Here is a 56,155-nt window from a genome sequence, read left to right as displayed (position 1 = left end):
CGGGCGCTCCGGCGGCACGGAGAAACTGGTCCGTGCCTCGGGGCCGTGTCCCGAGCCCGTCCGGGTCCTCGCGGCGCCCTTCGACGAGCAGTGGCTCATCCCCGACCACCGGCTGATCGACGCGGCCCGCCCCGAGCTGTGGCGGGTGGCGGACGAACGGCAGGTGTTCGCGGTGGAGACTCCGGACTCACCGCGGTCCCCGCTGCTGGCGACCCCTCTGATCCCCTTCCTCCGCCCCGGCCGGATCCGCCCGCTGTACCGGCGTCCGGGCGGCGCGGAACCCAACCTGGCCCCCGGCCTCCTCGAACACCTGGGCCACTCCCCCGATCCGGTGGACTTCCTCGCCTGGACGCTGACCGCGGTACGCCCCGACCTCACCGTGCCGCTCACCAGGGACCCCGGACTCTGGGCCCAGGGCGTGGAGTTGGGCCGCCGCGCGCTGTGGCTCCTGCGCCGCGACGGCGACCGCCCCAAGCTGCCCGGCGGGCGCCGCCCCTACGTCCGCGCGCCGCTCCCGGCCCGCCCGCTCACCCTCCACTACGACCGCGACGAGGAGGCCCTCCACCTCGACGAGGGCCGCATCTCCCCGGTCCCGCCCGAGGCCTGGGACGTCGAGACGGCACCAGGAGTCCGGACCCTGGAGGCATGGTTCGCGATCCGTACGGCCGAGGACGCCGCCCCCGGCATCCTGGCCGCGATCCGCCCCGCCTCCTGGCAGCAGACCTGGACCTCCGAACTCCTGGAACTGATCACGGTGTTGACCCTGCTGACGGAAGTACGGGAACAGCAGGCTGAGTTGACGGTGACGGATTCGGTGACCACAACAGACCTGCACTACGCAGGCATCCTCCCGCCCCCCTCATGGGCTCGCCACCCGGCCACGGTCCTGGACCACCACGAGGAAGGCCCTGAAGGCCAGTTCGCATTGATCTAACGGTTGGGCCAGCCCCCTCAGGGGCGCGGGGAACTGCGCACCCAGCCACTACGAACCCGCACCCGACAAACAACCTCACGGCGCAAACGCATCCAGCACCCTCTCCAGCGCCAGATCGAAAACCGCTTCCAAATCAATAGGCCCCGGATCCTCCGTGAACGCCGCCGCCATCCGCGGATAGGCACCGGTAGCCACCTGCCCCCCCAGATACGCGAAGCGCACCGCGTTCTCCTGCTCCTCCGACCACGGCAGGGACCGCGTCCGCTCGGCCGTGGCCAGTTCGTTGGAGACGTACATCGTCACCACGCCGTTGACCATCGCGACGAGCTGGATCTTCATGCCGTACGTCAGGTCGTCCCGCGTGTCCAGGCACGCCAGACAGTGCTCCAGGTACCGCAGCGCGTTGGGGCTGAACCCGTACACCGGTGACATCAGCCGCGGCAGCCAGGGGTGCCGGTGCATGAGGGCGCGCGTCTGCCGCCCCACCCGCACCATCTCCGCCCGCCAGTCGAGCCCCGGCTCCCACAGCTCGTGCTCGCCGCTGACCGCGTCCACCATCAGCTCGTACAGGTCCTCCTTGCGGGGGACGTAGTTGTAGAGCGACATGGTCCCGCAGCCCAGTTCGGCCGCGACATGCCGCATGGACACCGCGTCCAGTCCGCCCGCGTCGGCGAGCCGGACGGCCGCCGCCGCGATGTCGGCTCGGGTGTACGCGGGCCTCGGGCCCCGGCCGGTCCGCTCGGGACGGGCCCAGATCACTTCGGGTACGGCCGCTCGGCCCGCCATCGATCATCACCTCGACCACCATCCTAGTTACGTACACCGTACGTAGTGCGCTATGGTCGACGCATGACTTCTACGTACGATGTACTTAGTGAAGGTCTGGAGAAGCGGTTCGGCGAGGTGCGTGCCCTGCGGGGGCTCGATCTGGCCGTGGCACGGGGCACCGTCTGCGGGATCCTCGGACCGAACGGGGCCGGCAAGACCACGGCGGTACGGCTGCTGACCACGCTGCTCCGTCCGGACGCGGGGTCGGCCAGGGTCGCGGGCCACGACCTGGTCCGGGAGGCGGCGGCCGTACGGCAAGCGATAGGCGTCACCGGGCAGTACGCCACGGTCGACGGGGACCTCACCGGCCGACAGAACCTCCGGCTCTTCGCCCGTCTGCACCGGGTGCGCGGCCCGGCCGAGCGCGCCGGGGAACTCCTCACCCGCTTCGGCCTGACCGAGGCCGCCGACCGTCCCGCGTCCACCTACTCGGGCGGTATGCGGCGCCGCCTGGACCTCGCCGCGAGCCTGATCCGCCGTCCGGCGGTGCTCTTCCTGGACGAGCCGACCACCGGTCTCGACCCGGCGTCCCGGAGCGACATCTGGGCCGCGGTGCGCGAACTGAAGCAGGACGGCACGACGGTCCTGCTGACCACCCAGTACCTGGAGGAGGCCGACCAACTCGCCGACGACATCGCCCTGGTGGACCAGGGCCGCGTCGCGCACACCGGCTCACCCCGGCAGCTCAAGGCGCTCGTCGGCTCCCATGCCGAGGTCGTCGTAGCGGACCCGGACGCGCTGCCGAGGGCGGCGGCCGTGCTCGACCAACTCACCGGTACTGCACCGACGTTCGACCGTCCGCGGAACACGGTCGGCGCGGTCACCCGGGACAGCACGCTCACGCTCCCCCGGCTGGTGCGCGAACTCGACGCGGCGGGCGTACCGTTGCTCGACGCGAGCCTCAAACCGCCCACCCTCGACGATGTGTTCCTCCGGCTGACCGGCGACAAGCAGACCATGACGGACAAGCAGACCATGGCAGACAAGGAGACCGCGGCATGAGCACCCTCGCGTACGACGGCACGGCCATGCTGGGCCGGCAGCTGCTCCGCGTCCGCAACAACCCGGCGCTGGCCATCCTCACCCAGACCATGCCGATCACGATGCTGCTGTTCTTCGGCTATGTCTTCGGCAGCGCGCTGGCGATGCCCGGCGCGGAGTACCGCTCGTTCCTGGTGCCGGGGCTGCTGGTGGCGACCGCCGCCAACGGGATCATGACCGGCATGTTCCAGGCGGCGCAGGACGTCCACCGGGGTGTGACGGACCGGCTGCGCACCCTGCCGGTGAGCCGGGCGGCGGTGCCGCTCGGACAGGCGGTGGCCGACCTGGTGGTCACGGCGGCGGGGACGGTGCCCTTCCTGCTGGTGGGCCTCGCGGTCGGCTGGCGGGTCGAGGGGTCGGTGGCGGCGGCCCTGGGCGCGGTGGGGCTGTTGCTGCTGTTCCGGTTCGCCTGCACCTGGATCGGGATCCACCTCGGACTGCTCTCCCGCAGCGAGGAGGCGGCCGGTCAGCTCGGCAGCGCGACCTTCATGCTGCCGCTGCTGTCCAACGCGTACATCCCCACCGACAATCTGCCGGGCTGGCTGCGGACGCTCGCGGAGTGGAACCCGCTCAGCGCGGTGACGACGGCCCTGCGGGACCTGTTCGGCAACGCGCCGGTCCCCCAGGGCGCGGCCTGGCCGGTGGCGCACCCGGTCGCCGGGTCCCTGGCGTGGTGCGCGCTGCTGCTCGCGGTGTTCGTACCGCTGGCCGTACGGCGGTACGCGAGGCCCTGACACGGCCGACGGGGCGACGGGTAGGGGAGTCGCCGGTCGGAACCGTCGGGCGGAACTGCCTCCGAGTCACACTGCCGGGTGGTTCGGAGGCACGGACGTGCTTTCTGCCCGCGCTCGGGGAGCACACCGAAGCGCTGCTGCGTTCCGCGGGGATGACGGACGTCGAGAGCGCAGCGCTGAGCCGGGACGGTGTGTCCGCCTGAGCGCGGGGTTCAGTGCTTGTGTCCGCCGAACAGCGAGCGGCGCAGCCGGCGCAGCGGCGCGAACAGCGAGACCCGGCGCACTCGCGCGCCTCGGGGGCTGCGCTCCTGAGCGGGCTCACGTGCGGTCAGCTCCCGCATGAGCGAGGTCGCCTCCACCGTTTCCCGCTGCGGTATGGCGGGACCTCCCAGCACCGAGAGATGGCGGTCGAGGCGCGAACTGCTCGCGCTGCTCCCGCAGGTGATAGCAGGAACCCTCGCCCTGCTCCGCATCGTTATCTGATCCATGTCACTCCCCACCCGTACGAGTCCACCCGGCCCGGGCAGAGTAACCCTATCGCCCCATCCGGGCACGCGTGTATCGAGCCCTCAGGAATCACCTTTCCCACAAGGGGGTTGACGTACCCCTTTCGATCACTCTCCGAATCCGACCGATTTCAGGGTGAGTTGGACAACCGGCTGCGTGGTGGGCTGAGCCGAGCCGCCATCGGGCTCCACGGTCACAGCGAGTGATGTCGCGGTCTTGTCGAGGCCCGTCGCCACCAAGGGCGTGTCGCCGCTGAAGAGGCCGAGGGAGCGTGGTTGCGTGTCGGGGCGCATGAGCCAGAGCTGGTGCACCTGTCCGCCGGGCGGGTTTCCGTATCCGGTGAGCGTGACGATCGCCTCCCCCTCGGAAGCGGAGGCGATCACTCCGATACCGCGGCCCTCGGTGTCGGTGCCGTTGGTCGCCCGGGCGTCGGGAGCTGCGAGAACGTGGGCGATGTCACGTGACTGGGCGCGCTCGGCGTTCAGCTGGTCCTGGGTCCGGTTGGCCTGGACACCGAACAGCGCGGCGACCACGAGGGCCGCGGCCGCGGTGATCGTGGCGAACGGCGCGAAGACCGGTCGGCGCGCACGGGGCGCATGGGAGCGTCCGGGCGGCGGCTGCGTGCCCCAGACGTGTGGGGGCAGTTGGGGCGCGTGCTCCCTCACCGGCGCACGCCCCGGCTCCTGCGGGGTGGCGCGTACGGCGGCCAGCACCCGGTCACGCATCGCGGCCGGCGGCGGGGCGGCCTGGGACCAGGCGAGCCGTACGGCGTCCTCGGCCAGCGCGCGCACCTCGGCGGCGCAGCGGTCGCACTTGCGCAGATGCTTCTCGAAGCGGCGGCGCTCGTCGGGTTCCAGGGCGTCGAGGGCATAGGGGGCGGCCAGCGAGTGCAGGTCCCCGCGGCCGAACAGTTTTCCGAACACGCTCACGCGGCACCTCCCAGGCAGTCCCTCAGCCGCGTGAGTCCGTCGCGCATCCGGGTCTTCACGGTGCCCAGCGGCAGCTTCAGCCGCTCGGCCACCTCACGGTACGTATAGCCGTCGTAGTAGGCGAGGGTGACGGACTGCCGCTGGAGGTTCGTCAGCCGGTCGAGGCAGCGGCGCACCAACTGGCGTTCCAGGCCCGCCTCGACCTCCTCTGCCACCTGGTCGAAGGCGGGGTCGTGGTAGCGCCGGGCCTCGCGCTGCTCGCGGTCGGTGGCGGCGCGGGCGCTGCGCACCCGGTCGACGGCGCGGCGGTGCGCGAGGGTGAGGATCCAGGACAGGGCGCTGCCCCGCCCGGGGTCGAACCGGGCGGCCGAGCGCCAGGCTTCCAGAAGCACTTCCTGAGTCACCTCCTCCGACTGCGCGGGGTCGCGCACCACACGGCGTACGAGTCCGAACACCGGTCCGGACACGATTGCGTACAACTGCTCGAATGCCCGCTGGTCTCCGCCCGCGACGAGCACGAGCAGCTCGTCCGCCTCCATCCGGTCCCCCTCTCCGCGACCGCACCACGGCCGCCCCGTCACACCAGGCATTCGCAACGGACACACCTCCGGATGGGGTACGGATCAGAGTGCCCGAAACGCGGGTCGAGCAGCGAAAAAAAGTTTTTTGATTTCGACCAATCCGATCGGCCCTCAGCTCCGTATCACTGTCCGTCAGGCAAGTTGGCACAGAGGACGGACGGCAGGACGGCATGACAGCAGCTATCTCCAAGAGCGGCCCGGGACGCAAGGGCGTCGCGACTCTCATCAGTGGGGCACTTGCCGCCGGGGCGCTCACGGCCGCCGGCGTCGTGGTGCTGGCTCCGGGGGTTGCTCAGGCCTCCAGCCACCGCGAGGCCCCGCTCATCTCGGGTACCCCGCAGTACGACAACACCGACCTCTACGCGTTCGTCAGCCCGGACCACCCGGACACGACGACCATCATCGCGAACGTCATCCCGTTCGAGGAGCCCGGTGGCGGCCCGAACTTCTACCAGTTCGCCGAGGACGCCCAGTACGACGTCCGCATCGACAACGACGGTGACGCCAAGGAAGACCTGATCTTCCGCTACACCTTCAAGACGAACGTCAAGAACCGGAAGTCGTTCCTCTACAACACCGGTGTGGTCGACAGCCTGTACGACCCCGACCTCAACGTCACGCAGACCTACGACCTGGAGCTGATCAAGCTCAAGAAGGGCAAGGTCGAGCACGAGACCAAGCTCGCGGACGACGTGCCGGTGGCGCCGTCCAACGTGGGCAAGGCGTCGATGCCGAAGTACTCGAAGCTGCGCGACCAGGCGATCTACAAGCTGTCCAACGGCTCGAAGACGTTCGCCGGCCAGGCCGACGACCCGTTCTTCGCCGACCTGCGCGTCTTCGACCTGCTGTACGGCGGTGACCTCTCCGAGGTCGGCAACGACACCCTCAAGGGCTACAACGTCAACACGATCGCCCTCCAGGTGCCGAACGACCTGATCGCCGAGTCGAAGAAGCAGCCGATCGTCGGCATCTGGACGACCACCTCGCGCGAGAACGCCCAGGGCTACTACTCCCAGGTCTCGCGCCTCGGCAGCCCGCTGGTCAACGAGGTCGTCAACCCGATCAAGGACAAGGACAAGTTCAACGCGTCCCAGCCCAAGGACGACGGGCAGTTCCTGAAGAACGTCACCAACCCCGAGCTGCCGAAGCTCATCGAGGCGATCTTCAAGATCAAGGCCCCGGCCGAGCCGCGCAACGACCTGGTCGACGTGTTCCTGAAGGGCGTCAAGGGGCTCAACCAGCCGCCGTACGTGACGCCTTCGGAGGAACTGCGCCTCAACACCTCCATCAAGCCGGCCTCCCACCCCAAGCGGCTCGGTGTCCTCGACGGCGACAACGCGGGCTTCCCGAACGGCCGTCGCCTCACAGACGACGTGATCGACGCCTCGCTGCAGGTCGTCGAGGGTGAACTGGTCGGTGCCAAGAACGACCTGGGCGACGCGGTCGACAAGAACGACAAGAACTTCGAGAAGTACTTCCCGTACATCGCCCTGCCGACCGAGGGTTCGCGCGGCAAGATCGCCAAGAGCGGCGCCGACACCAAGAGCGCCCTCGGTGACGCCCTGAACACCTCGTCCGAGAACACCCCGCTGATCGCCGCCTCCGCCGGCGCCGGCGCGGCGGGCATCCTCCTCATCGGCGGCGGCCTGATCTGGATGCGCCGGATGCGCCGGCCGTCCTACCGGCGTCACTGAGTCCGTCCGGACTCCCCGCCAGGACCTCTCTCACGGAGAGGCACCAGGGCGGGCCGGAGAGAATCCTGCACTCTCCGGCCCGCCCGCCCCACCGACTGGCGCGGCCCGCGCATCCATCCCCCACGGCGCGGGCCGCGCCACCCCCCACGCACCTCGCAGGCTGAACCACCCCAGGCGACCTAGGAGAGGGCATGTCCCCGCGTACGAACGACGGCGAACCGGAGCACGAGCCCTCGGCACGGGATACGCAGCCGACCCCCGAGCACCCCTCCACCGGACGAGCCGGGGACTCCGCGGACACGGACACGCTCCCCTACGACACCGCTGACGGAACCCAGAAGACTTCGGCGCAGGACACTCCCGCGCACACGGCCGGTACCGACGCGGAAGCGGATGCAGACGCGGAAGCGGAAGCGGAAGCGGACGGCGACGCGGCCTCGACCGGCGGAGTCGCCGACGCCGACGGCCCCGCCGCCGGTACCCGCCACTCCCACGGCGACCACCACCACGACGATGACCACGGTCATGGTCATGGTCACGACCACGACCACCCCGGCTCCGACGTCCGTATCGACGCCGTGCGGCGGGTCGCCGCTGCCGGGCGGCGGTGGCGGGCCGTGCAGCTCGGGGCCTGTGCGGCCATGCTGGCGGTGGGGCTCACCGCCGGGGCGATCGCGATCGGCGCCGCGCGGGACGGGCAGCAGGCACCCGTGGTCACCGCGGCCGCCGTCTCGCCGGGGCTGCTCGCGAGCGGCGACCTGGACGCGAGCATCAAGGCGATGCAGGCCCATCTGCGCGCCCAGCCCCGGGACTTCGGCAGCTGGGCCACCCTCGGACTCGCCTACGTCGAGCAGGCCCGCACCAAGGGCGACCCCTCCCGCTACCCCCAGGCCGCGCAGGCCCTGAAGAAGTCCCTGGCCGTGCGCCCGGACAACGACGAGGCGCTGGCCGGCCAGGCCGCCCTCGCCGCCGCCCGGCACCAGTTCGCGGAGGCGCTGAAGTACGCCGACCGCGCCCTGGAGCAGAACCCCTACAGCGAACGCGCCCTGTGCTCCCGTATCGACGCGCTCGTCGAACTCGGCCGCTACGAGGACGCCGAGAAGGCGGCGAACCTCGCCGACCAACGGCGGCCCGGCGTCCCGGTGTTCACCCGTTTCGCGTACGTCCACGAACTGCGCGGCGACGTCACGACCGCCCGCCGGGTGCTCAACCAGGCGCTCAGCTCCTCCACTTCACCCGGCGACATCTCATACGTCGCCTCCCAGCTCGGCCTGCTCGCCTGGAACCAGGGCGAGTACGACGAGGCCCTCACCTACTACGCCCGCGCCCTCGCCGCCGACGACACCTATCTCCCGGCGCTGGAGGGCAGGGCCCGCGCCCAGGCGGCGAGCGGCCGACAGGCCGAGGCCATCAAGGGGTTGGAGAGCGTCGTCGCCCGCTACCCGCTGCCCGGCCCGCTGGTCGAGCTCGGCGAGCTGTACCAGACGCGGAACGCGAAGGGCGACCAGGCCAAGGCCGAGGACCAGTACACCCTGGTCGACGCCTGGACCGCCATCGCCCGCGCCAACGGCGTCAACGCCGACCTCGACACCGCGCTCGCCGCCGCCGACCACGGCGACAAGGCGACGGCCCTGCGCGCGGCCCGCGACGACTGGTCCCGCCGGCACACCGTGCACACGGCGGACGCCCTCGCCTGGGCCCTGCACGTCAACGGCAAGGACGCCGAGGCCCTCCCCTACGCCCGGCAGGCCACCGCCACCGGCTACCGCAACGCGAGTTTCCTCTACCACCGCGGTGTGATCGAGAAGGCAACCGGTCACCCCGCCGACGCCCGTACCCACCTCTCGGCGGCCCTGAAGCTGAACGCCGGCTTCTCCCCCCTGGGCGCCGCCAAGGCCCGTACGGAGCTCAAGACGCTGGAGGCGGACCAGTGAACACCCGTCGTCTGTTCGCCTCCTGCGCGGCCGTGTTCACGGCCGGCGTCGCGCTCGCGCTGGCTCCTTCCACCAGCGCGAGCGCGCATCCCCTCGGCAACTTCACCGTCAACCGCTACGACGGTCTCGTCGCCACCCCCGGACAGCTCCGCATAGACCATGTCGAGGACCTCGCCGAGATCCCGGCGACCCAGGCGAAGCCCGACATCGACCGGCTCGGCATGACCGAGTGGGCGAAGCAGCGCTGTGCCACCGCCGCCTCCGGCGGCAGACTGACCGTCGACGGCCGTGCCGTCCCGCTCACCGCGGGCAGCAGCAAGGCGACCGTACGGCCCGGTCAGGCCGGTCTGAACACCCTGCGCGTGGAGTGCGGGCTGACGGCCGAGCTGCCCAAGAAGGAGACGGTCACCCTCCGCTTCCACAGCGCGGGCGCCTCCACCGGCCCCGGCTGGCGCGAGATCACCGCGCGCGGCGACCGGATGACCCTCGCCGACTCCGACGTACCGACGAAGTCGATCTCGGACGAACTGACCACGTACCCCAAGGAGTTGCTCTCCTCGCCCGCCGACACCGCGACCGCGTCCCTGAAGGTGCGGACCGGCGGACCGGCACTCGTGGAGAACGACGAGCGGGACGCGCCCGCCGCCTCCGTGCTCCCGCGCGGCGCCGACCGCTGGACCCGGGCCCTGGACAACCTGGTCGCCCGGGAACACCTCACCCTCGGCTTCGCCGCGCTGGCCCTGGTCATCGCCGTCGTCCTCGGCGCAATGCACGCGGTCGCCCCCGGCCACGGCAAGACCATCATGGCCGCGACGGCGGCCGCCCGGGGCGGCAAGGCACGGATGAAGGACGTCCTGCCGCTGGCCGCCTCGGTCACCATCACCCACACACTGGGCGTGGTCGCCCTCGGCCTCCTGGTCACCGCCGGCTCGGCCGCCGCGCCCTCGGTGATCGCCTGGCTGGGCCTGGCCAGCGGCGCCCTGGTCCTCTTCGCCGGCGTGACGCTGGCACGCCGCGCCTGGCGCAACCGTGGCCCCGGCAACGGGCACACCCACAGTCACGGGGGCCACACGCACACCCACGGCGACGATCACGACCACGGGCACGATCACGGGCACTCCCACAGCCACTCCCCCGCCCCGGCTCCGGCGCCGGCGCCCGCTCGTCAACTCGCTCTCGTCGGTGCCCCCGCCGAACACACGCACCACACCCACAGCCACGGCCAGAGCGACGACCACGAGCGAGAGCACGACCACGACCACGCGCACAGCCACGGCGGTCACACCCACACCCACGGCGGTCACACCCACTCCCACCCCACCGCCCCCACCCTCCGCGGCACGATCCTGCTCGGCTTCGCCGGTGGCATGGTGCCCAGCCCCTCGGCCGTCGTCGTGCTGGTCGGCGCGGCGGCGCTCGGGCACGCCTGGTTCGGGCTGCTGCTCGTGGTCGCGTACGGCCTCGGCCTCGCGCTGACCCTCACGGCCGCCGGGTTCGCCGTGGTCAAGCTGGGGGCCGGGGCGACCCGTCTCCTGGACCGGCGGCCGGGGTGGATCGCCCACCCGATAACAGCCCTGATACGCCGAGCGGCCCCCCTGGGGTCCGCGATGGTTGTCGTGGCCCTCGGGGCCGGATTGGTACTCAGGGGGGCGTCATCCGTGCTCGGCTGAGCTACGTTTTTGGCATCCTCCCCCTCCCGGAGGAGGAGGATTCCAACCCAATGGGTTGAGGTTCACGGACACTCGATCGCTAACGCGATGTTGTCCCCCCGGCATACCCTGCCGTGACGGGCACAAGCTACCACGTGGGCTGATAAGTTGAGAAAACGAACGGATGCGAATGGGGGACGCTCGTGTCCGAAGAACCGGGCAGTGAACGTGTGATCGCGGGCCGTTACCGGCTGCTGACCCCGCTCGGCGAGGGCGGCATGGGCACGGTGTGGCGGGCGCGGGACGAGGTTCTGCACCGCGAGGTCGCCGTCAAGGAGGTACGTGCCCCGGCCGGCCTCGCGGCCTCCGACATCGAGCGGATGTACGCCCGTCTGGAGCGCGAGGCGTGGGCCGCGGCCCGCGTCGCGAACCGCAACGTCGTCACGGTCTACGACGTGGCGATGCAGGACGGGCGCCCCTGGATCGTCATGGAGCTGGTGCGCGGGGTCTCCCTCGCCGACCTGCTGGACGCCGAGGGGCCGCTGGAGCCGGCCCGGGCCGCGCACATCGGCGCCGAGGTGCTGTCCGCGCTGCGCGCCGCGCACGAGGCCGGGGTGCTGCACCGGGATGTGAAGCCGGCCAACGTGCTGCTGTCGAACGACGGCCGGGTGGTCCTCACCGACTTCGGGATCGCGACGGTCGAGGGCTCCTCGGCGCTGACCATGACCGGCGAGGTGATCGGCTCCCCCGAGTTCCTGGCGCCGGAGCGCGCGCTGGGGCGTACGCCGGGGCCCGAGTCGGACCTGTGGTCGCTGGGCGTGCTGCTGTACGCGGCGGTCGAGGGGAACTCCCCGTTCCGTTACGACACCCCGCTGAGTACCCTGCGCGCGATCGTCGACGAGGAGCTGCCGCCGCCGTACCGGGCCGGTCCGCTCGCGCCGGTGATCGAGGGGCTGCTGCGCAAGGACCCGGCCGAGCGGCTGCCGGCGGACCAGGCCGAGCAGGAGCTGCGGGTCGTCGCGGCGGGTGGCACGACCAGCGCGCCCACGGTCCGTGCGGCGCCGTACACGCCGTACCAGCCGACGGTGTCCACCCCCGCCGAACCCTTTCGCTCGCAGTCGCCGCCTCCCGCACCGCCGTGGACGAACAACGCGAACGCACCGGAGCCGGAGCCGGAGCGCAACCGGCGCACCGGTGTCGTCCTCGCCATCGGCGCGCTCGTCCTGGCGCTGGCGGTCGCCGGGCTGACGTACGGGCTGCTGAACCGGGGCGACAACGACAACAGCGGCTCCGGTGACCTCACCAGCAGCCAGTCGGAGGGCGTGAGCCCGACGCCGACGCAGCGGGAGTCGAGCGCCGCGCCGAGCAGCGAGGCCCCGAGTGCGAGCCCGAGCGACAGCCCCTCCCCCAGCGCTCAGCGGCAGACCGTCTCCGTCTCGGTCAGCGGCGCCAACACCGACTACAACGGCGCCTGTCCGCCGTCGGACTCGGACGCGCCCGCCTTCACGGCGACGATCACGGTGGGCCGGCTGCCCGCGACGGTGTCCTACCGCTGGGTGACGAAGGACGGCGAGCTCTCGGGACAGACCTGGAAGACGCTGGAGTTCGCGTCGGGCGGCGGGACGTCGAAGCAGGACAAGGTGATCGTGTCGACGTACGCGGAGAGCGGGACGTACCGGAACTCGATCGGTGTCGAGGTACAGGATCCGGTCGAGGCGACCTCCAACTTCGTGCCGTTCGCGGTCACCTGCGAGACGGAGGCCCCGTCGGACGGGACCTCCCCCTCGTCCTCGCCGAGTGAGTGATCAGACCGCGCCGTTCAGGACCGGCAGATAGCCGCCCGACTGGCCGCCCGCGGTCGGGTGGTACGACTCTCCGATGTTGAGCAGGCTGAGGCTGTGCAGCCAGGAGTTGCCGGAGCAGATCTCGTGGCCGCCGAACGTCGTACGGACGTCGCCGAAGACGAAGCCGTGCGCCGCGGCACGCTTGGCGACGGCGGTGTCGAGCTGGTCGGCCGCGTTGTTGATGGCGGAGCGCTTGGTCTCGGACAGGCCGAGGCAGAGCGTGCCGAGCCGGTAGAAGCGGGGGTAGCCGAGGACGACCACCTTGGCGTTCGGGGCCTTTGAACTGATGCTCGAGTAGACCGTGTCGAGCTTGCCGGGGAGGGTGGAGTCGACGTACGCCCTGGCGGTGTTGATGCGGCTGAGGCAGGTGCTGTCGGAGCTGGTGACGCAGGTCGTCATCACGTCGGCGAAGCCCGCGTCGTTGCCGCCGACGCTGATCGAGACGAGGCCGGTGGAGGAGTTCAGACCGCCGAGCTGATTCGCCAGAACGTCATCCGTTCGGGCGCCCGAGCAGGCCGCGAAGGTGAACGAGGCGGGTGCGTGCGCGGCGTTCCAGAGGTAGGGGTACGCCTTGGTGCTGCGCTTGCAGTTGCCGCTGGAGCTGATGTAGCCGCCCGCGCCGACGCCGGAGGAGTAGGAGTCGCCGAGGGCCACGTACCCGCCGGTTGCGGCGAGTGGGGAGCCGTGTGCGGCGGTTGCCCCGGTGAGGGCCGCGCCGGCGGCGAGGAGGAGTGAGCTGACGAATACGACAAGTCGGGAACGTCTCATGGAACCTCCCTTTAGCAGGATCTCTGCCACAACTTTCGTAGCAACCACACGTGTTGACGGGAAGTGTTCATGCCAAGACTTTTCGGCTGCTAAAGGGATCGAACAGGGCCGATCAACAGCGCTTTTCGCCTACCTTGTTGCGTGCCCATGTCAAGTTTGTTGACACCTTCTCAACTCCCTTGCCTTTGCCTCCGGATGACGGAAGTTTTGCTTCCGTCAGGAACGGAACGCAACGCTCGAGGAGGCTCCCCCACATGGCACGACTGCGTAGCAGCAAGGTGCGGCTGACCGCCGCCGCCACGATCGCGGCCACCGCCCTCGTCGGCGGACTCACCGCACTCCCCGCCCAGGCCGCCCCGGCCGAGGGCAGGGTCCTCGCGGCGAACTCCCCCACCGCCGTCAAGGACAGCTACATCGTCACCCTGAAGTCGCAGGCGGGCTTCAAGGCGGCCTCGACGACCGGCAAGGAACTCATCAAGGAGTACGGCGGCTCGGTCAGGAAGACGTTCGGCACCGCGCTGAACGGCTACTCCGCCACCCTCTCCGCCGCCGAGGCCCGCAGACTGGCAGCCGACCCCGCGGTGGCCGCCGTCGAGCAGAACCAGACCGTCCGGCTGGCCGACACCACGCAGTCGAGCGCCCCCTGGGGCCTGGACCGCATCGACCAGGCCGCGCTCCCGCTCTCCGGCACGTACACCTACCCGGACACCGCCGGCGGCGGCGTCACGGCGTACGTCATCGACACCGGTGTGCGCATCACCCACACCCAGATCAGCGGCCGCGCCTCCTACGGCTACGACGCCGTCGACGGCGACACCACCGCCTCCGACGGCAACGGCCACGGCACGCACGTGGCCACCACGATCGCGGGCTCCACCTACGGCGTGGCCAAGAAGGCCAACATCGTGGCGGTGCGGGTGCTGGACAACAGCGGCTCCGGCACCACGGCCGGCGTGATCGCGGGCATCGACTGGGTGACCGCGAACCACTCGGGACCCTCGGTCGCCAACCTGTCCCTCGGCGGCGGCGCCTCCACCACGCTGGACACCGCGGTCGCCAACTCGATAGCCAGCGGGGTGACCTACGCGGTCGCGGCCGGCAACAGCAGCGCCAACGCGTCCTCGTACTCCCCGGCCCGGGTCGCCGCCGCGATCACGGTCGGCGCCACGACCAGCACCGACGCCAAGGCCAGCTACTCCAACTACGGCTCGGTCCTGGACATCTTCGCCCCCGGCTCCTCGATCGTCGCGGGCTACAACACCAGTGACACCGCCACCGCCACCCTCTCCGGTACGTCGATGGCGACCCCCCACGTCGCCGGCGCGGCCGCGGTCTACCTGGCGAGCCACACCTCGGCCACCCCGGCCGCGGTCGCCACGGCGCTGACCGGCGGCGCAACCACCGGCGTGGTCACCAGCGCCGGCACCGGATCGCCCAACCGGCTGCTGAAGCTCGTACCGTGACACCGAGATCCTGAGCTGCACCCCCGTTCCCCGGAGGCTTCCGTCGCCTCCGGGGAACACTCGTGTTCGCTCCCTCCCGACGGGACACACCATTCTGTAACGGTCAAACCAACAAAATAGTGTGAGGAACGCCAAGGGCTTGCCATCCGGGCGTAATCATCAATACCGTCATACTTCTCACTCGCATCGGACCGTCGGCAACGGCTCCAGGGGAGGGCTCAGGGACCGCGGCGGCATCCGGAGCGGGAGCGCGGCAGGGGGGTGCCGTGCTCGGTCGCCGCCTGGTGGCCGAGTCGTGCCGCGCGGTCGGCCACCGTCTTTCACCGGTAGCCGGTCAGCTTTGCCAGCTCACCCGGTATCTGTGCGGAGAGCGTTCCGCCATGGGGTGAGAAACCCCCCTTTCGAACCGGACGTGGATCCGGGCCGCCCAGGGGCGGGCGGCCCACCGGACGAGAGGGACCAGACTCATGAGTTCCGTTCTGCAGCCGGCGACATCGGGCCGGCATACCAACGATCCGTCCATCGCCGGAAAATACCGGCCGATCACCTCGCACCTGGCCATCACACCACCGGTCAGCGTGGTCATCCCCGCGATGAACGAGGCCGAGAACCTTCCGTACGTCTTCAAGACCCTGCCCGACTGGATCCACGAAGTGGTCCTGGTCGACGGCAACTCCACCGACGACACCGTCGAGGTCGCGCGCGGACTGTGGCCCGGCGTCAAGGTCGTCGGACAACAGGGGCGTGGCAAGGGGGACGCCCTGACCACCGGCTTCGCGGCGTGCAGCGGCGACATCATCGTGATGGTCGACGCGGACGGCTCGGCCGACGGCAACGAGATCGTCTCGTACGTGTCCGCGCTGGTCTCCGGCGCGGACTTCGCCAAGGGCTCCCGCTTCGCCAACGGCGGCGGCACCGACGACATGACCTTCATCCGGTGGCTGGGCAACCGCGTGCTGTGCGGGATCGTCAACCGCAAGTTCGGCGCCCGCTACACCGACCTGTGCTACGGCTACAACGCGTTCTGGCGGCACTGCCTGGACAAGATCGAGCTGGACTGCACGGGCTTCGAGGTCGAGACCCTGATGAACATCCGGGTCGTCAAGGCCGGGCTGAAGGTCCAGGAGATCCCCAGCCACGAGTACCTGCGCATCCACGGCGTCAGCAACCTGCGCGCCGTCCGCGACGGGCTGCGGGTGCTGCGGGTGATCCTCAGGGAACGCTCCAACCGGCGCGCGCTGCGCCGCGTCGAGCGCCGCTCGCCACTGCTCGACTCCGCACGGGTCGACGCCGTACGGGTCGACTCCGCACGGGGAGAGGTGTCTTGAGCGGGCTCGGTATCTCGGTCGTCATCTGCGTGTACACCGAGGACCGCTGGGCGGACATCCTCGCGGCGGTCGCCTCGGTGCGCGCCCAGAGCCACCCGGCGCTGGAGACCCTGGTCGTGGTCGACCACAACCCGGAACTCCAGGACCGGCTGGAGCGGGAGTACAAGGAGACCGACGAGGTACGGGTGGTGCCCAACGCGGGCCCGCGCGGCCTGTCGGCCGGCCGCAACACCGGCATCGCCGCCTCGTACGGCGAGGTCATCGCGTTCCTCGACGACGACGCCACGGCCGAACGGGACTGGCTGCGGCGGTTCGCCGACCCGTACTCCGACCCGCGTGTCCTGGCCGTCGGCGGCCGGGCCGAACCGGTGTGGTCCTCGGGCCGGCGGCCCGCCTGGTTCCCCGAGGAGTTCGACTGGGTGGTGGGCTGCTCCTACCGGGGCCTGCCGCCCGGCCGGGTCCGGGTGCGCAACATCCTCGGCGGGAACGCGTCGTTCCGGCGCTCGGCGTTCGACATCGTGGGCGGCTTCGCCACCGGCATCGGGCGCGACGGCAGCAAACGGCCGATGGGCGGCGAGGAGACGGACCTGTGCATCCGGCTCACCCGCGCGAGACCCGACGCGATCCTGCTGACGGACGACCGCGCGGTCATCCACCACCGGGTGCCCGAGGCCCGCGAGCACTTCGCCTACTTCCGCACCCGCACCTACGCCGAGGGCCTGTCCAAGGCGCTGGTCGCCCGCAGCGTCGGCACCGACAAGGGCCTCGAGTCCGAACGCCATTACGCCGGCCGGGTGTTGCCGGCCGGGGTGGCACGCGGCCTGCGCGACCAGTTCCTCGCCCGCCCCGGCGGAGCGCGGCGCGCGGGCGCGATCGTCGCCGGGGTGCTGACGGCGGCCGGGGGGTACGTCGTCGGCAGCGTACGGGCGCGGCGCAACGGGACGACGTTCGCGGTGGTGCCGATCGAGGCGGACGGGGGTGGGGCCGAATGACAGGGGCGGGCGTCCCGATCCTGATGTACCACTCGGTCGCCGCGCACCCCAACGACGCCACCCGTGGCCTCTCGGTCGCGCCGGAGGCGTTCGCCGGGCAGATGGCGGCGATCGCGGACGGCGGCCTCACCCCGCTCACCACGGCCGCCCTCGCGGCCCGTTGGCGGACGGACCGGCCGCTGCCCGCCCGTCCGGTGCTGATCACCTTCGACGACGGCTACGAGGGCGTGCACCGGCACGCCCTCCCCGCCCTGGCGAAACACGGCTTCCCGGCCACCCTGTTCGTCTCCACCGGCTGGATCCGGGGTGCCCACGACACGGGTGGCGGCCTCGACACCATGCTGGACTGGCGGCAGGTGCGCGAACTCGCCGACGCGGACGTCGAGATCGGCGGCCACAGTCACACGCATCCGCAGCTCGACCAGCTCGACGACGCCGCGCTCCGCGCCGAACTGGTCCGCTGCCGGGACATCGTCGCCGGTGAACTGGGCGCGCTGCCGGTGTCGTTCGCCTACCCGTACGGCTACTCCAGCAGACGGGTCCGAACGGCGGTCCGCGCGCAGGGCTTCACGCAGGCGCTGGCCGTCGGCAACTCCCTGGCCCGGCGCGCGCAGGGACCGTACGCGCTACGCCGGGTGACGGTCCGACGCGACACGGGCGCCGAGGAGTTCGTACGACTCCTCGAAGGGCGCGGGATCGGACGTACGTTCGTCCGCGACCGGGCCCTGACGAAGGGGTACGCGGTGGTGCGCCGGACCCGGCGGCTCCAGCGGCTGGTGTGAGGGGCCGGCCCGGCCCCGGCGGGCGACCGTCGGGGCCACGCGCCACGCCTGCGGACGCACCGGACACATCCGACACACCGCGCGCACTGCGGAAACCGGGTGCAGACGGCGCCCCCGTGCCGGATCATGGCGGCATGTCTGTTCAGCCACAGGACGCACTGCCGATCCGGCTCAACGTCGACGACTCCGACTCCCCGTCCGACGTCGTCGACGCGCTGTTCCTCGGCCGCTTCGCGACGGGCGAGCAGCCGTACTCGCACGCGGCGAACATCGAACGCGTGCGCTCCGGCGCGACCCTGCTGCCACCCCAGGCCCGCGTGCTGCGCGTCGCCCGCGACGAGGACCGCAGCGCGACCCTCGCCGAGGGGGACGGCTGGACCCTGCTGGTCTCCCGCTGGAACCGCGGCGCCGACGTCACGGTCACCGCGACCACCGCCGAACTCGCCGCGAAGGTGCTGGACGAGGCGACGGACGGCGCGGCGGACGAGCCCGAACCCCAGCCGGAGAACGTGACGATGGGTTTCTGGTACGTCTCCCCCCGGCGCGGCCCGCACCGCACCACCCGGCAGATCTCCGCCGGTACGTGGGACGACGTCCGCGCCAACTACACGGAGCCCGTGGCCGAGGCGATGGACCACCTGATGGCGACCACCCCCGACGACATCGCCGGCCGCCTGCTCCTGCTGCACGGCCCGCCCGGCACCGGCAAGACCTCGGCGCTGCGCACCCTGGCCCGCTCCTGGCGGGACTGGTGCCAGGTGGACTGCGTCCTGGACCCGGAGCGGCTCTTCTCCGACGTCGGCTATCTGATGGACATCGCGATCGGCGAGGAGGACTCCACCGGCAAGGGCCGCTGGCGGCTGCTGCTCCTGGAGGACTGCGACGAACTGATCCGCGGCGAGGCCAAGCACACGGCGGGCCAGGCGCTGTCCCGGCTGCTCAACCTCACCGACGGTCTGCTCGGCCAGGGCCGCAACGTCCTGGTGGGCGTCACCACCAACGAGGACCTGGAGCGCCTCCACCCGGCCGTCGTCCGCCCGGGCCGCTGTCTCGCCCGGATCGAGGTGGGCCCGCTGACCCGCCGGGAGGCGGTGGACTGGCTGGGCGCCGAAGAGGGTGTCGGCCGCGAGGGGGCGACGCTGGCGGAGCTGTACGCGCTGCGCCGGGGCGTCTCCCCGACCTCGCTGCCGGAGCCGCGGGGCAGGTCGGAGGCGGGGCTCTACCTGTAGGTGTTCTGATGGAGGTATGACCCTGTACGTGGGCACGTCCGGCTGGCAGTACAAGGACTGGCGGGAGGTCCTGTACCCGGCTGACGTGCCCGTGCGGCGGTGGCTGGAGGAGTACGCCGGACAGTTCGCCACCGTCGAGATCAACAACGCGTTCTACCGGCTGCCGTCCCGGGAGAACTTCGCGTCCTGGGCCGAGCGCGTCCCGCCGGACTTCGTGGTCACGGTCAAGGCGAGCCGCTACCTCACCCACATCAAACGGCTGCACGACCCGGAGGAGCCGGTGCACCGTCTGATGGACCACGCGGCCGGTCTGGGTGCGCGCCTCGGCCCGGTCCTCCTCCAGCTCCCGCCGACCCTGCACGCCGACCCGGAACTCCTGGACACCTGCCTGTCCTGCTTCCCCGCCGGTACGAGGGTCGCGGTCGAGCCCCGGCACGAGTCGTGGTGGACGCCGGCCGTCCGCCGGGTCCTGGAGGCCCGGGGCGCGGCCCTGTGCTGGGCGGACGCCCGTTCCCGGCCGGTCACCCCGCTCTGGCGGACCACCGAGTGGGGTTACGTCCGCTTCCACGAGGGCCTCGCCCGTCCCTGGCCGCGCTACGGCCAGCACGCCCTGGCGACGTGGATCGACCGCATCGCGACGACCTGGCGCCCCGGGGACGACGTGTACGCCTACTTCAACAACGACGCGGGCGGCGCGGCGGTCGGCGACGCGGCCCTGTTCGGCCGGACGGCCGAACGAGCGGGCCTGCACCCGACCCGAACCCCACGCGCCCTGGCGGCCCGCCGCTGATCAGCTCCGGCCGCAGGCGGTCACCCGTCATAGGCCGCCCGCAGGGCGTCCCGGACCGCAGCCGACGCCTGCTCCTCGGTGAGGCCGAGCCGCCGCACCCGCTCGGCGTAGGCCTGCGCGGCGGCCGAGGCCTCCCGCTCCGCCGCCGACCCCGCCGCCGCGACGAACGTGCCGTTGCGGCCCCGGGTCTCGATCACCCCGTCCGTCTCCAGCGCCCGGTACGCCTTGGCGACCGTGTTCGCCGCCAGGCCGAGCGACTCGGCGAGCCCGCGCACGGTGGGCAGCCGGTACCCGACCGGCAGCACTCCCGACCGTGCCTGCTCGGCGATCTGCGCCCGTACCTGCTCGTACGGTGCGCCCCCGTCATCGATGTGGATCTTCAAGGTCACGGCCCGATTGTCCCCCACCCTGCGCTCGACGGCTCGAAAACCCGGCGGCTCGAAAATGAGAGGCAGACGGCGGCCACCGGCCCGTAGCGTGCGCTGACATGACCGTCATCGTGCGCGAGCTGCGCCCCGGCACGCCCTCCGACATCGAGGGCTTCATCGGGGTCCGGCACCGCGCCCTGCCCTATGTGTTCTTCAGCCCGGAGTCCGTACGCCACGCCCTCTCGCTGTCCCACCCGCACGCCCATCTCCGGATGCTGGTGGCCGAGGAGGACGGCGAGATCGTCGGCACGGTCCAGGCGGGCCTCGCGCACGAGAGCCCGGAGCCCGGCCAGGGCTACCTCAACGTGTACGTCGACCCCGCGCGCACCGGCCGGGGCGCGGGCGCGCTGCTGGTCCGGGCCGCCGAGGAGCACCTGGCGGAGCACGGCGCGACGGACCTGTACGCCTGGGTCCTGGACGAGCCCGCCAACCGCACGTTCGCGGAACGCCACGGCTACCGGGCCAGCCGCTCCGCGCACTTCCTGGTGCTGGACCTGGCGCACGCCACGCTCCCGCCGCTCCAGGACCCCCCGCCGGGCGTCGAACTGCGCACGGCCGCCGACTTCGCGGACGATCCGCGTCCGCTGTTCACCCTGGACGCGGAGGCAGGCTCGGACGAGCCGGGTGACATCGGCACCGAGTTCACCGACTACGAGGCATGGGTCGAGGAGTACTGGAGGCACCCGCACCTCGACCTGGAGCTCACCTCCGTCGCGGTGGCCGACGGCCGCCCCGTCGCGTTCAGCGTGGCGCACACCAACGCCCCCGGCCGCTACAGCACCGGTATGACCGGCACCGCCCGCGCCTTCCGCGGCCGGGGCCTGGCCAAGCTGGTCAAGAACGCCTCCCTGCATCGCGCCCGTGCCGCGGGGTACACGCGGGCGTATACGGGCAACGACTCGGACAACGGGCCGATGCTCGCGGTCAACAAGTGGTTCGGGTACCGGATCCATGCGACGGAGGTGCGTTATGCCCGAACGGTCGGCTGAGCCGGCGGCATCGATAAGGGTGGTGGACGTCGTCCTGGTCAAGGGCGGCCGTACGAAGATCCGTTACCCGGCCGAGCTGCTGTCGGACGACGGCACGCGCATCGCCGTACGCGCCCCCTGGGCGGGTGACGGCGTCCGCGACTTCGGCTTCGTACGGTTCGAGGCGGGTGACGTCTTCACCGAGTACTACTGGCGGGACCGCTGGTACGCGGTGAAGGAGGTCCGCGACGCGACGGGCGGGCTGAAGGGCTGGTACTGCGATGTCACCCGCCCGGCGACGCTCTCCGGCACCGAGCTGGTCGTCGAGGACCTCGACCTGGACCTGTGGCGCTCCGCCGACGGCACGGACGTACGACGGCTCGACGAGGACGAGTTCGCGCAGAGCGGCCTGGCGGAGCGGGATCCGGCGGCCGCGGACGCCGCGGCGACCGCCCTCGACGAGCTGGAGGTCTTCGCGTCCGTCGAGGGCGGCCTGGAGTCCCTGCTGGCATAGGAGTCCCCTCACACCGTGGCCACCACCGCGTACCGCTCGTCCTCCACCTCCCCGCCCCACAGCCGCGCGTCGTCCGACAACCGCTCCACGCGTATGTCTCCCGTGGGGCCTCCCGTGAGCGGGCCGAGCAGCGCGGTGAGCCGGTCCGCGGGTATCCCGACAGGCGTCCCGGGCCCCCACACCCCCTCGACCAGCACCAGCCGCCCTCCCGGGCGCAGCAGATCCCGCCAGTGCCGCAGAACACGGGCCGGATCGGGCAGGGCCCACAGCACATGCCGTACGAGCACGGTGTCGAAGCGCTGTTCGCCGACCGGGGGCGCCGCGGCGTCGCCCAGCAGGAACACCGCGTCGCGTCCGGCGAGTTTGGCGCGGGCCAGGTCGAGCATGGGCCGGGACAGATCGACCCCGGTGACGCGGTGTCCCTGTTCGGCCGCGAGGAGCGAGAGGCTGCCGGTGCCGCAGCCCAGGTCGAGGAGGTCGCCGGCGCGTGCCGGCAGCCAGTCGCGCAGCCGCCCGGCCCAGGCGGCGCGCACCTCGGGATCACGCAGCCCGTGGTCCGGCTCCTCGTCGAAACCGGCGGCCTCGGCATCCCAGTCGACACTTGCCGCAGTCACGTCGTCACTCTTCTTCGCCATGCGCCCAAGAGTGACACCTGCCACTGACACTCGAATCGTGACAGCCGCCACTGACAGATCCGGGGGCGATGAGGAACTCTCCCCCAAAGGGTCTACCTCCGTGACATCGCGGATCCCGGCAGCCCCTGAAGGAGGCAGTCATGCGCCGCACAACCGTGCAGAAGCCCCTGAAGAAGACGGACTCCCGCCGGATCCGCGAAGAAGCGGACGCCCGCCCCGAAGACCGCCGCGAGATCCGGAAGGACATCGCCCGCACCTGGTGGCCGGACGGCTGAGCCCCGCCCACCTGATCTCAGTCTGAGCAGTACCTTAAGGCGACCCTAAAGATCGCTTCGGGCCTCCCCCAGCTGGCGTTTTCGCGGTTTCTTGGTTCCGGTACCGGGGCCTGACCGGCGGCTCAGGCTGGACAGGCCCCGGCGAGCACCCCCGCCGTCGGCTGTCAGCCCAGGGCGGACGCGCAGGTGGTGGGGGTGGCACGGCCCGGGTCGAGCGCGTTGGCCACCTCGTGGAAGGCGATCCGGTCGAACAGGCCGATCGCCACGTGCTCGGAGAGGTCGAGCGGACACAGGTCCTGCAACAGGACGTTGTCGACGTCGGATCCGCCGAGGTAGGCGCTGCGCCAGGGCGTGACCACCTCGTCGTACCGGGTGGCGATGACGGTGTAGTGGACGCCCGGGACGGTGTCGCCGCCCGCGTTGAGCTTGGTGAGGAAGGCGGACCCTGCGATCTGGTCGGCGAGGCCGGGGGTGGCGGCGGAGAGGAGATCCTCGGCGCCGGGGAAGTACGGCAGCAGGTTGGTGAGGCCGTTGAGGGTGGTGCCGTGGTTGTCGGGGGCGAGGCCGACGAGGGCGTTCACCTTGGCGGCGCCCCCGAGGAAGCGCAGGTAGTAGCGGGGCATCAGGCCGCCCTGCGAGTGTCCGACGACGTCGGCCTTGGCGGCGCCGGTCGCGGAGAGCACCTTGTCGACGAAGGTGGAGAGCTGTTCGGCCGACTTGTCGATGGGGCCGAGTCCGTGGAAGAGGGGGACTCCGGGCAGTTGCCCGTAGTCGAGGGAGTAGACGCAGTAGCCCCGGACCTCGAGATAGGGAGCGAGGCCCAGCCAGTTGTCGATCGAGTTCCCGAAGGTGCCGTGGACCAGGACGACGGGGCGGGGGTGGGTGGCGGAGGGCTTGCAGCTGTAGTCGTTCCAGCCGCTGCTCGGTGAGGTGGCGGCGGAGTCGGTGGCGGCGGTGGCGGTGGAGGCGGGGACCGTGGCGGCCGCGGCGGCCAGCAGCAGTGCGGCGAGCGGTCTGAGCACGCGCTTCCAGGGCAGCATCGGGTGATCTCCTTGCGGCTCAAGGGGAGGTGCGATGGCCTTACGCCCTGTGACCCGGATCACCAGGATGCTGTTCACTCATCAAGTTACGAATGAGTAAGTGAAGTGTGAAGTTACGCGTCAGTAAAAACTTTCAGTGGTAGCGGGCGACCACGGAGGAACCTGACGCCCTGTCACCAGGCAGGCCTGATCGGACCATAGGGTGCATTACGCCCTAGTTAGCCGCACAACACGCTCGCCTCACCCTTGACCACTTGCGCCGCCGGCGTCTCCGCCATGCCCGAGACGGGAGAGGCGCGGATCCGGGTCGCCGACACCGCGTACCGCCCGGGACGCCCCGGCGGACGGACCCGGCGGCACGGCACGACGACCCCGGCCACGGTCTCGTGGGCATCCGACGGCGGGCCGCCACGCACGGCGGCACTGTCGTCGCGGGACCGCGCGACACCGGCCACGGCCGGCTCCTGCGGAGATCCCGAAGGCGTCGGTGGACACCAGCACGCGGCCCACGCCGGGCGCTCCGGCGGCGGCCGCCAGCCGGACCGCCATCCGGGCCTTCTCGGCGTTGGGGAACACGGACGCGCTCGCGACGAGCCTGATTCCTCCGGCTTGACGCATACCGATATCGGAATATGATGGCGCCCATGGCACGAGCAGCGACGACGTCGGATGTCTTCAACGCGATCGCCGAGCCGCAGCGCCGGGAGATCCTGGCGCTGCTGCGGGCGGGTGAGCGGCCGGTGACCGAGTTGGCCCAGGAACTGGGGATGACCCAGCCGGGGGCGTCCAAACACCTGCGGGTGCTCCGGGAGGTCGGGCTGGTGCGGGACCGCAAGGCAGGCAAGCAGCGCCTGTACGGCCTTGACGCCCGCGGGCTGCGGCGGGTCCACGAGTGGACCGGCGGGTTCGAGCGGTTCTGGAACGAGAGCTTCGACCGGCTGGACGCGTACGTGCAGGACCTCAAGCAGACACGGCAGGAGGAATGACCGATGGCAGGGGCAAGGCAAGAACCGCGGGCGGAGCCGGCGACGGCCGACCGGGAGATCGTGATCTCCCGGGTCATCGACGCCCCGCGGGAGCTGGTGTTCGAGGCGTTCACCGAGATCCGGCACCTGTCGCGATGGTGGGGACCGGAGGGGTTCACCACCACCACGCGGGCGTTCGAGTTCCGCGTCGGCGGGGCGTGGGACTTCGTGATGCACGGACCGGACGGGACGGACTACCAGGAGTGGATCTCCTGGACCGAGATCGCCCCGCCGGAGCGGATCGCGCTGCTGCACGGTGAGTCCCGCGACGACCCGAACGCCTTCGAGTCGGTCCTCACGTTCGCGCCGGACGGCGCGGCGACCCGGATCGAGATGCGCACGGTGTTCCCCACCAAGGAGCTGCGCGACGAGGCGGTCGAGAAGTACCACGCGATCGAGGGCGGCCGGCAGACCCTGAGCAACCTGGCTGCCTACGTCACCGAGATCGTTCGGAAGGGAGTTGAGGACTGATGGCCTGATGGAGCTGCAGCAGTGGATATTCCCGCAGCGGCTCTTCCGGGAGAACCTGAAGCTCGGCGAGGGCGGCGAGGAAGGGCGCGACAACGACATCGCGCGGGAGACGTTCGAGCGCACCGGCGCGAGCGTGATGGGCAAGCGCATGTTCGACCTCGGCGAGCAGGCGTGGCCGGAGGAGGCGCCGTTCCACACGCCGGTCTTCGTCGGCAGCTCCAGCGGAAACTCGACGACCTCGCACCTTACGCCGACAAAGTGACGGCCGCCCTCGGCCTGCCGACGTCAGCTCAGCCGCCGCGCCGCACCCGGGCCGCCTCGCGGGCCTCCGCGAGCGTACGGGCCTCGCTGCTCTTACGGGACGGCCTGCCACCAGAGCCGCCCCTCGCGTCCTTGGCGCTGCCCAGGCCACGGAACGGGGCGTTGTGGTTCTTGGGGCGCGGTGCGGCCGGCCCGCGGTCGAGAGGCTGTCCGGAGGGTGCCTTGGCGCCGGTGATCCGGCTCAGCTCCACCTCGCCGGACCGCACTTTGGTGACCTTGGGAGCGACGTCGGCGTCGGCCATGACCTGGCTCGTCTCGCGGCGCTGTCCCGACAGGACGAGCGTCACGACGGTGCCGGAGCGGCCGGCCCGGGCCGTTCGGCCCGCGCGGTGCAGATAGTCCTTCGGGTCGGTGGCCGGGTCGACATTGACCACGAGGTCGAGGTCGTCGACGTGCAGGCCGCGCGCGGCGACGTTCGTCGCCACCAGCGCGGTGACCTGCCCGCTCTTGAACTGGGCCAGGGTCCGGGTGCGCTGCGGCTGGGACTTCCCGCTGTGCAGAGCGGCGGCCGCCACGCCGCTGGCCCGCAGATGCCGCGTGAGCTGGTCGACGCCGTGCTTGGTGTCCCGAAACAGCAGGACGCGGCCGTCCCGGGCGGCGATCTCCGTGGTCACGGCGTACAGGTCGGGGCCGTGCACGACGAAGACGTGGTGCTCGATCGTGGAGACCGCGCTGGACGAGGGGTCCACGGATTGGACAGCGGGGTCGCGCAAGTAGTCCTGCACCAACTGGTCGACATCGCGGTCCAGGGTGGCGGAGAACAGCATGCGCTGCCCGTCGGGACGCACCTGGTCCAGTATCTCGGTGACCTGCGGCAGGAACCCCATGTCACACATCTGGTCGGCCTCGTCCAGGACCGTGATGCGCACCCGTCCCAGCCGGCAGCCCTTACGGTCGATGAGGTCGTGCAGTCGGCCGGGCGTGGCGACGACGATCTCGGCGCCGTCCCGCAGCACGGCGGCCTGCCGTCCGATGGACACGCCGCCCACCACGGTCGCGAGCCGCAGCCGCAGCGCCTCGGCGTACGGGGTGAGCACCTCACCGACCTGCTGCGCCAGCTCCCTGGTGGGCACCAGAACGAGCGCCAGCGGCTCCTTGGGCTGCGCGCGCCGCCCGGCCGTCCGGGCGAGCATCCCCAGGCCGAAGGCGAGCGTCTTGCCGGATCCGGTGCGGCCCCGGCCCAGGACGTCCCGTCCCGCGAGCGCGTTGGGCAGTGCCGCCGCCTGGATGGGGAAGGGCACCGTCACACCGTGCTCGGCAAGCACCCGCAGGATCTCGGCCGGCAGCCCCAGCTCCGCAAAGGACGCCGCTGGAGGCAGAGCCGCGGTGGCGCCCGACACCTCGTCCTGCTGCTGGGCATCGACACGTGCTGATTCGCTCATAGAAAGCCTTCCTCCAAAGGGACCGTACCGAGGAAGGCGCGGCGGGGACGCGGGCCACCGGCCAGGGACCCCGCACCGGGCACCGACACAGCGACGCTGCAAACGCTCCACGCTAGCACGGAGCACACCGCCCGCCCGAGCCTCCCATGGCCGCGCCGCTCAGCCTCGGAACGACAGCTGGACCCGCCTGTGCCGACCGTGTCGACGCGCTGAACCGCAAGGTCTCTGCCCGCGAAAGCGGCCCCGCCCACCAAGATCCGCACCAGACGCGGACCATGCAGACCAAGAACCTGCCGGTGACCACCCCTCGACTGCGGCAGCCGCTTACGCAACCCGGCTGCATGACGTCTGATCATGCTGCCGACCTGCAACAATCCACCGGCGGGGCCAAAGGAAGGCACATTCGACCCGGATTCGACCCCGCCTCCCTCCCCTCGCGACAACGACCATCCCTGATCTGCAACTATGCAAATTCTGCCGCTGAACCAGCCGCACACGGCCGGGAAGTTGCCACAAAGAGGCTAGACCAGTCATTCGTTGCAAATCATCGACGCTGCGGCGGCACCCTCCACTGAGGTCGAGCACCGAGGCTTATTCAGATCAGCCCTCTGAACAGGCCTTTTTAGTCGAAGCTTCCGTGAGGCGGAAGCCGTATCGCGTTCCCGTGACGCCCTTCCGGACGATGTCGCCATCACCCAACGACGGGAGCCGCAGCCATGCCCCACATGACCGCCTTCGCCAGGAACCAGTGGTTCTCGGCAAAAGCGGTCAGTCCGCCAGAGTGGCTGGACGTACGGTCTCCGGACCGAAGCGTCGGCGGGCGCGGTCTGCGGCGGCTTCGGCTGCACGGGCACGGGCGTCGCCGGGATCCAGAGAGAGCTGCCGGTGGGCATTGTGGGCCGGCAGCAGGCTGTCGGCGCGGATCGTGAAGGCGCGGACTCTTGCTCGCTGCAGCCCGAGGGCGGTCAACAGCTCCAGGGCGGCTGCAGCAAGGGCGGGTGAGTGGTCGGTCGGTTCCGGCAGCGTGCGCGTACGCGCGGTGGAGCTGCGGTCGGCGTACCGCACCGTGAGGGCGAGCCGGCCGGCGATCTGACGTTCGCCGCGTAGGCGTTGGCCGATTCGGTCGGCAAGTCCCAGCACTGCTCGATGGTGCCACGCCGGGTCCAGACAGTCCCGCTCCAGCACAAGGTCGGCGACCAGGTGTGCTGCCGGTTCCGCCGGGGTGACAGGGCGGGGGTCGTGCCCGCGGGCACGCTCGGCCAGCAGCCGGGCCGAGCCGGCTCCGAGAAGTCGCTGCAGGGTCGCCGCGGGGATGTCGGCGATCTGGCCGACGGTGTGCAGTCCGTATCTGTTGAGCGTTTCCGCTGTGGCGCGGCCGATCCCCGGCAGCGCGGTGACCGGGCGGGGGTACAGCCACGTGGCGGCCTGCCCGTCGCGGATCCAGGTGGTGTCACCCGGCGCGGACACGTCGGCCGCCATGGCGGCCAGCATGCGGTTGTTCGCGAGCCCGGCGCTGCTGTCGATGCCGTAGAGAGCCTTCAGACGGAGCTTCGCCAACTGAACGACATCGTAGGGAGACAGGTCGAAGTATCGGAGCGCCGAGGTCAGGTCGAGCTGGACGGCGTTGGGCGGGACAGCCTGGACGTGAGGCGTAATGCCGGACATCAGTTCGATTACGTCGTCGTACTGGGCCCCACTCAGTCCGGCGTGCAGATGGAGGTGAGCGATGTGCCGCTGACGTGTGGTCATCCCGCGCTTCCCGGACTGCGATGGCCGAACTTCTTCAGGTCGGCCGAGCGGCTGCCGGCGGGCTGGAGGTCGGCGTACGGGTGCAGGCGGGCGCCGGTGGTGCCGTTGGCCAGGGTGCGCTGCGGCTGGGCGGGGGTCGGGGACGGGCGGTCGGTGCCGAGGAGGGCGAGCGCGGCCTCGGGGCCGTGGTCGCGGCGGGCGGCGGCGATCTCGTCCAGGTCCCAGGCCATGGTCCCGACGACGGTGCGGCGGGTGCCGCGCACCTGGACCGTGCCGCGCACCAGCAGCAGCCCGCTGTGGAAGACGGTGTGCGCGCACGTCGGGTGGGAGTCCTCGAAGAAGGCCAGGTCGACCAGCCCTGAACCGTCCTCCAGGGTGACGAAGATGATGCGCTTGCCGCTGGCGATCGGCGGGGTCTGGGTGGAGGCCCGTACCCCCGCGACCAGCACCTGCTGCCCGGCGCGCAGGCCGGCCAGATGGGCCGCGTCGGTCGCGCCGATCTCCCGCAGCAGCCGGTGGTGGTGCTCCATCAGATGCCTGGAGACGTCGATGCCGAGGGTGCTCAGCTCGGCGCTCAGGGCCTCGCGCCCGGTCATCTCCGGCAGACCGCTCGGCTCCGCCCCGCCGACAGCACCCGCATCGATGGGTAGTTGACCTGTGCCCGCGGTCCGGTTGCGGGACTGCCGATGCAACTCGGCGATCTGGAGCAGCAGATCACGTCGGGTGAGCCGGCCGTCGTGAAGACAGTTCAGCGCACCGATCTCCGCCAGACGTTCGGCGACCGGCCTGCTGGGACGGGCCCGCTGCCAGAAGTCCGACAGCGATCCGTACGGCTGCCCCGCCTCGATCCGCGCGCACTCCTCCTCGCTGATGCCGTGCACCCCGGCCAGCGCGAGCCGCACCCCCCACTGGTCCCCGTCGGCCTTCTCCACGGTGTGCTTCACCCTGGAGCGGTTGACGTCGACGGACAGGAGCGGCACGCCACGCCGGCGGGCGTCGGAGACCAGTACGCGCTTGGGCCACATCCCGGGGTCGTGTTCGAGAAGGCCGGCCAGCAGGAACGCCGGATAGTGCGCCTTGAGCCAGGCGCTCTGCAGGGCGGGTACGGCGAAGGCGACCGCGTGGGCCCGGCAGAAGCCGTAGGCGCCGAAGGCCTCGACGGTCTTCCAGACCTCGTCCCGCACGGCCGCGCCGTAGCCCCGCGCGCGTGCCTGTCGGTCGAACCAGTCCTTGATCCTGGGCAGCCGGTTCCTGTCGCCGAGTGCCCTTCGGGCGATCTCGGCCAGCGCGTAGTCGCAGCCGGTCATCACCGAGAGCGTCTCGATGATCTGCTCGTGCCAGATGGTCACCCCGTAGGTGTCGGCGAGCACGGGCTCCAGGTCCGGATGGGCGTACCCCGGTGTGCCGCCGTGGCGGGCGGCGATGTACCGCTCGGGCATGCCCCCGGCGACCGGACCGGGCCGGAAGAGACTGATGTCGGCGATGACGTCCTGCGGATCGCGCGGCTGCAACCGGGACAGCAGGTCCTGCTGGCCGGGCGACTCCAGCTGGAACAGGCCCAGGGTCTGGCTCTCCTGGATGAGCTTGAACGCGAAGACGTCGTCGAGCGGTACCTGCCTCGGGTCGTCCAGGTCGATGCGGTTGCCGGTGGTCCGTTCGATCTCGGTGACGGCGTGGGCCATCGCGGACTGCATGCGCACGCCCAGGACGTCGAGTTTGATGTTGCCCAGTTCCTCGATCTCCTCCTTCGCCGCCATGGCCATGGGGTAGTCGCCCTGGGGGGTGGGCTGTACCGGCAGCCGGTCCAGGAGGGTCGCGTCGCTGATGACCACGCCGCAGGGGTGCATGGCCATGCCGTGGACCAGGGAGTCGAGACCTTCGGCCAGCTCCCACAACGGTCCGTACCGGTGCGCCTCGGCGGCCAGTTGCCGTAGTTCCGGCAGTTCGGCGAGGGCACTGGTGATGTCGGAGGCGCGCAGGTGCGGGAAACTCTTGGCGATCCGGTCGATGTCCTCGGGTGCGATGCCGAGGGCGAGGCCGGTGTCGCGCAGGGCGCGGCGGGCCCGGTAGGTCTCGGGCATCGCGGTGACCGCCACGCGTTCCTTGCCGAAGCGTTCGAAGATCGTGTCGTAGCACTCCAGGCGGCGGGCGGATTCGACGTCGATGTCGATGTCGGGCAGCGAGGCCCGGCGCACGCTGAGGAAGCGTTCGAACAGCAGACGGTGGTCGAGGGGGTTGGCCGTGGCGATGTCCAGCGCGTGACAGACCATCGAACCGGCGCCCGAGCCGCGGGCCGCGACCCGGATGCCCTTGGCCCGGATGTCGGCGACGACCTGGCCGACGGCGAGGAAGTACGAGTCGTAGTCCAGCCGGGAGATCACGTCGAGTTCCTGGTCCAGCCGGTCGAGTGCCGCACGGTCGCGGTCGAGGCCGCGTCGGGCCAGGCCGGCCTCGCAGTGTCTGCGCAGCAGTTCCGAGGTTCTTCCCGGCTCGGCGCCGAAGAGCGACGGTTCCGGGAAGTGCGGGGTGCCCAGCCCGAGGTCCGCTTTGGGGTCGATGGTGCACTGGGCCGCCGTGGCGGCGGTGTCCGCCATCAGACGGCGGGCCCGTCGGACATCCGCTCCGGCGCATTCGGCGACCATCCGCGCCACGTTCGCCATTCCCCTCTCGTCCTTGAGCCAGCGCTGCCCGCTGTCCAGGCGACGCCGGTCGATCGGCCGCAGCAGCCGCGCCGCGTCCAGGACGTCGGCGAGCCGGTGCTGTTCGGGATCGGCGTAGCGGACGGCGTTGGAGAGCACGGCGGTGGTGTGGGTGCGGTCGGCCAGCGCCAGGGTGCGGGCGGCCAGCCGAAGCGACCCGGGCTCGACGCTGAAACGTTTCTGCGCAACGGCTTCCAGCCTGACTCCCCTACCGAAGATCTCCCGCCACGGCGCCAGCAGCTTCACCGCCACGTCCTCCCGGCCGGCCGCCAGGGCCCGTACCGGCTCCGAGAGCGGTCCGAGCAGGACGGTCAGGCCGGGGCCGCCGTACTCGCGCAGCGCCTCCCACGGCACCACCGGTGCCGTACCTGATACAGCCCCGGCATGGGCGGCCGACGTGATGTGGCACAGCCGCGCCCATCCCGCCCGGTTCTGTGCGAGCAGCACGAACCGCAGGGGCGGCTCAACGACGTACGCCCCACCGCGCGCCGGAGTGCGGCGCCGCCGGGCGGGCGGCGGGGGCGCAAGGGCCTCCACCGCGAGGTCGACCCCGAAGACCGGCCGGACCCCGGCTCCGGCGCACGCCCGCGCGAACCGGACGGCTCCGGTGACCGTGTCCCGGTCGGTGAGCGCGAGCGCCGCCACGCCCCGCTCGGCCGCCCGCCGGACCAGGTGTTCGGGGTGGGCGGCGCCGTAGCGGACGGAGTAACCGGACGCGACGTGCAGATGGGCGAAGCCCGCCATGCCGCACCTCCATCACTCCACCCCTTTTCGGCTATATACCCGATATGTTCATCGTACTCGCGTTCGATTACTCTAACCTCATCAGCCCCGGTCAGCGACTCGATTCGAACACATCAGCGATTCTTTGGCGAGGTGAGCAGTGACCGAAAAGACATCAGCCCGTCACCTCGCCCACCGGGCAGATCAGTTGGGAGAAACACCCCCTGCGCCACCCGCCATGTCGGCCGTCATTCGACGGCGCCAGACGCTTTTCGGCGGCGCCACGGCAACGCGCAGGAGGGTGTCCGGAATCAGGGCAGCAGCCTGTACCGTCACCGACGCACAGGCAGTACACGCATCGGCAAGGCGCCAGAGCCGTCCGCCCCGCTCGCGGGCGAGAAGCAAACGGATAGGGCCGGCGCAGCCACGGTGGCGGGGTGCCAGCGGCAGCCACGTTCGTGGCGCGGGCAGGTGCGCATGTACGCAGGCCGGCAGATGGGGGCACCCGGGAATCACCCCTCCCCTTTATCTCGAACATGTGCGCGATAGCCGTTCGGGGCCTCTCCACCTGCGGAAACGTCCGTCCACCCGGACTGTGGGGACATGACACAGAGCACCTTTCTCGACGAGGTGAAGGACGCCGTCACACCGCGGGCCACGCTGCTGGTCTTCGGCGTGGTCGTGCTCAGCCTGCTGTTCATCGCCTCCTACGTGGGTGCGCTGCACGACCCGAAGCCCAAGGACGTGCCCTTCGGGGTGGTCGCGCCCCGGGCGGACGTCGCCCAGGAGGCGGTGGCCCGGCTGGAGGCGCTGCCCGGCGATCCGCTGGACCCGCGCGCGGTGGCCGACGCTGCGGCGGCCCGGAAGCAGATCCTGGACCGGAGAATCGACGCCGCCCTGCTCGTCGATCCCGCCGGCACCACCGACACCCTGCTGGTCGCCACGGGCGGCGGACGGGTCCTGGCCACCACCCTTCAGGCGCTCACCGCCACCCTGGAGAAGAACCAGGGCCGCACGGTACGGAGCGTCGACGTGGCTCCCGCCGACACCCAGGACGCCAACGGGCTGTCGTCGTTCTATCTGACCGTCGGCTGGTGCGTGGGCGGCTATCTGTGCGCGTCGATCATGACGATCAGCTCGGGCGCCGGGCACTCGAACCCCAGGCGCGCGGTCATCCGGCTGGTCGCCATGGCGGTCGTCGGGATCGTCTGCGGACTCGGCGGGGCGCTCATCGTCGGGCCCGTCCTGGGCGCCCTGCCGGGCAGCTTCGCCGCGCTCTGGGGGCTCGGCGCGCTGATCGTCTTCGCGGTGGGCGCGGCGACACTCGCCTTCCAGGGCGTCTTCGGGATGGCCGGCATCGGGCTGGTCATCCTGCTCGTGGTGATCCTGGGCAACCCCAGCGCGGGCGGCGCCCTGCCGCCCCCGCTGCTGCCGCCGTTCTGGCGGGACATCGGCCCGGCCCTGCCGCCGGGCGCGGGCACCTGGTCGGCCCGCTCGATCGCCTACTTCAAGGGCAACGACATGACCGCGTCCCTGCTGATCCTCTCGGCGTGGGCGCTCGCGGGGACGGCGGTCACCGTGCTGGCGGCGGCCCTGCGGGAGCGGCGCGCGAGCAGCTCCCCACCGGCGATGCCTGCCGGCTGACGGCACCGGCGCCGGCACGGACGGACGTGGGGCCAAGGGGGCGGTCGCCCCTGCCGACGGCGGCCCTACGGGCCCGGCACGCAAGCAGCTCCCCACCAGCGGCGCCCGACGACTGACAGCGCCGGCGCCGGTGCCGTCAGCCGAAGGCAACCCGGCGAGCCCGGCACGCAAGAAGCTCCCCACCGGCAGTGCCTGACGGCTGACAACGTCCGTCGGTGCTACGCCCCGTCCATCCTCCAGACCGACAGGTCCCCCTCCAGGAAGCTGCTTCCGCTCTCCGGCAGCGCGGTCGACTCCGCGTCGATCACGAACAGCGCGATGTCCCCGGAAGGGTGCTCGATGCAGATCTCGCTTCCGGCCGCCACCGCCGCCATCGAGAGTTCGCGATCGCCGGAGACCTTGATGGCCGCACGGCACGACGGGAGGCCGCCCCCCGGCTCGCCGTACACCGGGGCGATCACGCTGGTGTCGCTCTCCAGCCTGCACGTGTACTTGCCGCAGACGAAGCGGACGTCCCCTTTGCGGTCCTTGCGATCGACCGGCGCCGTGATGTCCAACGAGTTCTTCTCGGTGAGCATCTGGAGGGGGTACCCCACGAGTCGCGGTGTCGGGGACCCGGTCGGGGAAGGGCTGCTCGACGTCTTCGATGTGCGGCCACCGCCCGCCGCCCCGGGCCCGGAGGACGACGAGGACGACGAGGACGACGAGGACGACCGGTCGGAGCCGCCCGCCTCGACCCGCTCGCGGAGCCGGTCCGTCGCGTACGTCCCCACCCACACCAAGCCCGTCAGCAGCAGCACACCGGCCAGCACGGCCCCGCCCACCATCAACGCGGTACGCCTGCGACGGGCCCGCCGCTCCTCGGGCCCCTCCAACTGCGGCCGCGTGACCAACAGCGGCCCGTGAGGCCATGCCGACCCCGCCGAGCGTGTCGCCCCCGCCGATGCCACCGGCCCCATCGGCCCTGCCAACCCTGCCGGCCCTGCAAACCCTGGCAGCCCCGCCGACCCCATCGGCCCCGCCAATCCCGCCGACCCCGCCTGCCCCACGGGCCCGTCCGCCCCCGCCGCCCCCGTCGGCCACGGCCCGCCGGCCAAAGGCAGCGTGCCCACCGGGGTGGGGTCGGGGACCGGGGGCGGAACCGTCACCTCCGGGCCGGCGATCTCCCGCCAGACGGCCGGTCCCCCGCCCGCGTCGGCGTCCCCGCCCAGCCGTTGCCGGCACCACTCGACGACCTCCGCCGGGGTGACCCGCTCCGCCGGATCGGCGGCCAGGCAGCGGCCGATCAGCGGGCGGAGCTGCTCGGGCAGGAGGGACAGGTCGGGTTGCGAGTGCACGATCCGGTACAGCACGCTCGCCGAGGGGCCGTACCCGTACAGCGGCTCGCCCAGCGCCGCGAACGCCGCCGTCTGGCCGAGCGCGAAGATGTCGGTCGCCGCCGTGACCTCACCCGCGGACGCCTGCTCGGGCGCCATGAACTGGGGCGTGCCGACGGCGGCACCCGTGGCGGTGTGCGAGGTGACGTCGGAGGCCAGCGAGATACCGAAGTCGATCACGCGCGGCCCGTCGGCGGCCAGCAGGACGTTCGACGGCTTCAGGTCCCGGTGGACGATTCCCGCGTCATGGATGGCCTCCAGCGCCTCGGCCACCCCCGCCATCAGCCACAGCACCGCCGGCAGCGGTCCGCGCCGGGCGACGGCCTCGGCCAGCGAGGGCCCGGGCACGTACAGGGTGGCGAGCCAGGGCGGTACGCCGTCCGCGTCGGCGTCGATCAGTTCGGCGGTGTAGGCGCCCCGGACCCGCCGGGCCGCCGTTATCTCCCGCCGGAACCGGCGCCGGAAGTCCGGATTGTCGGCCAGCTCCGGCCGTACCACCTTGATCGCCACCGGTCGGCCGCCCTGCGTGTGCGACAGATAGACCCGGCCCATGCCCCCCGCACCCAGCCTGGCGGCGAGCCGGTAGCCGGCCACCACGGGCGGATCGTCCGCCTGAAGCGGTGGAAACTCCTCGGTCGCGTTGCTCATCGGCCCCCGTCCCCCTTGATCCCCGGATCCTCTGATCCAAGGAGTCAGCCAATGGCCAAAGCCTAAAGGTTAGTTCGGGGTGCGACGGCTGTGACGACGTTCCACTCCTGACTCGGCCGCGCCGCCGGCGGCAGATGCCGCTGAGCCCTCTCCAGGAACCTCAACAGCTCCACCGGACAAGAGGGTGCCCCCGCACGGCGGTTCGCGTGCGGGGGCACCCTGCGCACGGCCCGGTCGGCGGCGGCCCGGTGCACTCGGGCCGCCGGTTGACCACGGGGCGGGCGGCGGACTAGAAGACGCTGACCCCGTACGCGTTCAGGGCCTCGACCACCGGCTGGAAGAACGTCGTGCCGCCGGAGGTGCAGTTGCCGCTGCCGCCGGAGGTCAGACCGTAGGCGACGCCGCTGGTCGAGTACAGCGCGCCGCCGGAGTCACCGCCCTCGGCGCAGACGGTGGTCTGGATCATGCCGTAGACGACATCGCCGCTGCCGTAGTTGACGGTCGCGTTCAGGGCGGTGACCCGGCCGCTGTGGATGCCGGTGGTCGAGCCGTCACGGTAGACCGTGGTGCCGACGCTGGGCGTGCCCGCGCTGGTGATGTCCGTGTTGCCCGCGGTGCCGGACTTGGTGACCGACGTGTTGGTGTACCGGACCAGCGCGTAGTCGTTGGTCGGGAAGCTGTAGCTGACGTTCGTGCCCAGCGTGGTCGTCTGCCCGGAGTTGGAGTACCAGGTCGACGCGACCTCACCGCAGTGGCCGGCGGTGAGGAAGTAGTAGGTACTGCCGCTGACGACGTTGAAGCCCAGCGAACAGCGGTAGCCGCCGCCGTAGATGGCGTCGCCGCCGGCGATCAGCTTGTTGAACTTGCCGGGCGTGTGCTTGATCGTCAGCGCGCCGGCGTTGCTGCCCGCGGCTTCCTTGATCTCCGCGATCTCCGTGTCGGACACCGTGCTGTCGACGGTGACGACAAGGCGTCCGCTCTTGCTGTCGACGGCCCAGGCGGTGCCCGCGACGTCGGCCTGGAGCACGGAGTTGCCCGCGCTCTTCAGCTGGGCCGTGCTGAAGGTGGTGGTGTCGGCCGCGTTCGCGTTGGGGATCGCGACAGCGGCGGCGGCCATGAGTCCGGTGGCGACTGCGATCAGCCGGGTCCGTCTCGAAGTACCGTGCGTGGGGGTGGTGCGCTTGATCCTCACGTTTCGTTCCCTCCCAGGGGAATTCGGGGGCCCGTCGAGTGGGGTCGGGGCCCGTGAGGCGCAGCCAGGACCGACGTTCGCCCGGATTCCGGACACGCCGTGACCCTGACAAGCGCTGAGGGGGAGTATTCGGGCGGACGACCGGTCGCCGCAAGGGCGCCTTTCGGCCTCCAACCCATGAACGAACTGTGTGAGTTGACCCCGCTTCGACCCCCTGCCGAACGCTGTCCTCGCAGTTCGGAGCAGGTTGCGCCGCTCTGCCTCGAGCACTGCGGGCAGGGCGTTCCCGGGCGGCGGGAAAGGACCAAGGAAATGGTCGGCGAAGGTGTACGGAGGCAGAACGGCGCGGAGGGGGCCGACCGTCGCGCGTCCCTCCGCGCCGGATACGCCCGCGTGCGGGAAGCCCAACCGGCGCCTGCGCACGCCGTGGCCGGAAGACGACCGTCCGGATCGCCCTCCGACCACTCGATGGTCAGCCCTTTCCTACGGGGTCGGTCTGTTCCGCGCGGACCGTGCTGTGCGTGGGCCGGGCCAGGCCCAGGTGTTCGCGGAGCGTGCTGCCCGGATAGAAGGTACGGAACAGGCCACGGTGCTGGAGCAGTGCGACGGTGCCGTTGACCAGGCGTTCCAGATCGCGGCGGGGTTCGACGGGGACGAGGTGGAAGCCGTCGGCGGTGCCGTCCTGGTGCCAGGCGGCGATCAGCTCGGCCAGGTCGACGGGACCGCCCCGGTAGAGCGGGCCCCGTACGCTCTGCCGCGGGCCGCCCCCGCCGTGGCCCGGCTCGGCCGCGTACTCGCCGTCGCCGAGGTCGACGAGAAGGCTCACCAGAACCCGCAGCGACTCCGGTTCCCGCCCGGACCCGACCGCCTCGGCCCGCAGTTCCCGCCGTACGGCACGGGCCTGATCGGCGCTCACCGCGCGCACGAGGGCCACGTCGGCGTGCCGGGCGGCGGCGAGACGGGCGGCTCCCCCGGTCGCGTCGGCCACATATATGGAACGGCCCGTGTCGTCCACGGCCTCCCCCGCCCACGCCCCCGCGAGGGCGTGGGTCCGCCATCCCGCCCGCCCCCGGCTGACCCGGTCGAGGGCCGTGACGGCCGTCCGGACCTGGCGGGCATCGGTGAGGGTGGGAACCAGGCCGACGCGGTGGGTGGCGGGGGCGACCCGGGCGAGTACGGCCGCGGCATCCGGCCCGGGCCCGGTAAAGGTGCCCGCACCCGTACTCGCGCCCACGTCGGTATCCGCACCCGCACCCGTGTCGCCCAGCGTCACGAAGTCCAGCCCGCCGCGTTCGGCCAGCCGCGCCTGCTCGACGTACGGGCCGGCGTCGTACACCCCGGGCTGGTCGAGGGCGGCGGCGAGGTGCAGCAGCCCCCGGCCACGTGAGGAAGTCATGTCGGAGAATCCCTTCCCGGCCCACCGGACGTCGGCCCACCGGGCCTCGACCCACCAGACCTTGACCCAACGAACCTTGATTCAGCGGACCTTGAGTCGGCTGACCCTGGACCGCGCGACGGTCTACCCGACGGCGTCGGCGCCGAGGTCCCGCAGGAACACCAGGGCGGCCCGCGCGGTGGCGTCGTTCTGCCGGAACGCCGGGCCGCCGGTGCGCGGACGGGTGAAGGCGCCCGGGGTACGGGCGTCGGTGTGCGGCCCGAGCGCGAAGCGCCGTGGGTGCGGACGCCCGGCCCGGTCCAGGACCCGCCCGTCGGCCCGGTCCACCCGCAGCAGCCCGTCCGCCGTCTCACCGGCGCCCTCGGCGTGCAGTTCGCGCAGCAGCGGGTCGAGCGCGCGCCGCAGGGTCGGTTCGGGCAGCCGAGCCTCCACCAGCGCCCGTGCCTCGACCGAGAACCCCGGCACGGTCGGACTGGACGCCCGGAACACCCCGTCCTCGGCCGCCACGGCCATGTCGGCGCCGACGAACCTCACCACCCCGGCCCGGGACAGTGCGAGCAACTGCCGCAGCCGGGGCCCGGGCGGGCCGGAGGCGAGATAGCTGAAGAACCCGTGCCACCAGGAGCCGATGTCCCCGAGCCGCACCAACTGCCCGTATACGGAGAGCAGTCCGAGGAACACCGCCAGGTCGGGGCTGTGGGAGGCGTCATGACCTCGGCTCAGATCGTCCTCGACATAGCGCCGCAGCCCGTCCTGGAACTCCTCGTGCGAGGCGTACCGCACCCCGTCCAGCGGACGGTCGAGGGTGGCGAGGTCGAGCCGGTCGCCCGGATCGGGCACGGCGGACGACACCAGGGCCTCCCGTTCGACCGTCCCCGACACGGCCGCGTACTTCTCCTCGAAGTCCGCCCAGGCCATCGCCGTCCGCTCGGGGTGTGCGGTGAACAGCCGGTGGTAGTGGGCGAACCCCAACTCCTTCTCCACCAGCGGCCAGACGTCCCGTCGGAAGTCGAACCCATCGGAACGGGCCAGCAGTTCGTCGATCTCGGCGAGCCCGAGGAACCGGGGCAGCGGCGGTCGCTCCCCCGTCCAGTCGTAGCCGATCTTGGAGTGGTACGGCACTCCGCGCCGCGATCCGACGTACAGCACCGGCTCCTGCCCCGAGGGAAGGTAGGTGTCGCCGTCGTACCGTCCACCGCGCCCCTCGGTCAGCAGGACCATCAGATCGACGAAGGCGAGCCCGAAGCCCCGTACGAGGACGGGCTCCCCCGGCCGCAGGGCGGACAGATCGCTGTCGGCAGTGAAGTCGGGCGGCAGATGGACGAGCCCGTGCTCGTCCGCGTACGCCGCCAACTCGCGCTGTTGGTCGTCGAGTTCGGCGTCGAGGTGACCAAGGGCGAGGACGACGAGGTCGGCGAGGAGCGGCCGGGGCCGGCCTTCCAGCCACACCTGCTGACGCCCCTCGCGGGGCCCGCTCACCCGCAGCGCGCGCCGCGGATGGTGGTGGACCCTGATCTCATCGGGCAGCGCGGCGACGGCCCGCTCGTGCACCCAGCGCAGGTATCCGCCCTGGAGCTGCCGGTCGGCGAAGAGCCGTCCGTCGACACCGGCCCACTCGTGCAGGGTGGGTCCGGGCCGCACCGGTCCGTCCATCCGCACCGTCTCGTCGGTGAACATGGTGACGTCCTCGGCGTGCGAGTTCATCCACAGCAGCGGCGACTGGGCGGCCCGCCAGATCCGTCCGGCGCCCGGCGGATGCGGGTCGACGAGATGGATGTCGAGGCCCGAACCGGCATACAGTTCCGGCGCGTTGGCGGCGATGCGCTCGATCAGACCGGTGGCCCGCGGACCGCCTCCGACGATCACGAGTGACTGTCTCATCGACGGGGCGGCGGGGGCTTGGACGAGGGTGTCGGATGACATGCGAAGGCTCCGTGACACGAAGTGTCGAACACGGGTGGATGCCTTCACACGGACATACCGGACATACGGAAAGCGCTACGGCCGAGCCCCTCAGCAGGGCCGTGGAGCGAGAGTACGCGGGCGTTTCCCCCGGCTGTCAAGGCTGTCCGGATGGTGAGCCGTACGTCTCATCTCGGTTGACGGTCAACCGGGGACCTGTTCCACTTAGGCCATGTATTCGCAGCAGTGGCTGGTCAAGCGCTCCCACATCGACTTCGGTCGAGTGTGGTCCTCTTCCTGTTGAGCTGACCCCCTGCGCGCCCCGGCCAGGCCGGACGGGCACCTCTCGACTTCTCTCCCTCTGCCTTCACACCCCCTCCCCTCAGCTCAACGCACCACGGCCGCCCGCCGTCCGGGCACGTCCCGGAACCCGATGACCCGGTCCATCAGGGCGCCGAGAACATCCCGCACCGAGCCCCGCTCCCGTGCGTCGCACTCCAGCACCGGCACCTCCGCACGCAGCCCCAACACCTCCCGAACCGCCTCCAGTTCGAGCCGCTCCGCCCCGTCGAACCGGTTGACGGCGAGAACGAACGGCGCCTGCTGCGCCTCGAAGTAGTCGACCGCGGGAAAGCACTCCTCCATCCGCCGGGTGTCCACGAGGACGACCGTCCCGAGGGCGCCCTCCACCAGGTCGTCCCAGAGGAACGAGAACCGGTGCTGCCCGGGCGTGCCGAACAGATACAGCGCGATGGTCGGATCGAGGCTGATCCGCCCGAAGTCGAGGGCCACGGTGGTCGTCGTCTTGGACTCGACGCCCTCCAGCGAGTCGACCCCCACGGACACCTGGGTGATCGCCGCCTCCGTGTCGAGGGGCTCGATCTCGGAGACGGCCCCGATGAAGGTCGACTTGCCGACCCCGAGTCCTCCGCTCACCACGATCTTCACGGCGAGCGGCACGGTCCTGTCAGAGCGCCCGGCCATGATCCCTGATCCTTTCGAGCATGCGGAGCGGCAGCTCCACGGGTTGCCCGGCCGCCGATGACACCGAACGGCCGCACGAAGTCCACACCCCCGACATGGAATACGTCTCCGGAGCGCTCACCGCTCACCGCTCAGACGTCAGCACGAACAGTCGCAGGCGCAACACTCACAGCACTCGCACCCGTCGCAGCAATCACAGCAGTCGCAGCAATCCCCGCAGTCCCGGCACCAGCCCTCGCGCCGCTGCCTCGACCACGGCCCTTCGAACTGCTCGGCGCAGCAGACCTTGCAGGTGCAGCAGAGCCCCAGCGCGACCGCGCACCCGGCCAGCAGACCCCGCTTGTCGGGCCGCGGCGGCTCACCGCCGTACGGATTGCCGGGCGCGTTCGGATCCACCGGGCCCTGCGGGGCATACGGCCCGGTCGGCGGCCCGAACGCCCCCTCAGTCGCGAGCTCTCCCGCCGGCCCGTGGAGTCCCGCCGACCCGAACCCTCCCGCCGACCCGAACCCTCCCGCCTGCCCATGCGGTACCTCCGGCCCATGCGCTGCCTCCGGCCCATGCGGTGCTTCCGGCCCGTGCGTGTGGCCGCACGACGCCGTGCCGAACGCCCGGTCCACCGACCGCCCCAGCTCGTGCGCGAGCAGCAGATGCGCGAGCCGGCCCTCGGTGCTGCGCCCTTCCGGGGAGACCCCAGACCCCCAGGCGACGTCCTTCAGGGCGAGCCGGATCCCGTGCAGGGCGTCGTCGGCGAGCCGCCGGGCCTCCGCGCGCGAGGTCCCCGTCGCCGTCAGCGGGTTCCAGGCACCGGACGCGGCGTCGGCCGCCTGGTCCTCGACGGCGTCCAGCAGATGGGCGAGCCGCCCGAAGAGGCGCCCGGCCTCGGCGAGCGGCGCGGCGTTCCCCGGCCGGCCCGCGAGGACCGCGGTGTGCGCGAAGGCGGCGGCGGTGGCGGTCTCGGTCGGCTCGGTGACCTGCGGCAACGGCGTCCCCGGCCCGGCCAGCGCCTCGATCCCGAGCTGCCGGTCCACGGCGTCGACGAGGACCGCCGTGTCGAACCCGACCGCGGCACCGCTCCGCTCCCCCGCCCGCCCCCAGTTCCGGGCGACCCGGCGTGCGGCACCGGCCACCGGACGCCGCGCCAGCAGCCCGTCCCCGTCGGCGACATGGTCCCGCACCTTGGCTGAGGCCAGCACCAGCGAGACGGCGGCGGCGAGCCGGGCGCCCTCGCCCCGCGCGACCGAGGCGGTACGCATCCCGCGCAACGGGCACGGCCCCGCCGTACGCCGCCACCCGGTGGCGGTCTCGGCCTGAGCCTCCGTCAGAACCGAGATGAGCAGGCCGTCGTAGTTGGTGACGACCCGCGCGAACTGGCCGTGGTCGCCGCGCAGTGCGAGGCAGAGCCCGCACAAATGGGCCATCCACTGTGCCTTGAGCCCTTCACCGAGCCGGTGGCTGCAGGGCCTGACGATTCCGAACACGACGATCCCCCCGTCGTACGCATGAAATTAGCCATTGAGGTGCCGCATCGTATCGACTGATAATCGTCCTGAAACGGTTCCGTTGTTCACTCGAACGGACCGTGCATCACCCGTCCGGCACGAACAGTCATATTTCACTCTCAGTCAGCATCCGTGTACCGCAAGACCCTTGGGAGACGCGGGCTCTCGACGGATCGGCTGTGCACCAGTACCGTCACAAACCCCCCGCGCGGCGTCTATCCACTTGGCGCGACATCCGCATCATGGACGACCATGGGTAGCGGAAAGGAAGAAAGACCGCTGTGAGAGGAGGCGTCCATGGGATCGGTGCGCAAGGCAAGTGCCTGGCTTGGCCTCGTCGACGACAACGATGACGAGCGTTACTACGACGACGACTACTCCGAGGGGACCGACTCCGGGGACGCCTGGGTCACCGACCCGCGCGTGAGGGTCGCCTCGGACACGGCCGAGGAGAAGGGCCGCCGGATCGGCACGGTCACCCCGGACAGCTTCCGGGACGCACGGGCGATCGGCGAGCTGTTCCGCGAGGGCGTGCCCGTGATCATCAACCTGACGGCCATGGATGCCGCCGACGCCAAGCGCGTCGTCGACTTCGCGGCCGGGCTGATCTTCGGTCTGCGCGGTTCGATCGAGCGGGTCTCGACCCGGGTGTTCCTGCTGACCCCGTCCAACACGGAGATCGTGAACGGCGACCCGGCGGCCCACCGCTCGGACGGCTTCTTCAACCAGAGCTGAGGCAGGGCCGCTCACCGGCCCTGCCCCCACCCCGGTCCCCGGTGGGGTCAGCGGAAGGCGTCGAGCCCGGTGAGCGCCTTGCCCAGCACGAGCTGGTGCATCTCGACGGTGCCCTCGTACGTCAGCACCGACTCGAGATTGGTCGCGTGCCGCATCACGGGGTACTCGAGCGAGATTCCGTTCGCCCCGAGGATCGTCCGCGCCGTACGGCAGATCTCGATGGCCTCCCGTACGTTGTTGAGCTTGCCGAAGCTGACCTGCTCGGGACGCAGGCGGCCGGCGTCCATGCGCCGCCCCAGATGATGGGCGAGCAGAATCCCCTTGTGCAGTTCGACCGCCATGTCGGCGAGTTTGGCCTGGGTCAGCTGGAACCCCCCGATGGGCCGCCCGAACTGCTCCCGTGTCTTCGCGTAGTCGACGGCGGCCTCGAAACAGGCCCGCGCGGCCCCCATGGATCCCCAGACGATCCCGTACCGGGCATGCGTCAGACAGCTCAACGGTCCCTTGAGGCCGACGACCCCGGGAAGCACCGCGTCCGCGGGCAACCGCACGTCGTCCAGCACCAGTTCACTGGTCACGCTGGCCCGCAGCGACCACTTGTGCTTGATCTCGGGAGCGGAGAACCCGGCGCTGTCGGTGGGTACGACGAACCCCCGGATCCCGTCGTCCGTCCGCGCCCAGACGACGGCGACCCCCGCGACGCTCCCGTTCGTGATCCACATCTTCCGCCCGTCGAGGACCCAGTCCGAGCCGTCCCTCTTGGCGTACGTCCGCATGCCCGCGGGGTCGGAGCCGTGGTCGGGCTCGGTCAGCCCGAAGCACCCGATGACCTCGCCGGAGGCCATGCGCGGCAGCCAGCCCCGCTTCTGCTCCTCGCTCCCGAACCGGTGGAGGGCGTACATGGCGAGCGATCCCTGCACGGAGACGAGGGACCGGATCCCGGAGTCGGCGGCCTCCAGTTCCAGACAGGCGAGCCCGTACTGCACCGCGCTCGCCCCGGCGCAGCCGTACCCGTCGAGCGACATCCCGAGCGCCCCGATCCCGCCGAGCTCCCGGGCCAGCTCCCGGATCCCCGGCAGTTCGCCCGCCTCGTACCACTCGGCGACGTACGGCAGGACCCGGTCCGCCGCCCACCTCCGAACCGTGTCCCGGACCGCCAGGTCCTCGGGCTCCAGCAGATCGTCGATCCCCAGCGGATCGAGGGGATCAAAGGACGGCAACATGACTGACAGCCTCCGGACTCCCAAAAACTAGCACCGCTAACCACAGTGCCCTGAAGCCACACCCACCCGCAAGCCGCCAACGGCGAAGAACCCGCACGGGAAACGCCCGCCCTCCAGCCCACAGCAAACGAGTGGTGCGTGGGTGGGAGATTCACGCCGAGACGCGGGGCTTGGCGACTTCCCGAGGCGCAGGTACCCCCGCCTCCGCGGCAGCGGACTCGCACTGCATGGCGCGCGGCAACCGCAACGCCATCACCGCCCCCAGCAGCAACAGCCCCGCACTCACCAGCAGCGTGACATGCAGCCCGTGCACAAAGCTGTCCCTCGCGGCGCGCCGAAGCGCGACCCCGCCGGGCCCGCCGAGCCGCCCGGCAACCTCGTACGCCTCCCCCAGCGAGTGCCCCGCCGCGGCCGACGCCGGCGCCGGCACCCCGGGCACGGAGGACAACCCGGGCGCGTACGCCGCGTTCATGACGCTGCCGAGCAGCGCGATGCCGATGCCCGCGCCCAGCTGGTACGAGGTCTCGCCGATCGCCGCGGCCCCGCCCGCCTGCTCCGCGGGAGCCTCGCTCAGCATCGACTCGTACGCCGCGAACAGCGTGGTCTCCAGACCGAACCCGAGCAGCACGAACCCGAAGAGCAGCAGCGAGGCGTTGTCCGACCCGCCCATCCCGGTCAGCGTCAGCACGGCGAGCGCGGTGAGGACGAACCCCGCGCACACCATCCGCCGCGGCCCGAACCTGCGCAGCAGCCGCGCCCCGGCCAGCCCCGCCGCCATCGCGGCGAAGGTCAGCGGCAGGAGTCGCAGGCCCGTCTCCAGCGGGGAGAGACCGAGGACCAGTTGCAGGTACTGGGCCGCGATCAGCTCCAGACCCACCAGCGCAAGCATCGCCAGCACGATGCACCCCACCGACGTGCTGAACGCCGGCCTCGCGAACATCCGCAGGTCCACCAGGGGATGCGTACGGCGCCGCTGTCGTCGTACGAAGAACACCACCAGCACCGCGCCCACCAGCAGCGGCACCACGGTGAACAGCCCCAGCTCCCCGGCGCCCAGCCGCTTCACGCCGAGGACGAGACAGAACAGCCCGGCCGCGGCCGTCAGCGCTCCGACGACGTCCCAGGGGCCGTCCGACGCGCCCCGCGACTCCGGCAGCAACAGCCGCCCCACCGGGAGGCTGACCAGCATCAGCGGAATGTTGACGAGGAAGACCGAGCCCCACCAGAAGTGTTCGAGGAGGAAGCCGCCGAGCAGCGGACCGACCGCCGCGCCGACCGCGGCCACCGCGCTCCAGATGCCTATCGCGAGCGCGCGCTCCCGCCGGTCGGGAAAGACCTGCCGCAGGATCGACAGCGTCGCGGGCATGATCATCGCGCCGCCGACGCCGAGCAGCGCCCGCGCCAGGATCAGCAACTGGGCGCTCGGCGCGAACGCGGCCAGCGCGGAGGCCACGCCGAACAGGGCGTACCCGAGCAGCAGCACCCGTCGGCGGCCCACCCGGTCGCCGAGCGTGCCGAACAGGATCAGCAGCGAGGCGCAGACCAGCGGGTAGGTGTCGACGATCCAGAGCAGTTCGATCGCGCCGGGCCTGAGATCCTCGGTGACCGCGGGCACCGCGACATGCAGCACGGTCGCGTCGACGGCGACCAGGAGCAGGCTGACGCACAGCACCACGAGCACGACCCAGCGGTTCGCACCGGCCCCGGCCGCCCGCCGGCGCAGCCCAGCGGCGGCCGTGGTCGTCCCGGACATCTACGCACCTCCCGTGTCCCTCGGTCCGGCGGGCACACGGGGTGGGGACTCCCCGCGACTTCGGCCGGAGAGGAGCGGTGGTCTCCGGCCCGCGCAAACGAACACGAGTGGAACGCAGCGTACGCGAGTTCGCGCCGCGGCCACGTGGCGGACCTCTCACACTTCACAGCGAACCCATGTGGCGTACACCACTCGTCCCAGGTCCGCTCCCGGGCGATCCGGGGCGATCCGGCCTCCGCCGCCGCGCCCCCGTCGATAATCGAGCCCGTGACCGATCTTGAAACGCGCGCGGCCCCGTCCCCGCGCCGGGTGGCACCCGCCCTGCTGGGGTACGCGGCCGTCCGGGCCATGGGACTGCTCGCCCTCGCCCTGTGGAGCGCCGCCCGCGACAAGAGCGCGTACACGCTGCTGACGGCCCGCTGGGACGCCCTCTGGTACACCAGGGTCGCCGAGCTCGGTTACGGCTACGAGGTCCGCCTCCCGAACGGCGACGTCCACTCCAACCTGGCCTTCTTCCCGCTGCTGCCCTGGCTGGAGCGGCTGCTGCACGCGGCGGCCCCGCTGTCGTACGCCGACGCCGGCTTCGTCGTCTCCCTGCTCGCCTCGCTCGCCGCGGCCTGGGGGATCTTCGCGGTCGCCGACCATGTGTACGGCCGTCGGGCCGGAGTCTGCGCGGTCCTCGTCTGGGCGCTGCTCCCGGTCGGGATCGTGCAGTCGATGGCCTACAGCGAGTCCTTGTTCACGGCCCTGGCCGCCTGGTCCCTGTACGCCCTCCTCACCGGCCGCTGGGTGACCGCGGGCGCCCTCGCGTCGCTGTCCGGCCTGACCCGCCCGGTGGGCCTCGCGGTGATCGCGGCGGTCTGGGCGACCGGCGCGGCGACCTTCCTGCAAAGGGATCCGGACGCCCCGGCCATGGCTCCATTCGGGCGAAGAGGCGGCGCAGCGCGCGAGCCCGGCGTACGCACTGCCGCACACACCCCCGACGGCGCCCACCCCGCCATACGCGCCCTCGGCATGCTGATCGCGCCCCTCGGCGCCGCCGGGTACGTCCTGTGGGTCGGCCACCACACCGGCGGGGGTCCGCTCGGCTATCTCGACGTCCAGGCCGGCTGGCGCAACGGCTTCGACGGCGGGTACGCCTTCGCCCGCTTCGTCGCCGACAAGTTCACGTCATTTCCGGCCGCCCTGGCCGGTCTCGCCCTGACCGTCGGCGTCGCCCTGCTGATCTGGCTGTACGTCGTCTGCGTACGGCAGCGCCAGCCGCTTCCGCTGCTGGTGTACGCGGGTGCGGTCCTCGCGCTCGCCCTGTGCGCGTCGAGCTACTTCGGCTCGAAACCACGCCTGCTGCTGCCCGCGTTCCCCCTGCTCCTGCCGCTCGCCCTGGCCCTGGCCCGGCTGCGGACGCCGAGGTCGGCGCTGGTCACGGGGGCCGTCGCCGTGGCCGCGGCAGTGTACGGCGCCTGGTGGCTGAACGGATCCGGTCCTCCGTGATATTCAGGTGAACTCATTCATAAGTTCCTTAAAACAATCTCCCTGAATGATCAAAGGAATTGAAGGGACGGGTGTTCGGGGATTCCCGATTTCGCAGGAATAAACATGCTCCTGAGAGCAATCCCACATCACATCGTCATCACAAAGCAGAGGAATCGGCCGGGTCCAGAGCTCACTCGCTGTAACGTCGTTTAGGTGCGTACCGAACGAAACCTCACCCGTCTGGACCGGGTGTTCGCGAGGCTGGACCGTGAGCCAGAACGGCCGACCCACATCGATGTGCCGAAGACGAGCCGGCACCGGGTGGCGCTGTTCGCGGCGACCCTGGTCTTCTATCTGGCGATCGTGTGGCTCGTGGTGACCACCTCGTGGCTGGTCCGCCTCGACTGGCAGGTCATGTTCTTCCGGCCGTACCAGCAGTGGCCCGAGATCCACGCGTTCCTGGACTACTACGTGGTCCTCGGCCAGCGCGGCCCCACGGCCGTGATGGTGGCCGCCTGGCTGGGCTGGAGATCCTGGCGGCAGCACACCCTGCGCCCGCTGCTCACCCTGGGCGCCTCCCTGCTGCTGCTGAACATCACGGTCGGCGCCGCCAAGCTCGGCATGGGCCGGCTCGGCCCCCACTACGCCACCACCATCGGCTCCAACGAGATGGGTCTCGGCGGCGACATATTCCCCAGCGGGCACACCGCCAACGCGGTCGTGACCTGGGGAATTCTGGCCTATCTGGCCTCCACTCCGAGGGCCCGCCGCTGGCTGTCCGCGCTCTCCGCCGTGGTCTCGCTCGGCGTCGGCCTCACCACCGTCTACCTGGGCACACACTGGCTCAGCGACGTGGTCCTCGGCTGGGTCGCCGGTCTGCTGGTCCTGCTGGCCCTGCCGTGGTGCGAGCCGCTGATCGCCCGCGCCGAGGTCTGGCTCCTCGACCGGCGCGACCGCTGGCGCGAGCGCCGCACCGTCCCGGCGCCGGCCGCCCCCGTCGCCGTACCCGTGTCGCTGAAGCCGCGCGCCACGGCGCAGGACGAGGTTCCCGCGGCCCACGAGGGGGTCGCCGCGGCCCGGCCGCCACGGGCGCCGACGCTGGCGCCGGCCCACCTCGCCCCGGGCCCGCACTCGGCCCGCTCGGAACGCACCCCGCTCACCCCCGTCGGCAGCCGCAGACCCCCGCACGCCGACCGCCTCCCCCGCGGTGCGCCCGCCGCCTCGACCCGCCCGTCGACAGGCGGCTGACCACCACAAACGCCTCACCGAACGGCGGGACCGCCGGTACGCACAACCCGGTCCCGCACCCGAAGGCCCCGGCTCCCCTCCTGACGGGGAGCCGGGGCCTTCGCCGTGTCGGCGGTCGTGTCGGCGGTGGTGTCGGCAGTCGTGTGGTTCAGCCCTTCCAGGCCCGCGCCACGCGGCCGTCGGACACCTCGAAGTTCAGCCGCCCGAAGCGGTACTCCATGGTCACGATCGTGCCCGGGGCCAGCGAGCGCACCGTGGACCAGCCTCTGTCCCGGGCGAGCCGCTCGGCCCGTTCCGCGTCGAGGCCGACGTATCCGTCCGGACTGTCCTGGGGCTCCGCCGGCCCGTCGGGCGGCGGTGTGGGATTCGGTGCCATACGGCCCACGCTAGGCCGCGAACACCTTCGACGGGAACCCCGGGAAGGCGATGTGGATCAACCCGGTCACACTTCTGTCACAGGATCACGACACATGTTTGGGTGGAACTCGGTCACACTTACGAGCGGTTCCGGGGCCCTTCCGTACGTCTTCCGTGCATCTTCCGCACGCATTCGAGCGCAATTCCCGCGTGTCGCCACGACTTCGCGAATAACCCGGCGGAAAGTTCCCGGAGAACCGGCCCGGGAACCCGTTCCTTTGCGATTCCGCACGGGTCCGAGGGAGCTGACGCCCCATAGAAAATGCACGGCGCCCGCACACCGGTGTGACGAGCGAAGGGGCGAGAACGCGATGGGGACGCAGACCGTACCGGCGGCGGCCAGGCCCGTGCGGCGCGGGCGTACGGGCCGGGTGCTGGTCGACTGGCTCACCACCACCGACCACAAGAAGATCGGTCATCTGTATCTGATCACGTCGTTCGGGTTCTTCCTGGTCGCCGGTGCGATGGCGCTGCTGATGCGCGCCGAGCTGGCCCGGCCCGGGCTGCAGATCGTGGACAGCAACCAGTTCAACCAGCTTTTCACGATGCACGGCACGATCATGCTGCTGCTGTTCGCGACCCCGTCCTTCGCGGGCTTCGCCAACGAGCTGATGCCGCTGCAGATCGGCGCCCCGGACGTGGCCTTCCCCCGGCTGAACATGTTCTCGTACTGGCTGTTCCTGTTCGGCGGGCTGATCGTGCTCGGCTCGCTGCTGACCCCGGACGGCGCGGCCGGCTTCGGCTGGTTCGCCTACGCCCCGCTGAACAGCGGGCGCTTCTCCCCCGGGCTCGGCCCGGACCTGTGGATCATGGGCCTGGCGCTGGCCGGGTTCGGCACGATCCTCGGTGCGGTCAACTTCATCACCACCATCGTCTGCATGCGCGCTCCCGGCATGACGATGTTCCGGATGCCCGTCTTCACCTGGAACACGCTCTTCACATCGATCCTGATCCTGCTGGCGTTCCCGGTGCTGGCGGCGGCCCTGCTGGTCCTGGAGGCGGACCGGCGGTTCGGCTCGCGGGTGTTCGAGGCCCCGAACGGAGGGGCGCTGCTGTGGCAGCACCTGTTCTGGTTCTTCGGGCATCCCGAGGTCTACATCATCGCGCTGCCGTTCTTCGGGATCATCACCGAGATCATCCCGGTCTTCAGCCGCAAGCCGATCTTCGGCTACCTCACGCTGGTCGGCGCGACCATGACGATCACCGGTCTGTCGATCGTGGTGTGGGCGCACCACATGTTCGTCACGGGCGCGGTGCTGCTGCCGTTCTTCTCCTTCATGAGCTTCCTGATCGCCGTCCCCACGGGCGTGAAGTTCTTCAACTGGACCGGCACCATGCTCAAGGGCTCGCTGTCCTTCGAGACGCCGATGCTGTGGGCGACGGGCTTCCTGGTGACCTTCCTGTTCGGCGGTCTGACCGGGGTGATCCTGGCGTCGCCGCCGATGGACTTCCACGTCTCCGACTCGTACTTCGTCGTCGCCCACTTCCACTACGTCGTCTTCGGCACGGTCGTCTTCGCGGTCTTCGGCGGCTTCTCCTTCTGGTGGCCCAAGTTCACCGGGAAGATGCTCGACGAACGGCTGGGCAAGATCCACTTCTGGACGCTGTTCGTCGGCTTCCACACCACGTTCCTGGTCCAGCACTGGCTGGGCGCCGAGGGCATGCCGCGCCGGTACGCCGACTATCTGGCCGCCGACGGCTTCACCGCGCTCAACACGGTCTCGACGATCGGCGCGTTCCTGCTCGGCCTGTCGACCCTGCCGTTCCTCTACAACGTGTGGAGGACCTCCGTGTACGGCGCGAAGGTCGAGGTCGACGACCCCTGGGGCTTCGGCCGCTCCCTGGAGTGGGCTACCTCCTGCCCGCCGCCCCGGCACAACTTCACCGCGCTGCCGAAGATCCGCTCGGACTCCCCGGCGTTCGACCTGCACCATCCGGAGTACGCGGCCCTGGAGGCGTCGGATCAGGGTGTGTAGGCCAGCTGCGGGACGTCGAAGCAGGTGCGGTCCAGGTCGCCCTGGGTGACCCACCCCCGGCCGTCCTGCCAGCGGGCCACCGACAGGCACGTCCGCCGGGTCCGCGGCGGTTCGGCGAGCCGCTCGGACCGTACGGGGATCAGCAGTCCGTCGGCGTCGTAGCCCTCGCTGTGCGCCATGAAGTCGTCCACGCACGCGCGTGTGACGCCGTCGGCCGCCGCGCAGGACCGTGCCGCGTCCGTGAACCACATGGCCGCGGCCCAGCCCTCCAGCTGCCACTGGGAGTGCGTCTTCAGCCCCTTGGTGGCGTCCCGGAACTCCCGTACGGCCGCGACGGACGTGCCGGAGGTGTCGTCGAAGTTGCGGCTCGATCCGGTGGCCCACAGGGCGTTGCGGCAGCCCGGGGAGTCCTTGTAGTCCTCGGGGACGGTGGAGGTCCAGTTCTGTACGTTCGTCACCTTGGCGGTGACCTTCGCGCCGACCTCGTCCATCGCCCGGCACAGCCGCGCGTTGCCGTGGATGTCGAGGGCGTCGAAGACGAGGTCGGCGCCCCTCGCCTTCAGGTCGGCCGCGACGGCGCGGAAGTCGGGCAGCGCGAAGTCGACCTGTTCACTCACCACGTCGTAGCCCTCGGCCTTCAGGCCCCGCTCCACGAGCCGGGCGTACGCGGCGGACGCGGACTGGTTGTAGGAGACGACGGCGGCGGTGCGGGCGCCGTGCTCGCGCTCGAAGTAGCGGTAGACCTCCGTGCCGCCGTACAGCTTCCCGTCCCAGCCGGGGGTGCCGTCCCGGGGCGCGAGGCTGCCGTAGATGCCGTAGAGGTGCGGCCAGGTGTCGTAGGCGGCGCCGATGGGCTGGCCGCCGATGTCGGGCACACGCGCGTGGGAGACGCGGTCGGCGCCGGCGTAGTCGAGGGCGGTGGTGGCGACCAGGGCGACCACGTTGTTCTCTTCGTCCCCGTCGAGCAGCCGGTGCACGCACGTGTTGTTGCCGACCCCGCTGCCGCCGTCGTCGCACAGCCGCACCTCGACCCGGCGTCCGTCGATGCCCCCGCGCGCGTTGAGCCGGTCGAAGTACGCCTGGGCCCCGTCGCGCGGCCCGGTGAAGACGGCACCGCCGACCGGGCTGGTGGCGCTGGCGATGACGCCGACGCGGATGGTCTGTGCGGCCGGTGTGGCGGACCGTTCGAAGTCGCTCTCCGGCAACCGGCTGCCGCAGGCCGCGCTCAGCAGGAGCAGCAGCGCGGCGGCGGCGGTCTCAGCAGCCCGGTACGGACGCGTTCGCATCGCCGCTCAGCCGGACCAGCGCGCAGAGCGTGTTGACGGACACCTTCCAGGTGCCGTCCTGCTCCACGGCCGTACCGGAGGCGTTCGGCAGCGCGGTCGCGCCGTCGAGGGTGAGGCTGTACGTCACGGTCGCCTCGGCCGGCTTCGTGAACTCGACCTTCTCGACCTGCGCCGCCACCTTTCCGCCGCGCTGGTCGCCGCCGAAGGCCTTCAGCACCGGGGCCATCCGGTCGCCGTTCTCCAGGACGGCGAGCTTGTCCTCGGTGGAGGCGGCGGGGTCGAAGAACGTCTCCCAGTTCTGCCGGATCTGCCGCTCGGCCGCGGCGGGGTCGGCGGGCGCGGTGGAGGCGCTGGACGCGGTGGACGCCGTCGTCACTGTGGGGGTCGCGCTGCCGCCGCCCCCGTCGCCGTCGTCGTCGCTGCAGGCCACGAGGGCCGGGGCGAGCGCGAGGACGAGGGCCGCCGCCAGTGCCGTACCGCGTCCCCGCCGGAGAACGCTCCCGAGAACCATCTGGCTCACCACCGGGTGTCGGGTCCGGGCGTGCGCGCCCGGTCCTTTCAGGGTCAGCTTGCAGCAGGCATAGTGCAAGCCATTGGCCGACAGCGGGAGCACCGGATGGGGACAGGACGACTGCGGGGCGCGCACCCCGTCCTGTGGGCCGGCTGGGCCGCGCTGGCCGCGGGCGCGGTGCTGTGCGTGGCCGGCTGGTACGGCGTCTCCGGCGAGCGCTACGCGGAACGGCAGCTGCCCTACCTCGCCTCCTGCACGATCCCCGGCGCCGCGCTGATCGTGGCCGGGGCGGTCCTGCTGACGTACGGGCGCGTCCACGCGGCCAACGCGCGCGTGGAGGAGCTGTACGGCCTGCTGGTGGCCGTCGCCGAGCCGGCGGACGCGCGGGAAGCGGTGGTACCGGCGCCCGTCGCGGTCAGCGGTGAGCTGCGGATGGTGCCCGGGGGCACGCTCTGGCACCGCGCGGACTGTCCGCTCGTCGCCGGGAAGCCGCAGGTGGTGCCGGTGGACGGGAAACTGCTGGCCGGCGGCGACCTCGATCCCTGCCCCATCTGCGAACCGGACGCGACGGACTCATGACGGCGGGCTCCCGATGTCCTCGCTGACCTACGACCTCACGCTCGCCGGGCTCTCCGTCGGCAGTGCCGCCGCGCTCACCGGCATCGGCCTGGTCGTCACCTACCGCGCCACCGGTGTGCTCAACTTCGCGCACGGGGCGATCGCGATGGTCTGCGCGTACGTGCTGCGGCAGGCGGTCGTGGAGTGGGGCTGGCCGCTGTGGGTGGCGGCGCCGGTGACGCTGCTGGTCGTGGCGCCGGGGATCGGGGTGGCGCTGGAACGGTTCGTGTTCCGTCCGCTGGCGGTCCTGGGCGGCGATCCGGCACGGTCCCTGGTCGCCTCCATCGGGGTGTTCGTGCTGCTGGTGGGCGGGGCGGTACTGGTGTGGGGGCCGGGGGCCCGGGACGACGTGCCGGAGCTGCCGCTGTCGGCCGATCCCTGGGGGCAGCTGGCCGTGGTGCTGGTGCTGGCGGCCGGTGTCGGGGCACTGACCCGCTGGGGCCGCTTCGGGCGGGAGCTGCGGGCCGTGGTCGACGACCGGGAGCTGGCCGTGCTCGGCGGGATCGACGCGGACCGGGTGGCTGCGGCGGGCTGGGCGTTCGGGGCGTTCACGGCCGGTCTGACGGGCGTGCTGCTGGCGCCGTACGTCCGCCTGGACCCGTACGGGCTGCCCCTGCTGGTGATGGAGGTGGTCGCGGTCGCGGTGGCGGCCCGGATGCGCAGTCTGCCGGTGGCGGTGGTCGTGGCGCTGGGCATCGGGGTGGCGCAGGCCCAGCTGACCCGGCTGCACCCGTCGGGCTGGGCGGCGCCGCTGGTGCAGGCGGTCGGCGCGAACCTCTTCGTGGTCGCCCTGCTGATCGCGGCGCTGGCCCTGCCGGGCGTGGGTACGCGAGCGCCTTCGCCTGCTTTCGGCGCGGCGTGGGTCGGGGCACGGACCCCGGCGGGCGCCTGGCCAGTGGCCGCGGTGCTGTTCCTGCTGCCGCTCGGCTTCGCGGGCTCCGACCTGCACACCTCGGTCCAGGTCCCGGCACTGGGCGTGATCCTGCTGTCCCTGGTGGTCGTGACCGGGCGCGGCGGTCAGATCTCCCTCGGGCAGGCCGCGTACGCGGGCCTGGGCGCCCTGTTCACGGCGCTGCTCGCGGCCGGCCGCTTCCCGGGCCTGCCGCGGCTGCCCGAACTGGCCGCGCTCGCCGTGGCGGTCCTCCTGGTGGCCCCGCTGGGCCTTCTCACCGGCTGGCCCGCCATCCGCCGGCACGGCCTCGCGCTGGCCCTCGCGACGTTCGCGGTCGGCGTCGGAGTGAGCCGCTTCGTCTTCGCCCAGCCGTACGCCACGTCCGGGCTGTCCCTAGGCCGCCCCGCCGGTTTCGACGGCGACCGCGCGTACTACGCCCTGGAGCTGGTCCTGCTGGCCGCCGCCCTGCTCGCGGTACGGGCGGCTCGCCGGGGCCGTACGGGCCGGGCCCTGGCGGCGATACGGGATCACGAACCGGGCGCGTCGGCGGCGGGCGTCCGTGTCCCCGCCCTCAAGCTGCTGGCCTTCGTCGCCGGCGCCGCGCTGGCCGCCCTCGGCGGCGCGATGCTCGGCATGGGCCTGCGCGCCTTCGACGCCGACGCCTACGACCCCGTCCGCGGTCTCCTCTGGTTCGCCGCGGTCGTCGTCCTGGGCGCCGACAGCACCCTGGGCGCCCTGGCCGCGGCAGCCCTCCTGGTGGGCCTGGACGCGGGCGCCCGAGGCGGGGTGGCGGCGGCCCTGGTGGGCCTGCTGGCGGCCCTGGTGGGCCGCTTCCCGAGTGGACCGTACGAGACGGCACGCACGGCGGTGCGTGAACGCGTACGGCGAAGGGGCGAACTGACACCACTGGGAACACGGGTCCAAGCGGCACTGGCCACGGGCGTGCCACACCCGACGGGGGCGAGGGCGAGACCCACCCCGCCCCGGTGGGGCCGGCCGCAGACGACCGGGACGACCACGCCCCAGCCGAGCCAGCCACCGACACGGGCCAACCCGACCGCGACCGACCCCGGCCGGGCGCAGGCGGCGGGGGCGACCATGCCCGGGCCGGGGCGGTCGCGGGC

At 71.6% G+C, this 56,155-nt stretch carries 49 protein-coding genes (1 of these 49 cut by a window edge); 26 read left to right on the top strand and 23 right to left on the bottom strand.

The annotated features are described in order from the left end of the window. Window positions 1-934: the 3' portion of a type ISP restriction/modification enzyme gene (locus tag ACFPIH_RS39270; protein WP_381180215.1), read on the top strand. Its footprint begins 218 nt before the window's first position; 934 of the gene's 1,152 nt are visible here — the last part of the coding sequence; the start codon falls outside the window, past its left edge; the stop codon is at window positions 932-934. Between the two features lie 75 nt (window positions 935-1,009). On the opposite strand, the gene ACFPIH_RS39265 is transcribed toward ACFPIH_RS39270, so the two are convergent. Further along, complete coding sequence (locus tag ACFPIH_RS39265; protein ID WP_381180212.1) at window positions 1,010-1,720, bottom strand: TetR/AcrR family transcriptional regulator; 711 nt, start codon at window positions 1,718-1,720, stop codon at window positions 1,010-1,012. Between the two features lie 63 nt (window positions 1,721-1,783). Here ACFPIH_RS39265 and ACFPIH_RS39260 point away from each other — a divergent pair, with 63 nt between their 5' ends. Continuing rightward, window positions 1,784-2,764 (top strand): ATP-binding cassette domain-containing protein, encoded by a 981-nt coding sequence (locus ACFPIH_RS39260; protein WP_381180209.1) that lies wholly within the window; start codon window positions 1,784-1,786, stop codon window positions 2,762-2,764. Then, window positions 2,761-3,537, top strand: coding sequence for an ABC transporter permease (locus ACFPIH_RS39255; protein WP_381180206.1), 777 nt, complete (start codon window positions 2,761-2,763; stop codon window positions 3,535-3,537). Before ACFPIH_RS39260 ends, ACFPIH_RS39255 begins: the two co-directional genes overlap by 4 nt. Window positions 3,538-3,749: 212 nt before the next feature. Here the strand turns inward: ACFPIH_RS39255 and ACFPIH_RS39250 are convergent, their stop codons facing one another. The 3 genes from ACFPIH_RS39250 to ACFPIH_RS39240 form a co-directional block, all read right to left on the bottom strand. Beyond that, window positions 3,750-4,025 carry a hypothetical protein gene (locus ACFPIH_RS39250; RefSeq protein ID WP_381180203.1) on the bottom strand — a complete coding sequence of 92 codons (276 nt, stop codon included), beginning with the start codon at window positions 4,023-4,025 and terminating at the stop codon, window positions 3,750-3,752. A 126-nt stretch (window positions 4,026-4,151) separates the two neighbouring features. Further along, window positions 4,152-4,973: an anti-sigma factor gene (locus tag ACFPIH_RS39245; RefSeq protein ID WP_381180200.1), complete on the bottom strand. Its 822-nt coding sequence runs from the start codon at window positions 4,971-4,973 to the stop codon at window positions 4,152-4,154. Then, window positions 4,970-5,512, bottom strand: a complete 543-nt coding sequence (locus tag ACFPIH_RS39240) for a sigma-70 family RNA polymerase sigma factor (RefSeq protein ID WP_381180198.1) — start codon at window positions 5,510-5,512, stop codon at window positions 4,970-4,972. Before ACFPIH_RS39240 ends, ACFPIH_RS39245 begins: the two co-directional genes overlap by 4 nt. A gap of 212 nt (window positions 5,513-5,724) precedes the next feature. Between ACFPIH_RS39240 and ACFPIH_RS39235 the strand changes: the two genes are divergently transcribed. The 4 genes from ACFPIH_RS39235 to ACFPIH_RS39220 all read left to right on the top strand — a co-directional run bounded on the left by ACFPIH_RS39235 (window position 5,725) and on the right by ACFPIH_RS39220 (window position 12,636). Then, entirely contained in the window at window positions 5,725-7,248 is a 1,524-nt protein-coding gene (locus ACFPIH_RS39235; RefSeq protein ID WP_381180195.1) for a DUF4331 domain-containing protein, read from the top strand. A gap of 191 nt (window positions 7,249-7,439) precedes the next feature. Continuing rightward, window positions 7,440-9,182, top strand: coding sequence for a tetratricopeptide repeat protein (locus ACFPIH_RS39230; protein WP_381180192.1), 1,743 nt, complete (start codon window positions 7,440-7,442; stop codon window positions 9,180-9,182). Next, complete coding sequence (locus ACFPIH_RS39225; protein WP_381180189.1) at window positions 9,179-10,852, top strand: nickel transporter; 1,674 nt, start codon at window positions 9,179-9,181, stop codon at window positions 10,850-10,852. The genes ACFPIH_RS39230 and ACFPIH_RS39225 overlap by 4 nt, the downstream gene beginning before the upstream one ends. Before the next feature lie 182 nt (window positions 10,853-11,034). Continuing rightward, window positions 11,035-12,636: a serine/threonine-protein kinase gene (locus ACFPIH_RS39220; RefSeq protein WP_381180186.1), complete on the top strand. Its 1,602-nt coding sequence runs from the start codon at window positions 11,035-11,037 to the stop codon at window positions 12,634-12,636. Here the strand turns inward: ACFPIH_RS39220 and ACFPIH_RS39215 are convergent, their stop codons facing one another. Next, entirely contained in the window at window positions 12,637-13,443 is an 807-nt protein-coding gene (locus tag ACFPIH_RS39215; protein WP_381180183.1) for an SGNH/GDSL hydrolase family protein, read from the bottom strand. It abuts the gene before it with no gap. A 254-nt stretch (window positions 13,444-13,697) separates the two neighbouring features. Between ACFPIH_RS39215 and ACFPIH_RS39210 the strand changes: the two genes are divergently transcribed. The 6 genes from ACFPIH_RS39210 (at window position 13,698) to ACFPIH_RS39185 (ending at window position 20,027) form a co-directional block, all read left to right on the top strand. Beyond that, window positions 13,698-14,906 (top strand): S8 family peptidase, encoded by a 1,209-nt coding sequence (locus tag ACFPIH_RS39210; RefSeq protein ID WP_381180180.1) that lies wholly within the window; start codon window positions 13,698-13,700, stop codon window positions 14,904-14,906. A 467-nt stretch (window positions 14,907-15,373) separates the two neighbouring features. After that, entirely contained in the window at window positions 15,374-16,234 is an 861-nt protein-coding gene (locus ACFPIH_RS39205; protein ID WP_381180176.1) for a glycosyltransferase family 2 protein, read from the top strand. Beyond that, on the top strand, window positions 16,231-17,226 hold the full coding sequence (locus tag ACFPIH_RS39200) for a glycosyltransferase family 2 protein (RefSeq protein ID WP_381180173.1): 996 nt from the start codon (window positions 16,231-16,233) through the stop codon (window positions 17,224-17,226). Before ACFPIH_RS39205 ends, ACFPIH_RS39200 begins: the two co-directional genes overlap by 4 nt. Continuing rightward, window positions 17,223-18,008, top strand: coding sequence for a polysaccharide deacetylase family protein (locus ACFPIH_RS39195; protein ID WP_381180170.1), 786 nt, complete (start codon window positions 17,223-17,225; stop codon window positions 18,006-18,008). Before ACFPIH_RS39200 ends, ACFPIH_RS39195 begins: the two co-directional genes overlap by 4 nt. Window positions 18,009-18,142: 134 nt before the next feature. After that, a complete protein-coding gene (locus tag ACFPIH_RS39190; protein ID WP_381180167.1) occupies window positions 18,143-19,237 on the top strand; it encodes a DUF5925 domain-containing protein in 1,095 nt (364 codons plus the stop codon). A 16-nt stretch (window positions 19,238-19,253) separates the two neighbouring features. Continuing rightward, a complete protein-coding gene (locus ACFPIH_RS39185; RefSeq protein ID WP_381180164.1) occupies window positions 19,254-20,027 on the top strand; it encodes a DUF72 domain-containing protein in 774 nt (257 codons plus the stop codon). 20 nt (window positions 20,028-20,047) lie between these two features. Here the strand turns inward: ACFPIH_RS39185 and ACFPIH_RS39180 are convergent, their stop codons facing one another. Next, complete coding sequence (locus tag ACFPIH_RS39180) at window positions 20,048-20,416, bottom strand: GntR family transcriptional regulator (protein ID WP_381180161.1); 369 nt, start codon at window positions 20,414-20,416, stop codon at window positions 20,048-20,050. Window positions 20,417-20,514: 98 nt separating this feature from the next. On the opposite strand from ACFPIH_RS39180, the gene ACFPIH_RS39175 reads away from it, so the two are divergent. Further along, entirely contained in the window at window positions 20,515-21,444 is a 930-nt protein-coding gene (locus ACFPIH_RS39175; protein WP_381180159.1) for a GNAT family N-acetyltransferase, read from the top strand. Next, the gene (locus ACFPIH_RS39170; protein ID WP_381180156.1) at window positions 21,425-21,937 is read left to right on the top strand and encodes a ribonuclease FAU-1 family protein; all 513 of its coding nucleotides are present in this window, start codon (window positions 21,425-21,427) and stop codon (window positions 21,935-21,937) included. The genes ACFPIH_RS39175 and ACFPIH_RS39170 overlap by 20 nt, the downstream gene beginning before the upstream one ends. An 8-nt stretch (window positions 21,938-21,945) precedes the next feature. On the opposite strand, the gene ACFPIH_RS39165 is transcribed toward ACFPIH_RS39170, so the two are convergent. Next, window positions 21,946-22,572, bottom strand: a complete 627-nt coding sequence (locus ACFPIH_RS39165) for a class I SAM-dependent methyltransferase (protein ID WP_381180153.1) — start codon at window positions 22,570-22,572, stop codon at window positions 21,946-21,948. 140 nt (window positions 22,573-22,712) lie between these two features. Between ACFPIH_RS39165 and ACFPIH_RS39160 the strand changes: the two genes are divergently transcribed. Continuing rightward, window positions 22,713-22,847, top strand: coding sequence for a hypothetical protein (locus ACFPIH_RS39160; protein ID WP_381180150.1), 135 nt, complete (start codon window positions 22,713-22,715; stop codon window positions 22,845-22,847). A 164-nt stretch (window positions 22,848-23,011) separates the two neighbouring features. On the opposite strand, the gene ACFPIH_RS39155 is transcribed toward ACFPIH_RS39160, so the two are convergent. Continuing rightward, window positions 23,012-23,887 (bottom strand): esterase/lipase family protein, encoded by an 876-nt coding sequence (locus ACFPIH_RS39155; protein ID WP_381180147.1) that lies wholly within the window; start codon window positions 23,885-23,887, stop codon window positions 23,012-23,014. A 218-nt stretch (window positions 23,888-24,105) separates the two neighbouring features. Further along, the gene (locus ACFPIH_RS39150; protein WP_381180144.1) at window positions 24,106-24,342 is read right to left on the bottom strand and encodes a hypothetical protein; all 237 of its coding nucleotides are present in this window, start codon (window positions 24,340-24,342) and stop codon (window positions 24,106-24,108) included. A 189-nt stretch (window positions 24,343-24,531) separates the two neighbouring features. Here ACFPIH_RS39150 and ACFPIH_RS39145 point away from each other — a divergent pair, with 189 nt between their 5' ends. From ACFPIH_RS39145 to ACFPIH_RS39135, 3 genes are read left to right on the top strand one after another with little or no spacing between them, the layout of a single operon-like run. Beyond that, on the top strand, window positions 24,532-24,873 hold the full coding sequence (locus ACFPIH_RS39145; protein WP_381180142.1) for an ArsR/SmtB family transcription factor: 342 nt from the start codon (window positions 24,532-24,534) through the stop codon (window positions 24,871-24,873). A gap of 3 nt (window positions 24,874-24,876) precedes the next feature. Continuing rightward, a complete protein-coding gene (locus tag ACFPIH_RS39140) occupies window positions 24,877-25,383 on the top strand; it encodes an SRPBCC family protein (protein WP_381180141.1) in 507 nt (168 codons plus the stop codon). 7 nt (window positions 25,384-25,390) lie between these two features. Next, a complete protein-coding gene (locus ACFPIH_RS39135; RefSeq protein ID WP_381180138.1) occupies window positions 25,391-25,645 on the top strand; it encodes a hypothetical protein in 255 nt (84 codons plus the stop codon). 28 nt (window positions 25,646-25,673) lie between these two features. Here the strand turns inward: ACFPIH_RS39135 and ACFPIH_RS39130 are convergent, their stop codons facing one another. The 3 genes from ACFPIH_RS39130 to ACFPIH_RS39120 all read right to left on the bottom strand — a co-directional run bounded on the left by ACFPIH_RS39130 (window position 25,674) and on the right by ACFPIH_RS39120 (window position 32,278). Continuing rightward, on the bottom strand, window positions 25,674-27,086 hold the full coding sequence (locus ACFPIH_RS39130; protein WP_381180136.1) for a DEAD/DEAH box helicase: 1,413 nt from the start codon (window positions 27,084-27,086) through the stop codon (window positions 25,674-25,676). Window positions 27,087-27,854: 768 nt separating this feature from the next. After that, window positions 27,855-28,835, bottom strand: coding sequence for a DNA polymerase Y family protein (locus tag ACFPIH_RS39125; protein ID WP_381180134.1), 981 nt, complete (start codon window positions 28,833-28,835; stop codon window positions 27,855-27,857). Beyond that, window positions 28,832-32,278, bottom strand: coding sequence for a DNA polymerase III subunit alpha (locus tag ACFPIH_RS39120; protein WP_381180131.1), 3,447 nt, complete (start codon window positions 32,276-32,278; stop codon window positions 28,832-28,834). The genes ACFPIH_RS39125 and ACFPIH_RS39120 overlap by 4 nt, the downstream gene beginning before the upstream one ends. Window positions 32,279-32,860: 582 nt before the next feature. On the opposite strand from ACFPIH_RS39120, the gene ACFPIH_RS39115 reads away from it, so the two are divergent. Continuing rightward, window positions 32,861-33,901 carry a DUF3533 domain-containing protein gene (locus tag ACFPIH_RS39115; protein WP_381180128.1) on the top strand — a complete coding sequence of 347 codons (1,041 nt, stop codon included), beginning with the start codon at window positions 32,861-32,863 and terminating at the stop codon, window positions 33,899-33,901. A gap of 218 nt (window positions 33,902-34,119) precedes the next feature. Here ACFPIH_RS39115 and ACFPIH_RS39110 read toward each other — a convergent pair whose 3' ends face one another. The 6 genes from ACFPIH_RS39110 to ACFPIH_RS39085 all read right to left on the bottom strand — a co-directional run bounded on the left by ACFPIH_RS39110 (window position 34,120) and on the right by ACFPIH_RS39085 (window position 42,878). Then, on the bottom strand, window positions 34,120-35,925 hold the full coding sequence (locus ACFPIH_RS39110; RefSeq protein ID WP_381180125.1) for a serine/threonine-protein kinase: 1,806 nt from the start codon (window positions 35,923-35,925) through the stop codon (window positions 34,120-34,122). Between the two features lie 289 nt (window positions 35,926-36,214). Continuing rightward, entirely contained in the window at window positions 36,215-37,117 is a 903-nt protein-coding gene (locus ACFPIH_RS39105) for a S1 family peptidase (RefSeq protein ID WP_381180123.1), read from the bottom strand. A gap of 472 nt (window positions 37,118-37,589) precedes the next feature. Beyond that, the gene (locus ACFPIH_RS39100; protein WP_381180120.1) at window positions 37,590-38,513 is read right to left on the bottom strand and encodes an LLM class oxidoreductase; all 924 of its coding nucleotides are present in this window, start codon (window positions 38,511-38,513) and stop codon (window positions 37,590-37,592) included. A gap of 123 nt (window positions 38,514-38,636) precedes the next feature. Beyond that, window positions 38,637-40,436, bottom strand: coding sequence for an FAD/NAD(P)-binding protein (locus ACFPIH_RS39095; protein ID WP_381180117.1), 1,800 nt, complete (start codon window positions 40,434-40,436; stop codon window positions 38,637-38,639). Between the two features lie 366 nt (window positions 40,437-40,802). Beyond that, window positions 40,803-41,399, bottom strand: coding sequence for a GTP-binding protein (locus tag ACFPIH_RS39090; RefSeq protein WP_381180114.1), 597 nt, complete (start codon window positions 41,397-41,399; stop codon window positions 40,803-40,805). Between the two features lie 138 nt (window positions 41,400-41,537). Beyond that, a complete protein-coding gene (locus ACFPIH_RS39085; RefSeq protein ID WP_381180111.1) occupies window positions 41,538-42,878 on the bottom strand; it encodes a DUF5685 family protein in 1,341 nt (446 codons plus the stop codon). A gap of 318 nt (window positions 42,879-43,196) precedes the next feature. On the opposite strand from ACFPIH_RS39085, the gene ACFPIH_RS39080 reads away from it, so the two are divergent. Beyond that, window positions 43,197-43,634: a cell division protein SepF gene (locus tag ACFPIH_RS39080; protein WP_381180108.1), complete on the top strand. Its 438-nt coding sequence runs from the start codon at window positions 43,197-43,199 to the stop codon at window positions 43,632-43,634. 47 nt (window positions 43,635-43,681) lie between these two features. Here the strand turns inward: ACFPIH_RS39080 and ACFPIH_RS39075 are convergent, their stop codons facing one another. Then, the gene (locus ACFPIH_RS39075) at window positions 43,682-44,857 is read right to left on the bottom strand and encodes an acyl-CoA dehydrogenase family protein (protein WP_381180105.1); all 1,176 of its coding nucleotides are present in this window, start codon (window positions 44,855-44,857) and stop codon (window positions 43,682-43,684) included. Between the two features lie 151 nt (window positions 44,858-45,008). After that, a complete protein-coding gene (locus ACFPIH_RS39070) occupies window positions 45,009-46,610 on the bottom strand; it encodes an MFS transporter (protein WP_381180102.1) in 1,602 nt (533 codons plus the stop codon). A gap of 267 nt (window positions 46,611-46,877) precedes the next feature. Here ACFPIH_RS39070 and ACFPIH_RS39065 point away from each other — a divergent pair, with 267 nt between their 5' ends. Together ACFPIH_RS39065 and ACFPIH_RS39060 are read left to right on the top strand one after the other, a co-directional pair. Then, complete coding sequence (locus tag ACFPIH_RS39065; protein ID WP_381180099.1) at window positions 46,878-48,101, top strand: mannosyltransferase family protein; 1,224 nt, start codon at window positions 46,878-46,880, stop codon at window positions 48,099-48,101. A 195-nt stretch (window positions 48,102-48,296) separates the two neighbouring features. Continuing rightward, the gene (locus tag ACFPIH_RS39060) at window positions 48,297-49,331 is read left to right on the top strand and encodes a phosphatase PAP2 family protein (RefSeq protein ID WP_381180096.1); all 1,035 of its coding nucleotides are present in this window, start codon (window positions 48,297-48,299) and stop codon (window positions 49,329-49,331) included. Between the two features lie 148 nt (window positions 49,332-49,479). Here ACFPIH_RS39060 and ACFPIH_RS39055 read toward each other — a convergent pair whose 3' ends face one another. Then, window positions 49,480-49,707: an I78 family peptidase inhibitor gene (locus ACFPIH_RS39055; RefSeq protein ID WP_381180093.1), complete on the bottom strand. Its 228-nt coding sequence runs from the start codon at window positions 49,705-49,707 to the stop codon at window positions 49,480-49,482. A gap of 352 nt (window positions 49,708-50,059) precedes the next feature. Here ACFPIH_RS39055 and ctaD point away from each other — a divergent pair, with 352 nt between their 5' ends. Next, the gene (gene ctaD, locus ACFPIH_RS39050) at window positions 50,060-51,724 is read left to right on the top strand and encodes an aa3-type cytochrome oxidase subunit I (protein WP_381180090.1); all 1,665 of its coding nucleotides are present in this window, start codon (window positions 50,060-50,062) and stop codon (window positions 51,722-51,724) included. Here ctaD and ACFPIH_RS39045 read toward each other — a convergent pair. Together ACFPIH_RS39045 and ACFPIH_RS39040 are read right to left on the bottom strand one after the other, a co-directional pair. Continuing rightward, a complete protein-coding gene (locus ACFPIH_RS39045; RefSeq protein ID WP_381180086.1) occupies window positions 51,712-53,010 on the bottom strand; it encodes an ABC transporter substrate-binding protein in 1,299 nt (432 codons plus the stop codon). The genes ctaD and ACFPIH_RS39045 overlap by 13 nt on opposite strands. Next, on the bottom strand, window positions 52,982-53,521 hold the full coding sequence (locus ACFPIH_RS39040) for an MTB12 C-terminal domain-containing protein (protein WP_381180083.1): 540 nt from the start codon (window positions 53,519-53,521) through the stop codon (window positions 52,982-52,984). The genes ACFPIH_RS39045 and ACFPIH_RS39040 overlap by 29 nt, the downstream gene beginning before the upstream one ends. A gap of 105 nt (window positions 53,522-53,626) precedes the next feature. Here ACFPIH_RS39040 and ACFPIH_RS39035 point away from each other — a divergent pair, with 105 nt between their 5' ends. Both ACFPIH_RS39035 and ACFPIH_RS39030 read left to right on the top strand, forming a co-directional pair. Continuing rightward, window positions 53,627-54,100, top strand: coding sequence for a hypothetical protein (locus tag ACFPIH_RS39035; protein WP_381180080.1), 474 nt, complete (start codon window positions 53,627-53,629; stop codon window positions 54,098-54,100). A gap of 13 nt (window positions 54,101-54,113) precedes the next feature. Further along, window positions 54,114-56,155 (top strand): ABC transporter permease subunit (locus ACFPIH_RS39030; RefSeq protein ID WP_385878559.1); only part of this gene is annotated, 2,042 nt, incomplete at its 3' end.

Origin of the sequence: Streptomyces vulcanius (genome assembly GCF_042653945.1) — a bacterium.
GTDB classification, from domain to species: Bacteria; Actinomycetota; Actinomycetes; order Streptomycetales; family Streptomycetaceae; genus Streptomyces; species Streptomyces mangrovi.
Note: the sequence above shows the minus strand (reverse complement) of the source record. Positions and strands in the feature narration are given on the sequence as shown.

What these genes read in the sequence shown, in the direction of transcription:
- ACFPIH_RS39265 (WP_381180212.1), bottom strand. Translation starts at nt 1,720, where the DNA reads ATGGCGGGCCGAGCGGCCGTACCCGAAGTGATCTGGGCCCGTCCCGAG.
- ACFPIH_RS39260 (WP_381180209.1), top strand. Translation starts at nt 1,784, where the DNA reads ATGACTTCTACGTACGATGTACTTAGTGAAGGTCTGGAGAAGCGGTTC.
- ACFPIH_RS39255 (WP_381180206.1), top strand. Translation starts at nt 2,761, where the DNA reads ATGAGCACCCTCGCGTACGACGGCACGGCCATGCTGGGCCGGCAGCTG.
- ACFPIH_RS39250 (WP_381180203.1), bottom strand. Translation starts at nt 4,025, where the DNA reads ATGGATCAGATAACGATGCGGAGCAGGGCGAGGGTTCCTGCTATCACC.
- ACFPIH_RS39240 (WP_381180198.1), bottom strand. Translation starts at nt 5,512, where the DNA reads ATGGAGGCGGACGAGCTGCTCGTGCTCGTCGCGGGCGGAGACCAGCGG.
- ACFPIH_RS39235 (WP_381180195.1), top strand. Translation starts at nt 5,725, where the DNA reads ATGACAGCAGCTATCTCCAAGAGCGGCCCGGGACGCAAGGGCGTCGCG.
- ACFPIH_RS39230 (WP_381180192.1), top strand. Translation starts at nt 7,440, where the DNA reads ATGTCCCCGCGTACGAACGACGGCGAACCGGAGCACGAGCCCTCGGCA.
- ACFPIH_RS39215 (WP_381180183.1), bottom strand. Translation starts at nt 13,443, where the DNA reads ATGAGACGTTCCCGACTTGTCGTATTCGTCAGCTCACTCCTCCTCGCC.
- ACFPIH_RS39210 (WP_381180180.1), top strand. Translation starts at nt 13,698, where the DNA reads ATGGCACGACTGCGTAGCAGCAAGGTGCGGCTGACCGCCGCCGCCACG.
- ACFPIH_RS39205 (WP_381180176.1), top strand. Translation starts at nt 15,374, where the DNA reads ATGAGTTCCGTTCTGCAGCCGGCGACATCGGGCCGGCATACCAACGAT.
- ACFPIH_RS39195 (WP_381180170.1), top strand. Translation starts at nt 17,223, where the DNA reads ATGACAGGGGCGGGCGTCCCGATCCTGATGTACCACTCGGTCGCCGCG.
- ACFPIH_RS39190 (WP_381180167.1), top strand. Translation starts at nt 18,143, where the DNA reads ATGTCTGTTCAGCCACAGGACGCACTGCCGATCCGGCTCAACGTCGAC.
- ACFPIH_RS39185 (WP_381180164.1), top strand. Translation starts at nt 19,254, where the DNA reads ATGACCCTGTACGTGGGCACGTCCGGCTGGCAGTACAAGGACTGGCGG.
- ACFPIH_RS39175 (WP_381180159.1), top strand. Translation starts at nt 20,515, where the DNA reads ATGACCGTCATCGTGCGCGAGCTGCGCCCCGGCACGCCCTCCGACATC.
- ACFPIH_RS39170 (WP_381180156.1), top strand. Translation starts at nt 21,425, where the DNA reads ATGCCCGAACGGTCGGCTGAGCCGGCGGCATCGATAAGGGTGGTGGAC.
- ACFPIH_RS39165 (WP_381180153.1), bottom strand. Translation starts at nt 22,572, where the DNA reads ATGGCGAAGAAGAGTGACGACGTGACTGCGGCAAGTGTCGACTGGGAT.
- ACFPIH_RS39160 (WP_381180150.1), top strand. Translation starts at nt 22,713, where the DNA reads ATGCGCCGCACAACCGTGCAGAAGCCCCTGAAGAAGACGGACTCCCGC.
- ACFPIH_RS39155 (WP_381180147.1), bottom strand. Translation starts at nt 23,887, where the DNA reads ATGCTGCCCTGGAAGCGCGTGCTCAGACCGCTCGCCGCACTGCTGCTG.
- ACFPIH_RS39145 (WP_381180142.1), top strand. Translation starts at nt 24,532, where the DNA reads ATGGCACGAGCAGCGACGACGTCGGATGTCTTCAACGCGATCGCCGAG.
- ACFPIH_RS39140 (WP_381180141.1), top strand. Translation starts at nt 24,877, where the DNA reads ATGGCAGGGGCAAGGCAAGAACCGCGGGCGGAGCCGGCGACGGCCGAC.
- ACFPIH_RS39135 (WP_381180138.1), top strand. Translation starts at nt 25,391, where the DNA reads ATGGAGCTGCAGCAGTGGATATTCCCGCAGCGGCTCTTCCGGGAGAAC.
- ACFPIH_RS39130 (WP_381180136.1), bottom strand. Translation starts at nt 27,086, where the DNA reads ATGAGCGAATCAGCACGTGTCGATGCCCAGCAGCAGGACGAGGTGTCG.
- ACFPIH_RS39125 (WP_381180134.1), bottom strand. Translation starts at nt 28,835, where the DNA reads ATGACCACACGTCAGCGGCACATCGCTCACCTCCATCTGCACGCCGGA.
- ACFPIH_RS39120 (WP_381180131.1), bottom strand. Translation starts at nt 32,278, where the DNA reads ATGGCGGGCTTCGCCCATCTGCACGTCGCGTCCGGTTACTCCGTCCGC.
- ACFPIH_RS39115 (WP_381180128.1), top strand. Translation starts at nt 32,861, where the DNA reads ATGACACAGAGCACCTTTCTCGACGAGGTGAAGGACGCCGTCACACCG.
- ACFPIH_RS39110 (WP_381180125.1), bottom strand. Translation starts at nt 35,925, where the DNA reads ATGAGCAACGCGACCGAGGAGTTTCCACCGCTTCAGGCGGACGATCCG.
- ACFPIH_RS39100 (WP_381180120.1), bottom strand. Translation starts at nt 38,513, where the DNA reads ATGACTTCCTCACGTGGCCGGGGGCTGCTGCACCTCGCCGCCGCCCTC.
- ACFPIH_RS39095 (WP_381180117.1), bottom strand. Translation starts at nt 40,436, where the DNA reads ATGTCATCCGACACCCTCGTCCAAGCCCCCGCCGCCCCGTCGATGAGA.
- ACFPIH_RS39090 (WP_381180114.1), bottom strand. Translation starts at nt 41,399, where the DNA reads ATGGCCGGGCGCTCTGACAGGACCGTGCCGCTCGCCGTGAAGATCGTG.
- ACFPIH_RS39080 (WP_381180108.1), top strand. Translation starts at nt 43,197, where the DNA reads ATGGGATCGGTGCGCAAGGCAAGTGCCTGGCTTGGCCTCGTCGACGAC.
- ACFPIH_RS39075 (WP_381180105.1), bottom strand. Translation starts at nt 44,857, where the DNA reads ATGTTGCCGTCCTTTGATCCCCTCGATCCGCTGGGGATCGACGATCTG.
- ACFPIH_RS39070 (WP_381180102.1), bottom strand. Translation starts at nt 46,610, where the DNA reads ATGTCCGGGACGACCACGGCCGCCGCTGGGCTGCGCCGGCGGGCGGCC.
- ACFPIH_RS39055 (WP_381180093.1), bottom strand. Translation starts at nt 49,707, where the DNA reads ATGGCACCGAATCCCACACCGCCGCCCGACGGGCCGGCGGAGCCCCAG.
- ctaD (WP_381180090.1), top strand. Translation starts at nt 50,060, where the DNA reads ATGGGGACGCAGACCGTACCGGCGGCGGCCAGGCCCGTGCGGCGCGGG.
- ACFPIH_RS39045 (WP_381180086.1), bottom strand. Translation starts at nt 53,010, where the DNA reads ATGCGAACGCGTCCGTACCGGGCTGCTGAGACCGCCGCCGCCGCGCTG.
- ACFPIH_RS39040 (WP_381180083.1), bottom strand. Translation starts at nt 53,521, where the DNA reads ATGGTTCTCGGGAGCGTTCTCCGGCGGGGACGCGGTACGGCACTGGCG.
- ACFPIH_RS39035 (WP_381180080.1), top strand. Translation starts at nt 53,627, where the DNA reads ATGGGGACAGGACGACTGCGGGGCGCGCACCCCGTCCTGTGGGCCGGC.